The organism is Bacillus nakamurai (genome assembly GCF_001584325.1).
Classification (GTDB): Bacteria; Bacillota; Bacilli; order Bacillales; family Bacillaceae; genus Bacillus; species Bacillus nakamurai.
Window position 1 is genome coordinate 1 of the sequence record NZ_LSAZ01000041.1, and the last position, 57671, is coordinate 57671.

Here is a 57671-nt window from a genome sequence, read left to right on the forward strand (position 1 = left end):
ACTCTATGGGGTCAGTCCCATTTTCCTCTTGGCTTTTTTTGCATATAATGAAAAGCGGAGAGATAATAATGATAATTATTATCAAAAAGAAATTAAAACAATTATAATTGAAATCTTCTGCCGTCATGCTATAATAAAGAAAACACTGCGATATTGCAGTAAGAATGCTGCCTGTGAGGCAGCCGTTTTGCTTTTATCGGGGAAATGAAGATGATTTGCGTTCTCAATTAGAGAGGAGAATCTATAATGAATGAACAAGTAATGATTAAAACAAATTCACAGCGGCCAATACAAGAAGAACGTCCTGAGAAAAAGTGGCTTCAACATACTGAGCTGATCGCAGCCCTTATATCCGGCGTCCTTATTCTGGCAGGCTGGTTTTTCAGCGAAACAGAAAGTTTGTCCGTCTCCCTGTATATACTTGCCTTTCTGATCGGCGGATTTGCGAAAGCGAAAGAGGGCATTCAGGATACATTGGAGACAAAGGCGTTAAATGTCGAGCTGTTAATGATCTTTGCAGCTGTCGGTTCTGCCCTTATCGGATATTGGGCGGAAGGGGCTGTCCTCATATTTATTTTTTCATTAAGCGGCGCATTAGAAACATACACGATGAACAAAAGCAGCCGGGATTTAACATCCTTAATGAAACTTGAGCCGGAGGAAGCGACCTTGCTTGTGGGCGGTAAAGAAAAACGGATTCCGGCCGCTGATATTAAAGTGGATGACATGATTGTCATAAAACCGGGAGAACGCGTAGCAGCCGACGGTATCATCGAGTCCGGCGCAACGAGTCTGGATGAGTCGGCGCTCACCGGGGAAGCGATGCCGGTGGAAAAGACAGCCGGAGATGCCGTGTATACAGGCACAGTGAACAGAAACGGCTCTTTAACGGTACGTGTCACTAAATCAAATGAACATTCCTTATTCAGAAAAATTATCAGGCTTGTGGAAGCGGCGCAAAACAGTGTATCGCCGGCCCAGGCGTTTATTGAACGATTTGAAAACGTCTATGTGAAATGTGTGCTTTTTGCGGTCGCATTGCTTTTATTTGTTCCTCATTTTGTGTTAGGCTGGAGCTGGAGTGAAACCTTCTACCGGGCAATGGTATTTATGGTTGTGGCCTCTCCGTGCGCACTTGTTGCTTCCATCATGCCTGCGGCGCTTTCGCTTATTTCTAACGGGGCGCGCAACGGTTTATTAGTGAAAGGGAGCGTATTTTTAGAGCAGCTGGGAAGCGTCCGAATGATTGCTTTTGACAAAACCGGCACAGTTACAAAAGGACAGCCGGCGGTCGAAGTGTTCCAAGCTGCGGAAGATGTAAATGAAGCTGAAGTTTTAGAAGCGGTTTATGCGATTGAAAAGCAATCAAGCCACCCGCTTGCCAAAGCGATAGCGAAATTTGCTGAGAACCGCGGCGCCGAGCACGCAGGCTATACATCGATTGACGAAACGTCCGGTTTCGGTGTTCAAGCCGACGTTTCAGGAGCCAAATGGATGATCGGAAAAGCCGGATTCATCGGTGAAGGTCTGGCGGCTGCATTTTTGAAAAAGACGGGAAAAGATTTGAAGGATAAAGGCTATACGCTTGTTTTCATTAAAAAAAATGAACGGATAGCGGGCTGCATGGCCTTGAAGGATCAAATTCGGCCTGAAGCAAAAGCAGTGATGGAGGAGCTTGAAGCACTCGGAATCAAAACCGCCATGCTTACAGGCGACCACCCGGAAACTGCGGCTGCCATCGCCAAAGAAGCGGGCTTGACGACAGTTGTCGCAGAATGTCTGCCCGATCAGAAGGCGGAAGAAATTAAGAAACTTAAAGAAACATACGGAACGATTGCGATGGTGGGAGACGGCATTAATGACGCGCCGGCTTTAAAAACCGCTGATATCGGCATCGCGATGGGCGGCGGCACGGACGTCGCATTGGAAACAGCGGACTTGGTCCTCATGCAAAACGATTTGCATAAGCTTGTGAAAATGTGCCGGCTCTCCAGAAAAATGAACCGCATCATTAAGCAGAATATCGTTTTCTCGCTGACAGTCATATGCCTGTTGATCTGCGCCAACTTTTTGCAGGTCATGGAGCTGCCGTTTGGCGTTATCGGCCATGAAGGAAGTACGATTTTGGTCATCTTAAACGGATTGCGATTATTAAAATAAAACAACAGCCGCCGAATCAGGCGGCTGTTTTTAATGTCCATCAAAAGCAAAATCAGCAAAAAACTGATAAAATGGGTGAAGAGTCACTATTGGTAAGGAGGAAAAAGGAATGAACAGATTAGAACGTGTTTCGTCGTGGCTGAAAAAAGAAGGACATGAGGCGGCATTTATACATACAAAGGAAAATGTCTTTTATTTAACGGGTTTTTATACTGACCCGCATGAGCGGCTAATGGGATTGTTTCTCTTTCAGGACCAGGAGCCATTCTTCATCTGTCCTGGAATGGAGGCCGGCCAAGCCCGCAGCGCCGGATGGGAGCATGACATCATCGGTTACGGAGATCATGAGGACCCATGGGAAATGGTACAAGCCGAGCTTGCGAAACGTGATGTCCGATTGCATTCCATCGCGGTAGAAAAAGATTCAATTTCTCTTTCCCGCTCAGAAAAACTCAAACAGGCTGCAGGCGGTGCTGCATTTGTTTCTGCGGAAGAAACGCTCAATCAATTCCGCCTTGTGAAAGATGAGAAAGAAATCAGCATTCTCAGGGAAGCGGCAAAACTTGCAGATTTCGGTGTTGAAGTCGGTGTGTCAGCGCTTAAAGAAGGCGTCAGCGAAACGGAGGTTCTTGCGCAAATCGAGTTTGAGCTCAAGAAAAAAGGCGTACAGGGCATGTCTTTCTCGACAATGGTGCTGTTCGGTGAAAAGTCGGGCCAGCCACACGGCAATCCCGGGACTGACCGTCTGAAAAAAGGCGACTTTGTTCTGTTCGATCTAGGCGTCATCCTTGACGGCTATTGCTCAGATATTACGAGAACATTTGCATATCAATCAATCAGCCCGAAACAAGAGGAGATTTACCAAACGGTGCTGCAGGCGGAAAAAGAGGCGCTTCAGTTAAGTAAACCGGGCGTCCGAATCGGGGACCTTGATCTAAAAGCCCGCGGCATTATAGAAAAAGCGGGATATGGAGACTTTTTCCCGCACCGTCTCGGCCACGGGCTCGGCATTTCGGTTCACGAATATCCGTCAATGAGCCGCACAAATGACACGCTGCTTACAGAAGGAATGGTTTACACAATCGAACCGGGCATTTACGTGCCGGAAGTCGGCGGCGTGCGCATTGAAGATGACGTGCTTGTCACAAAAGACGGTGCTGAAGCATTAACGCGCTATCCGAAAGAATTAACGATTTTAAAATAGAAAGCCGTTTTGTGATAAAAAAGGACCTTTCTTGACAGAGTCCTTTTTTATTACCTGTATTAAATAAAAAAATCATCAAAATTCCGAAATGGTTTAATGTCATGCTTTTGCTTAAGCGGCTTTAAAGCAAGGAAGCTGCCGCCAAGAATGGCCAGGCACAAACCAAGCAAACATAAGATACCCATCGTTTTTGTCTCCTTTCAAGCTGAGTAAGAAATGTTTTGTTTTATCTTAATGTATGAAACGCATTCCAGATCAAGGGAAAAAAGAAAGGGGAGCGCCGTGGCTACGATCAGAGACATTGCCAGTGCGGCTGGTGTTTCCGTTACGACTGTTTCAAGGGTTTTAAACGATCATCCGTATGTAAGTGAAGAAAAAAGAACGAGAGTGAAAAAAGCGATGGAATCTCTCGGATATACGCGCAATATTCATGCCGTGCATTTATCCAAGGGTTTTTCCAATATGATCGGAGTGGTGCTTCCGTCCATTAATCTGCCATATTTTGCAGATCTGATCGCAGGCATTGCAGTCGCTGCCGAAGCATCAGGCATCCATCTCTCTTTGTACCAGACTGATTATCAGCCTGAAAAAGAAGTTTTTGCTTTATCTCAATTACAAGAGCGTCAGGTGGACGGCCTGATTTTCTGCTCAAAAGCGATTTCCGATGAACAATTGCTCGGCACTAAAGGCCCTATCCTGCTTTGCCAGCATGCAGACACCGCCGGATTTTCCTCAATCAGCATTCCGCATCAAGAAGCATTTCGGCACGGAATGAACTACTTAATCGAAAAAGGCCACGAAAAAATAGCGATCTGTCTGGCAAGGAAAAAAGGGATGAACAGCCAAGTCCGTATCGCGGCTTATAAGGAAGCGCTGAGAGACATCGGGCAGCCTTATCGGGAGGACTGGGTCGTCGAAAAGGCGATCACGATGCTTGACGGTAAAGCGCTTTTTCATAAATGGAAAAAGCGGCGTGACAAACCGACTGCGCTTTTTGCCGCAAATGATCAAGTATCAGCCGGCTTTTACCTCGAAGCCAAGGCACACGGCGCACGCATACCTGATGATGTCGCGATTTTAAGCATCGACAATCATGAAATCAGCCGGCTGCTCGGTATTTCCACCATTGATATTCAGACGAAAAAAATGGGAAAGCAGGCTTTTCGCATGCTGGAGAAAAGCATCAGCGGTCAGCCTCCGGCGAGGAAGGTTCTTCAATACCGCCTCATTGAAAGGTCGACCGTATAAAAAAAGAATTGACGCGCTTTCCGTTCGTTTTGTACGATATGAGGTATTGAATGACAAAGGAGCTGAGGATCATGAATGGGTCCTTTACAGTTGAAAAGGTATTAAATAACAATGTGCTCATTGCAACCCATGATAGATACAGTGAGGTCGTTTTAATCGGAAAAGGGATCGGCTTTGGAAAAAAACAAGCGGATGTCATTGAGGATAAAGGCTATGACAAGATGTTCATCTTAAAGGATGAAAAAGAGCAGAAACAATTTAAAAAGCTCCTCGGTTATGTGGACGAAACACTTGTCGACATCTCCAATGACGTCATTTATCATATCAAAAAGCGGACAAATCACTCATTAAATGAGCATATCCATATTGCGCTGACGGATCATATCGCCTTTGCGGTTAAGCGATTGCAGCAGGGTTTTGATATCAAAAACCCGTTTCTGATGGAAACGGAATCGCTTTATCCCGAAGAATTTCAAATTGCCCGGGAAGTTGTCGGCATAATTAATGAAAAGACGGGGATCTGCCTTCCGGAAGGAGAGATCGGCTTTATCGCCCTTCATATCCACTCAGCCCTGACGAACCGCCCACTTTCAGAGGTGAACCGGCATTCCCAGCTGATGGCGAAGCTCGTGCAGGTTATTGAGGACTCTTTTCAAATGAAAGTTGATAAAGAAAGCGTGCACTATTTGCGGCTGATCCGGCATATCAGATTTACCATTGACAGGATTAAGCGGGAAGAGCCGACAAAAGAACCAGAAAAGTTAATGTTATTATTGAAAAATGAATATCCGCTATGCTACAATACAGCTTGGAAATTGATAAAAATCTTGCAGCAAATGCTGAAGAAACCAGTTCATGAGGCGGAAGCGGTTTATCTCACACTTCATCTGTACCGTTTAACCAATAAAATTTCATAATTTCAGTTTAGCCTTTAAAAACGTGTTACTGATTCGATCAGGCATGAGTGATTGAGGGGAAAAAACGGGAAGAACGTTCCCGTTATTTTGCACACCCTTTTTTACTCATGCCTTTTTTGTTGTGTAAAAGGGCAAATGTAAACGGTTAAACTGAAGGCTTGCGCCCGTGAATTCGTTGTCATGAATTTTCGCTGTAAGGTCACACTAGCTAATAGAGGAGGTACATTCTTTATGTTTAAAGCATTATTCGGCGTTCTCCAGAAAATTGGCCGTGCTCTTATGCTTCCGGTTGCGATTTTACCGGCTGCGGGGATTTTACTCGCGCTTGGAAATGCCATGCAGAACAAAGATATGATTCAAGTGATGCATTTCTTAAGCAATGATAACGTCCAGCTTGTGGCGAACGTTATGGAAAGCGCCGGTCAAATCGTGTTTGACAACCTGCCGCTTCTTTTTGCAGTAGGGGTTGCGATCGGTCTTGCAAACGGAGACGGTGTCGCCGGTATCGCAGCAATCATCGGATATTTAGTTATGAACGTTTCAATGAGCGCTGTGCTTATGGCTAACGGAAGCATTCCTTCCGATAAAATTGAACGGGCAAAGTTCTTTGCGGAAAATCACCCGGCCTATATTAACATGCTGGGGATACCTACATTGGCCACGGGCGTTTTCGGCGGTATTATCGTCGGGGTGCTGGCCGCGTTATTGTTCAACAAATTTTATAAAATTGAACTTCCGCAATATCTCGGGTTTTTTGCGGGTAAGCGTTTCGTCCCAATCATCACATCAATTTCCGCATTAATTCTCGGTCTTATTATGTTAGTGATCTGGCCTCCGATCCAGCACGGTTTGAATTCCTTCTCAACGGGACTTGTGGAAGCGAATCCAACCTTGGCTGCCTTTATTTTCGGAATGATTGAACGGTCATTGATTCCGTTCGGTCTGCATCACATTTTCTACTCGCCGTTTTGGTATGAATTTTTCAGCTACAAAGATGCGGCGGGTGACATTATCCGCGGGGATCAGCGGATTTTCATGGCGCAGATTAAAGACGGCGTTCAGCTGACGGCGGGTACATTTATGACAGGGAAATATCCATTCATGATGTTCGGGCTTCCTGCGGCAGCGCTTGCAATCTATCATGAAGCGAAGCCGGAAAAGAAAAAACTCGTGGCCGGAATCATGGGTTCTGCCGCTCTGACAAGTTTCTTAACGGGTATTACCGAGCCGCTTGAATTCTCATTCCTGTTTGTGGCTCCTATCCTGTTTGCGATTCACTGTGTATTCGCGGGACTTTCGTTTATGGTCATGCAGCTCTTGCATGTAAAAATCGGCATGACCTTCTCAGGCGGTCTGATTGACTACTTCCTGTTTGGGATTTTGCCTAACCGGACGGCTTGGTGGCTCGTCATTCCGGTCGGCTTGGGATTTGCGGTCATTTACTACTTCGGTTTCCGGTTTGCCATCCGGAAGTTTAATCTGAAGACACCCGGCCGCGAAGAGGAAGCAGAAGATGAAGCTTCAGGCACAACAGGAGAAGCAAGCGATCTTCCTTACGAAATTTTACAGGCAATGGGCGACCAGGAAAACATTAAGCACCTTGACGCTTGTATTACAAGGCTGCGTGTTACGGTCAACGATCAGAAGAAAGTTGATAAAGCCCGTCTCAAGCAGCTGGGCGCGTCAGGTGTGCTCGAAGTCGGCAACAATATTCAAGCCATTTTCGGCCCTCGCTCTGACGGTTTAAAAACGCAAATGCAGGATATTATTGCGGGACGCACTCCGCGCCCTGAGCCGAAAGTATCTGCACAAGAAGAAGTCAGCCAGCAGGTTGAGGAAGTCATTGCCGAACCGCTCCAAAATGAGCAGGGTGAAGAAGTGTTCTTAGCGCCGATCACCGGTGAAATTCATCCGATTACCGATGTGCCTGATCAAGTGTTCTCAGGAAAAATGATGGGTGACGGATTTGCGATTCTGCCTGAAGAAGGAATAGTCGTATCGCCAGTCCGCGGAAAAGTATTAAATGTTTTCCCGACAAAACATGCGATCGGCCTTCAGTCTGACGGAGGCAAAGAGATACTGATCCATTTCGGCATCGACACAGTCAGCCTCAAAGGCGAAGGGTTTACTTCTTTCGTATCTGAAGGAGACCGCGTTGAACCGGGGCAAAAGCTTCTGGAAGTCGATCTCGAAGCGGTAAAACCTAAAGTGCCGTCACTGATGACACCTATTGTATTTACAAACCTTGCCGAGGGTGAAACGATTGCGATTTCAGCCGAAGGTTCAGTAAAACGGGAACAGAAAGACATCGTGAAAATCGGCAAATAAGCACATAAATACGCCGTGCTTGTCAGATGACAAGTACGGCTGTATGATATAATATTGTGTAGTAAAATAGCTTTAATTTAAAGGAGAATGATAAACATGGCACAAAAAACATTTAAAGTAACTGCAGATTCTGGAATCCACGCTCGTCCTGCGACTGTTCTTGTACAAACTGCAAGCAAATATGACGCTGACATTAACTTAGAATATAATGGAAAAACAGTAAACCTTAAGTCTATCATGGGTGTTATGTCTTTAGGTATCGCGAAAGGCGCTGAAATCACAATCTCTGCTTCAGGCGCAGATGAAAACGACGCTCTTAACGCTTTAGAAGAAACAATGAAAAGCGAAGGACTCGGCGAGTAATGCAAGAATTAAAAGGAATAGGCGCTTCTGCCGGAATTGCGATTGCAAAAGCATACCGGCTTGAAGAGCCAGACTTAACGGTTGAAAAGAAAAACATTGCGGATGCAGCGGCGGAAGTAAGCCGTTTTGAAGAAGCGATTGTACGTTCTAAAGAAGAGCTGGAGAAAATTAAAGAGCATGCTTTAAAAGAACTGGGACAAGACAAAGCTGACATTTTCTCCGCGCACCTTTTAGTTCTGAGTGATCCTGAGCTGTTAAATCCGGTAAAGGAGAAAATCAGCACAGATTCAGTCAATGCTGAATTCGCTTTGAAGGAAACAGCTTCCATGTTCGTTACCATGTTTGAATCAATGGATAACGAATACATGAAAGAGCGTGCGGCGGATATCCGTGACGTAACAAAACGTGTGACGGGGCACCTGCTGGGCGTGGAAATTCCGAACCCGAGCATGATCTCTGAAGAGGTTATTATCGTGGCTGAAGACTTGACACCGTCTGACACGGCGCAATTAAATCGTGAGTTTGTAAAAGGATTTACGACTGATATCGGCGGCCGTACTTCACACTCCGCGATCATGGCCCGTTCGCTTGAAATCCCGGCTGTTGTCGGCACAAAAGCGGCTACAGGCACAATTGAAAACGGTGTTACGGTGATCGTTGACGGAATCAATGGCGATGTCATCATAGATCCGTCGGCAGAAATCGTAAAACAATATGAAGAAAAGCATAACGCTTATCTGGCGCAAAAAGCCGAGTGGGCGAAGCTCGTCAATGAACCGACTGTTTCAAAAGACGGCCACCATGTAGAGCTTGCAGCCAACATCGGTACGCCTGATGATGTAAAAGGCGTTCTTGAAAACGGCGGCGAAGCTGTAGGGCTTTACCGTACGGAATTCCTTTACATGGGACGCGACCAGCTTCCGACAGAAGACGAGCAATTTGACGCTTATAAAACGGTTCTCGAGCGCATGGAAGGAAAATCAGTTGTCGTACGGACATTGGACATCGGCGGCGACAAAGAGCTTCCTTACCTGCAGCTTCCGAAAGAAATGAATCCGTTCTTAGGCTACAGAGCGATCCGCCTTTGCCTTGAAGAGCAAGACATTTTCAGAACTCAGCTTCGTGCGCTGCTTCGTGCAAGTACATACGGAAACTTAAAAATTATGTTCCCGATGATTGCGACAGTAAACGAGTTTAAAGAGGCAAAAGCGATTCTTCTTGAGGAGAAAGAAAAACTCGTCAAAGCCGGCCAAACGGTTTCTGACGACATTGAAGTCGGTATGATGGTAGAGATTCCGTCAACTGCCGTCATTGCAGATCAGTTTGCTAAAGAAGTTGATTTCTTCAGTATCGGAACAAATGATTTGATCCAATACACAATGGCTGCTGACCGTATGAACGAGCGCGTTGCTTATCTGTATCAGCCATACAATCCGGCGATTCTCCGTCTCATCACCCTTGTAATCGAAGCCGCTCACAAAGAGGGCAAATGGGTCGGTATGTGCGGAGAAATGGCGGGAGACGAAATTGCGATTCCGATTCTTCTCGGCCTCGGTTTGGATGAGTTCTCAATGAGTGCCACTTCCATCCTTCCGGCAAGAACGCAGATCAGCAAGCTTTCTAAAAAAGAAGCTCAGTCCTTTAAAGAAAAAATCTTATCTATGAGCACGACAGAAGAAGTTGTCGCGTTCGTAAAAGAAACGTTCAATAAGTAATAGAAAAACCAGGCGGATATGAATCCGTCTGGTTTTTTCATATTCGAAAAGAAGGAGGGAACAATAACCTTCAACAGGAGGGATTACAATGACAAAACCGTTTGGGGCGGGGGATACAGTCTATGTGATTTATCGCAATCCGCATGCCGCCAATGTTGCCCATATTAAAGAGGCGGAAATCGTCCATCATCCATATCACGAGGGGGAGCTGTCACTGTTTTTATACGAAACCTATCACCCGCTCGCAGAGGACGATGCTGTCTTTTCTACTTACGAAGAAGCTGAAACGCTGTATCATGAGCTTTTTGACGAAGATCAATATCAATAAAAGTGAAGGAAATGTTTACAACACATATCCGCTCCCCTTTAGCGAAAAGTAACAATATGAAAATACGTAAAAAAGGGAGTGCCATTCCATGCTGAAGCCGTTTGTTCCCCAGCTTGTATATATCGAACCGAGAGCGCTGGAATACCCGTTAGGACAAGAGCTGAAAAGTAAGTTCGAAAATATGGGACTTGAAATCAGAGAAACGACATCGCATAATCAAGTCCGGAATATTCCGGGAAAAAACCATTTGCAGCAGTACAGGAACGCGAAATCAACATTAGTCATCGGCGTCCGTAAAACGTTAAAATTCGATTCTTCGAAACCATCTGCCGAATATGCAATTCCGTTTGCAACAGGCTGCATGGGGCATTGCCACTACTGCTATTTGCAGACAACGATGGGGTCAAAGCCTTATATCCGCACATATGTTAATGTCGAGGAAATTTTGGACCAGGCAGATGAGTATATGAAAGAACGGGCTCCGGAATTTACAAGGTTTGAAGCCTCTTGTACGTCTGACATCGTAGGTATCGACCACCTAACCCATACGTTAAAAAGAGCCATTGAGCATTTCGGCCAAAGCGAATTGGGAAAGCTCAGATTTGTGACAAAGTTCCACCATGTTGACCACTTGCTTGACGCCAAGCATAACGGAAAAACAAGGTTCAGATTCAGCATCAATGCGGATTATGTCATCAAAAACTTTGAACCGGGAACATCACCGCTCGATCAACGGATAGAAGCGGCTGTAAAGGTGGCTAAAGCCGGCTATCCGCTCGGTTTCATCGTGGCGCCGATTTATATTCATGAAGGCTGGGAAGAAGGCTACAAAGAGTTATTTGAAAAGCTGGAGGCCGCATTAAGCGAAGATGTACGGCACGATATCACGTTTGAACTGATTCAGCACCGTTTTACAAAACCGGCCAAACGCGTGATTGAAAAAAACTATCCAAAATCAAAACTTGAGCTTGATGAAGAAAAACGCAGGTACAAGTGGGGCCGCTACGGAATCGGCAAGTACATTTATCAAAAGGATGAAGAGCATGCTCTGCGGGAAACGCTCGAATCTTATATTGAAACCTATTTTCCGAAAGCGAAAATCGAATATTTTACGTAAAAGCGGGCTGTCAGCGGGACAGCTCTTTTTTGTTGTGAGTTCATAAAGCGGCTGTCTTGTAAAGAGAAGAAAAGAGCAAATTTCAGATAATTATTGCAAGAGTTTATTCAGTTTCTTAGCCAAAAGGCCGATATAATTCTCAGGAGGGGATGGATATGTTTAAAAAAATGCATATCAAAATTGCTGTTTTTGTATCGGCAATGCTTATATTAACGGTTGTTTTTTTAACGGTTTCTTCTTATCTGACATTAAAACCGATGATGACGGATGAAGCGAAACATACGACAGAGAATGTCACAAATTCACTCGGACAAAACATCGAGCTTCAATTGAAGAATTATGAAATTTCATTATTGAGATTAGCAAACGGTGAATTGTCCCATTCATTTTTAACAGGAGGGAAGAAGGAAACCGCCCAGCTGTTTAACGATGAATTAAAGCAGATTGAAAAAAATGACAAGTACGTCGCTCTTGCATACGTCGGAACCGAAAAAAAGCAAATGTTTACATATCCAAAGGCCGATTTTGCAAAAGACTATGATCCGACAAACAGATCGTGGTATAAGCTTGCAGCTGAAAAGCCGGATCAGGTTGTTTGGACTGCACCTTATAAAGACGTTGTAACCGGGGATATGATTGTTACGGCTGCCAAAGCGGTTCAAAACGGCGGAAAAGTCATCGGAGTCGCGAGCTTAGACCTGAAACTGTCCTCCATTCAAAGCATGGTCAATAAGCAAAAGGTTCCGTATAAAGGATTCGCATTTTTGGCAGACGAAAACGGGGCTCTTCTGGCACATCCGTCAGAACAGGGAAAAAATATTTCGGACGATCAAGCCTTAAAAGCAATCAGCTCAGACAAAGAAGGAATTCAAGAGCAGCAGGGAAAAATGATCGTCTTTCAAACGATAAAAGAAACAGGCTGGAAGGTCGGAACGCAGTTTGATAAAGATCAGCTGATGGGGGTCGCCGACCGAATGAACACGGTGAGCATTTTCATGTCACTGATCGCTCTTGTCATAACGATCGGGCTCAGCTATGTTCTGGCTAAAACAATTACGGGTCCTGTCCAGCAGCTGATCGCAAAAACGAACTCAGTTTCTGCCGGGGATCTAACCGTTCACGCACAGACGAAATCAAGAGATGAAGTAGGCGTATTGACAAAAGACTTTAACCAGATGGTTGACAACATGAAATCGATGGTCGAGCAGGTCAAAACCTCTTCTGAAAAAGTGTCCGACACGTCAGAGCAATTGACCGTCATATCACAAGAGACGAATGAAACGAGCGGGCAAATCGCAAAAGCGATAGAAGAGGTTGCCGCCGGAGCGACAGAGCAGGCGTCAGAGGTTGAAACGATCAATGAAAAATCAGAAAACCTTGCAAGCAAAATGAGAGGAATCGCAGACCGCGCGGGCAGTATTAAAACTCTTTCAAAATCATCAGAAGATGCCAGCTACAAAGGGTTGGATGCGCTCGGCCAGCTGCTGATGAAATCGAATGAAGCCAATTCCGAAACGAAAAAAGTAGAGACTATGCTGACTCATCTGGAAAATCAAACGAAAAACATAGAGGAAGTCGTAACGGCGATCTCAGCGATCTCAGATCAGACGAATCTGCTTGCATTAAATGCGAGCATTGAAGCAGCCAGAGCCGGAGAAAGCGGACGGGGATTTGCCGTGGTTGCAGAAGAAGTCCGCAAGCTTGCTGAACAATCCGCCCTTTCTTCGAAACATATCAGTGAGACGGTCCAGCTGATTCAATCAGAAACAAAAGAAGCCTCTCATGCTATGACAGAGGCAAGCAGAATGAATGATGAACAAAACAGCGCCATTCATGAAACGGGCGAAGTGCTCAATCTCATTACAACTGAAATGCAGTCTCTCGTTCAGGGAATCGATCATATCTATCATGACATTCAAAAGATGAGCGAGGAACAAGCGGCCATCTCAGAAGCCATTCAAAGCATTTCCGCCATCTCGCAGGAATCTGCCGCCGCAGCGGAAGAAGTGAACGCTTCGACGGATGAGCAGCTGGTTACGCTCGAAAAAGTGAAACAATCGACTGATCTGTTAAAGAGCGCAAGCGAAGAGCTGATCAGCGCCATCTCTAAATTCTCACTGTAGCCGTACTCTTTTTCACTCTATAGATTCGATCTGCAATATGGTAATCTAGAAATAGAAGAAATCTATGTGAATCGATCATCAGGGAGGAAAGCGCATTGAAAAAAACAGTCGGATTTATCGGTTTAGGCGTAATGGGACAAAGTATGGCATCCCATATTTTAGAAGATGGCTATCCAGTCCTTGTGTATACGCGGACAAAACAAAAAGCAGATGCGATCCTTGATAAGGGAGCTGTCTGGAAGGAGACGGTCAAGGACCTCTCAGAGGAAGCTGATGTCATTATTACAATGGTCGGCTATCCGAGTGACGTTGAGGACATTTATTTAAGCGAAAATGGAATTCTCAATCATGCAAAAGAGGGCACATATGTCATTGATATGACGACATCAAAACCGTCTCTCGCTAAAAAGATCGCAGAACAGGCGAAGCAAAAATCAATTCACGCCATTGACGCTCCTGTTTCAGGGGGAGACATCGGCGCCCGAAACGGAACGCTTGCCATTATGGCCGGCGGAGACAAAGAAGCGTTTGAAGCCTGCCTCCCATTTTTTCTGTAATGGGTGAAAACATTCAATATCAAGGGCCGGCAGGAAGCGGACAGCACACAAAAATGTGCAACCAAATCGCGATTGCGGCCGGGATGGTCGGAGTGGCTGAGGCGATGGCTTATGCTCAAAAATCGGGTTTGAATCCGGAACTTGTGCTCAAAAGCATCACAACCGGCGCAGCGGGAAGCTGGTCATTGTCCAACCTTGCCCCTCGTATGCTGAAAGGCGACTTTGAACCCGGTTTTTATGTAAAACATTTTATTAAAGATATGGGAATTGCCCTTGAGGAAGCGGAGCTGATGGGAGAGGACATGCCCGGCTTGGCGCTTGCCAAAACGTTATACGATAAGCTTGCGGCTCAGGGTGAGGAAAACAGCGGAACTCAGAGCATCTATAAGCTTTGGATCAAATAAAAAAGATTGCCCCGGATAAGCGGGGGCAATCTTTTTTTGTTTATTTTCCGATGAATTGCTGTGTCCAGATGTTTCCTGATTCTACATAACCGACACCGATTTGAGTGAATTCCGGATTCAGGATGTTTTCTCTGTGACCTTCACTGTTCATCCAAGCTTTGACGACGGCTTCCGGAGTCGGCTGCCCTTTGGCGATATTTTCACCGGCAGTTTTATAAGTGATTCCGAAAGATTTCATCATATCGAAAGGTGAGCCGTAAGTAGGGCTTTGGTGATCGAAATAGTTTTTGTCTTTCATATCTTGTGATTTTGCGTGAGCTGATTTGCTTAGTTTATCATCAATCTGCAAAGGTTTTAAACCTTGCTTTTGTCTCTCTGCATTTGTCAATTCAACGACTTTCTTTTCATACGTACTGACAGATGAAGGAGTTTTCGCGCTGCTTTTGTTTGTGTTATCTGTCTGTTTTGCATTGTCAGCAGTCTGGATCTGACCGGCTTTCGGTTTTTCAGCAGCCGCCGGAGCCGTTTTTGCAGGTGTTTCTTTTTGTACATCTTTAACTGTCATGTCAGAATGCTTTGCGTGTTTTTGCAGCAGCTGTGTCAGTTCTTTCTCATTTTTAAAGCTCAGATGTTTCACGCTCTTTTTCATATGTAGTTTTTCAACAGCCTCTTGAAGAGTCAGATGCTGTACGGTGTTTCCTTTTTTCACAGTAACGACGTGCTGGCATGACAGCTCTTTTGCAGATGCCTGCTGAATGCCTCCGAATGTAATCAAACTGACTGCCGCGGCGGCAGATAAGAGAAATGCTTTCTTCATAAGTTCATAGCCTCCCAGAGAAGTTTTTTTCTACACAAAAATCTTATCACAGTTTTTTTGTCATAATGGAACCAGCCTTTTCCTTTGACAACAATCGTTTGTCATAATTGTAATTGAGCACAGCAAAATGGCTTTATATCAGGAAAACGATCTGTATTTATTTTTATGATTCTGTTACATGTCTTCAAATTATTTGAAGCGTTAGATATATTTTAAGATAATTTGATCTTGACAGTTTTTTTTACCCTTTTTCACTGTAACAACTTTTACAAAAATGTTACAATTAAAATCTGTTTATGTAAATATATTGAATGATGTGAGAGGTGTAACAGAAAGTGGCTGAAGTCGCGCGCGAACCAAAGAAAAAAACGAAACGTTACAGAGCGCTGAGAATGAATCTCTATTTTTTGATTGTTTTCCTTCTCTTTACGGCACTGATTTTTAAACTCGGCGTCGTCCAGATTGTCGAAGGTGATAAACACCGCCAGGATGCGGAGAAGGCAAATGCAAAAACCGCCTATTACCCGACACCGAGGGGAAAGATGTATGACAGGCAGAACAGGGTGGCGGTAGATAACCAGGCTGTGCCTGAAATTGTATACGTATCCACCTCAAAAACCTCGGCAAAGGACAAATTGAAAACGGCAAAAAATCTCGCCGCACTGATCCATATTGATACTGAATTTATGAAGGATCGAAATATCATTGATTACTGGCTTGCGGCACATCCGAAGAAGGCAGAAAAGCTTATGAAGGATTCAGAAAACAGCCTGAAATCGCAAGAGGTATACAAACGCCAGATTGAACGCGTCCCTAAGCAGGAGATTGATGCGATCAAAAAAGATAAAAAAGAGCTGCAAATCGCGGCGATTTATACGCGTTTTTCAAGCGGCAACGCCTATCAGCCGCAAGTCGTCAAATCAATGGACCCTAATAAGCTGAACGGCAACGGAAACAGCGGTTCGCTGCTTGACGAGCATGAAAACAATAAGCAAAAACCGAAAAGCGACCTGACATATGAAGAAGTTTCTGTCGTATCCGAGCACCTGAAAGAGCTCCCCGGTATTGACGTTGTCAATGACTGGACGCGTAAATATCCGTATGACAAAACGCTCTACTCTCTATTCGGCGGTGTAACGACGCCGGAACAGGGTTTGTTGGGCGAACGGAAAGATTACTATGTCACAAGAGGCTATTCACTGAATGACCGAGTGGGAAAAAGCTACATTGAATATCAGTATGAAGACTATTTAAACGCGCATAAAGAAAAAGTAGAGTATGTGGAAAACAGCAAAGGTGAAGTCGTCAGCCAAAAGCCCGTCGATGAAGGCAGCAGAGGCTACGACCTGCAGCTCTCGCTTGATATGGAACTGCAGTCGAAAGTAGAAAAAGTAATTGAAAAAGAGCTCAGAAGAAGCCGCGCTGCAGGCAACTATATGGTTGACAGAGGGTTTGCCGTAATGATGGATCCGAACAACGGGGATATTCTCTCAATGGCGGGGAAACGCATCGATCTGGAAACAAATAAAATTCAGGATTTTGCGATCGGATCATTTACGACCCAATATGAGATGGGCTCTTCTGTTAAAGGAGCGACTGTTCTCGCGGGGTATCAAAGCGGCCTTCCGCATTATAAAACCTTTGTCGATGCACCGCTTACGTTTAAAGACAACACGAAAAAACAATCGTGGACACAAATGGGGGCCATTAATGAGCTGACTGCGCTGCAAAGAAGTTCAAACGTGTATATGTTTCATGTGGCCATGCATATCGCGGGTATTACCTACATCCCGAACGGCACTTTGCCTGCCGGATTAGACGATATTAAAAAAATGCGCAACTACTACGCCCAATTCGGTCTGGGCGTGAAAACCGGGATTGATCTTCCTCAGGAATCAGCGGGAATGCAGTCCAATCCGCAATTGGTCGGGGGATTGCTGCTGGACTTTGCGATCGGACAATTTGATACATATACGCCGCTTCAAATGGCTCAATATATTTCAGCCATCGCAAACGGCGGGTATCGCGTGCAGCCGCGGATTGTCACAAGCATTCACGAACCGGACAGCAAAAACAAGCTTGGAAAAGCGATTGAACAGCGCGATATTAAAATTCTGAACAAAGTAAATAACAGTCCGAGTGATTTTGACCAAGTTCATAAAGGAATGAAATTGGTCACAAGCTCACCTCAAGGTACGGCTTATACAACGTTCCAAGGTTCCGGCGCTGATGTTTCCGGAAAAACGGGAACAGCACAGACGTTCTATTACGGCACGAACAGAAACTGGTGGGGAAAAGATACGTATAATCTGACCTTTGTCGGTTATTACCCGTCAGAAAAACCAAGAGTGGCATTCAGCGTCGTCGTTCCGTCTGTCCAAAATGACAAAGATCCCGTCAGCAAAAATATTGCCAAGGGAGCCATTGACGCTTACAAAGACCTTGAAAAGAAATACGATAAAAAATAACAAATGAAGGGGCCGCCGAATATATTGTGCGCCCTTTCTTTTATTCAGGAAAATTGACGTTCACATTCAGAATAGAAGGAGAATAATCATTTTTTAGCGAATCAATCTATTGGAAATTCTTTTTATATAAGTCCGTGGCCAGCCTGCAGTATGAGTATAATGCAAAGGAGGGATTCTGTGGAACAGGATACTCAGCATGTAAAACAGCTTCAAGCGAAAACTGATATTCATGCCGTCTTAACTTCTAACGGGCGCATTATGTATATTTCTGCAAACTGCAAATCATATTTCAGCTATTCCCAGGAAGAAATGATGGGATCATTTCTCAAAACGTTTCTGCATGAAGAAGATCAGTTTTTGGTTGAAAGTTATTTCTATAACGAGCATCATTTAATGCCATGCACCTTTCGTCTTATAAAAAAAGACCATACGATCGTGTGGCTTGAAGCGGGCGTGGAAATCGTGACCCCGCAAATGGAAGGGACGGAGCGGGAAATCATCCTGAAAATCAAGGTGCTTGAGGAGGAGACGCCCCGCCGGCCGCTCATCTGTGAGCAAAAGAAGCAGCAGGCAAAGGAACAGTCAGCAGCTGCGGCTGAAAACGGCGAATTTGAACGTCTTGTTGAAATGCTTCCAAACCCTTTATACGTCAGCATCAATGGCACAATAGCGTACGCAAACAATGCGATGCTTGCAATGCTGGGAGCCGAAAACAAGGATGCAGTGATCGGCAGGCGATCTTATGAATTTATTGAGGAAGAATATCATGACATCGTGAAAAACAGAATTGTGCGGATGCAAAAAGGGATGGAAGTCGGAATGATTGAACAGACGTGGAAAAGGCTTGACGGCACACCCGTTCATTTGGAGGTGAAAGCGGCCCCGACCACATACAAAAATCAACGGGCTGAATTGCTTCTTCTGATTGATATTTCTTCGCGGAAAAAATTTCAAACCATACTGCAAAAAAGCAGGGAGCGATATCAGCTGCTCATTCAAAATTCCATCGACACAATTGCCGTTATTCATAATGACAAATGGGTGTTCATGAATGAATCGGGTATTTCATTGTTTGAGGCGGCAACGTATGAAGATTTAATCGGAAAAAATGTCTATGACCAGCTTCATCCTTGCAATCATGACAGCGTGAGGAAACGCATCCAAAACATTATCGAGCGGAAGACCGAGTCAGAAATCATTAAACAATCTTGGTTTACGTTTAAAAATCGTCTGATCTATACAGAGATGGTCTGTATCCCGACAACGTTTTTCGGAGAAACGGCTGTACAAGTCATTCTGCGTGATATTTCTGAGCGGAAGCAAACAGAGGAATTAATGCTGAAGTCGGAAAAACTGTCCATCGCCGGGCAGCTTGCTGCAGGAATTGCCCATGAAATCCGCAATCCGCTGACGGCGATTAAAGGCTTTTTACAGCTGATGAAGCCGACAATGGAAGGCAATGAGCACTATTTTGAGATTGTGTTTTCTGAACTGAGCAGAATCGAATTAATCCTGAGCGAGCTTTTGATGCTTGCCAAACCACAGCAAAACGCCGTTAAAGAGCGTGTAAACCTGAAGAAAATCATCAGTGAAGTAACGGCTCTTCTGGAAACACAGGCAAATCTCAAAGGAATTTTCATAAAGGCGGAATTCGGGCAGGACAGCGTGTATATTAACGGCGACCAAAATCAGCTGAAGCAGGTGTTTATCAATTTGATTAAAAATGCGGTCGAGTCCATGCCTGATGGAGGAACGGTTCACATTCTCATGACAGAAGATGAGTATTCCGTCAACGTAACGATAAAAGACGAAGGTGACGGTATACCGGAAAACGTTCTGAAACGAATAGGAGAACCGTTTTTAACAACAAAAGAAAAAGGAACCGGACTGGGGCTTATGGTAACGTTTAATCTGATTAAAAACCATCAGGGAGCCATTCAAGTAGACAGCAAACCGGATAAAGGCACGGTCTTTAAAATCTCATTCCCAAAACAATAAAAAACAACGGCATTACGCCGTTGTTTAAATAGTCTGCATGGACTCTCTCGTTTTTAAAACAAATGCTTCCAGCCGGTCCAAGCCTTCTCTTAACGTATCCAGTGAATATGCGAATGACAGCCTCACATATCCTTCACCTAACTTTGAAAACGAGCTGCCGGGCACCAGAGCCACACCTGCATCCTCCAAAAGCGCCATACTAAAATCAAACGATGACATCCCGAATGATTTAATGGAAGGGAAGATATAAAAGGCACCTGACGGCTTTACAACGTCAAGACCCATTGAAACGAGACGGTCATATACATAATCAAGCCGCTTTTTATACTGTTCTCTCATGATGAGTGCATCATCAACACCGTTTGTCACCGCCTCAAGGGCCGCTTTCTGGGAGATGGATGACGCGCATGTGACGCTGTATTGGTGCACTTTTAAAATATGCTTTGCAATTTCTTTCGGAGCGAAAATGAACCCGATTCTCCAGCCTGTCATGCTGTGTGATTTTGAGAGACCGTTGATCACGATCGTCTGGTCTCTCAAAAACGATGCGATCGAATAATGCGGCCTGTCAAAGGTTAATTCGCTGTAAATTTCGTCAGATAAAACAAACACATTTCTGCCCTTCAGTACGGCTGCAATATTCTTCAGCTCTTCCTCAGATAACGTCACCCCGGTCGGGTTTGACGGATAAGGAAGCACGACGCATTTTGTTTTCGGCGTCAATGATTCTTCAATAAGACGCGCCGTCAGCTTAAAGCCGTGTGTCGTCGTATCGACGTGAACGGGAATAGCGCCGGACATGCGAATAATCGGTTCATAGCCCGGGTAAATCGGTCCGGGCAGAATGACTTCATCGCCGGGAGATAAAATAGTCCGTAAAGACGCGTCAATCGCTTGGCTTGCTCCCGTGGTGACGATGATCTCAGTTTCAGCTTCATAGTTCAGATCGGCTTTTTTCTTCATATAAAGCTGAACGGCTTGTCTCAGCTCAAGTCCGCCCGCATTCGGTGTATAAGCCGTTGCATTCTCATCGATTGCTTTTTTTGCAGCTGCTTTGACATGGTGCGGCGTGAAAAAATCCGGCTGGCCGATGGTAAGCGAAATGACGTTGTCATATTGGGCTACAAGATTTGAGAATTTGCGAATTCCTGAAATTTCGATTTCTTTTACTTTCGGATTAAGCAAATGTTCCATAATTCATCACCTTACACTATATATTGAGTTTATCCTATTTTACCATTAGCTGAGCATTTGTCATCTATTTAATTGGTCTAACCCGAGTATATGTCCGATATGTGAAAACATACCTTCTTTCAGAAAAAAATAAGACAACCAGCTGAAATGATTGTCTTCATTGTATCATGATCTATCTATTGTGATATGTTTATTAAAAACCGTATTCGAAGCTGAGGTCTTCCTGCCATACGAAATACGAGGAGGGCTTATCGAGGCAATCTTCTGCTTCTTTTTTCATCTGCAGATAAGCCGTTTTGCTGATATCTTCTAATACCGTCATTTTATCTTGGTCGAATATGACTACTGTACCCATTTATTACACCCTTCTTCCTGAAAAATCCTTGACTATTTTACCACTGGGTGTCAAAAAGTCAATGGGGTATCGGAAAAAAGCATCTTTTTGTAAAGAGTTGATATCCAGTTGGTCTGAACACATTCACTTTTTCGGTTTACAGCCGATATATACAGTACAATACTGAATGCGGATAGCGAGGGATTGAATTGTCTTTACAACAATACGATATTTTATTGGATTCAGGCACAAATGAATTAGAAATCGTCAAATTTGAAGTAGGCGTTAATACATTTGGCATTAATGTGATGAAAGTCCGAGAAATCATCCAGCCGGTCGAGGTGACATCTGTGCCTCAATCTCACAAGGATGTAGAAGGAATGATTAAGCTGAGAGGCGAAATCCTTCCCGTCATCAGCCTGTATTCATTTTTCGGTGTCGAAACTCAAGAATCCAAAGACGATAAATATATCGTGACAGAATTTAATAAACGGAAAATTGTCTTTCATGTCGGTTCCGTTTCACAAATCCACCGGGTGTCATGGGAGGCCATCGAAAAGCCGACTTCGCTCAACCAGGGCATGGAGCGGCATTTGACCGGTATCATTAAACTCGAGGACACAATGATCTTTTTACCTGATTATGAAAAGATCATTTATGATATTGAATCGGCTTCAGGAGTCGAAACATATCACGTTCATCAAGAAGGGTTTGATGAGAGACGGGCAGGCAAAAAGCTGATTATAGTGGAAGATTCGCCGCTTTTGATGCGTTTGCTGACGGATGAATTAACCGAGGCCGGCTACAATGAGATCGTTGCCTTTGAAAACGGCAAAGAGGCATATGATTATGTGATGAATCTTACGGATAACGGAGCAAGCCTGTCAGAGCATGTTGACATGATCATCAGTGACATTGAGATGCCGAAAATGGACGGCCATCGTTTGACAAAGCTTCTGAAGGATAATCCGAAAAGCTCTGATGTTCCGATTATGATCTTTTCGTCCCTGATTACAGATGATCTGCGCCATCGCGGAGAGGTCGTGGGGGCAGACGAACAAATCAGCAAGCCGGAAATCAGTGAATTGATTAAAAAAGTTGATACGTACGTCATTGAATAGAGAAAAGCCGATGCGTTTAAGCATCGGCTTTTTGCAGAATTAAAAATAACTTTCACCGAGTTTTTTAAACACGGGTTTATGATAAGCAGGCTGCTGCCTGTTTGCGGCAATCGGTTTTTCCTTTAAGCCCACATACTTTTGCAATAAGTTTTTCGCTTTTGTCAAAGACATTTGTGCTTTAGGATTGCGGTACGATTGATTTAACGTACCTAAATGCGGAAGATGCTGGAAGTCTTCTTTTGTTGGAGGCATGTGAAAATAGTAGTCTCCGATAGAGATAAGTACGTCTGACTGCTGTTGGCTAAACCTGGGATTATTTGAAAAATGAAGCCCTATTTTCTTCCCTTTGCCTTCTTTCACAAGCTTTTGTAAAGCCCGTTTTTTCAGCAGATAAAGGTATTTAGGGTTGGGGGCGGTTTTTGCATGGCGGTTCACAGTATAAACAGCTTTTGAAAGATTCTCGATGGTTGGCTGCAGCTCTTTCGAATAAGCGTGGTCGTCCATTATTTCTCTCCTTTGCATTGATCAAGTTCTTATATAGATTATACTTTTTTAGCGTTGAAATGCAAATATTGATTAAAAAAATACGCCTTTTTCTGATGAAAAGGGCGCATTTTTTTCCTTTATTAGACAGGTTTCGCGCGTTTTCCAGATTCAGCCTTTAACGATTTCTGAACATCGATTTCGGCTGCCTCGGCGCTGTATTTCGGCAGGGCGATAAAATAGAACACAAACACCATCAAAATAACGACTCCCATGCCGTAATAAAGATAATCAATATTGGAAACGAATTTCGGAAATAACAGGGCGACCAAACCGAGTGTAATGGACTGGGCAAACATCATAAAAGGGTCCTGCCAGCCGCTCACACGGCCCATAATTTTCGGGTGGACGATTTTTGGCATCCAGCCCCCAATGGCGATATTGACGGGACCGATGCACATGCCAAGCACGAAAGCAGTCGCATAATAGACCCACAGGTTATCTGTATAGCCAAGCAGAAAAATCAACAGCCCGGCTGCCAAAATAGGAACCGACATTAAATGGTGCGGCTTAACTTTTTTTGCGATGACCGTGCCGACGACACTTCCGGCAAGCAACCCAAAGCCGAGAGCGACCGTAAAGATGGAAGTATGCGATTCATAATTGTCAGGCGCAAGCCCGTACTTCATGGTAAACATCGGCAGTACGGCAAACCCGCCATTGACAAACCCAAAGATGAAAAAACCGAAAATAAGTGAAGCAAGCAGTTTGTTTTTGACAATATACACGATACCTTCTTTAAAATCTGCGACCGAATCTTTCAGGACCGAATTTCCCCATTTAAAAGGACCGTTCGGCTGACGGGCTTCTATTGGAATGCGGCAGGCGCGGATGAGACAGCCTGACACAATAAAGCTGACAAAATCAAGAATGATCGCTCCGTGAATGCCGATCGTTTTATACATAAACGCACCTATGCCGACGCCGAATACCATAAAGATGCTGAACAGAATTTGATTAAGCCCCGCAGCTTTAGCGTAATGCTCCTTAGGCAGGATAGCTTGTACAAGGCTGGCTTCTGCCGGGAAAAAGAACTTGGTCACGGCGCTTCTGATAAACAAAATACAGAACACAAGAGGGATATTTCCGCTGTATAAGGTAAAAAAGAAGACAACCGTTAATCCGGCTCTGATCCAATCGCAATTCTCTGCGACCTTTTTCCTGTCAAAACGGTCAGCTACGACACCGACAATGAGAAAGACAAAAACAGTCGGCAGCGAATACATCAGCTCAGCCAGAGTCGTGTAAGCCGGCTGATTGGTAAAGCGGTCCAGCAAGTAAAAAGCAAATGCCATATTACCTACAGTCGTTCCCATTTGAGAAGCGAGTGCTGCGAAGAATAACCGGACAAAATTACGATTTTTAAATATATCCATAAACACGCTCCTTACCCTAAAGGTCCCACTGTAATATATTATCATCAGCTCGTTTTTTAAACAAATGAGATACCGCTATCTCGTAATTGTCACTTTTGTTCCGTTCGGCACGGTTGCCGCAAGTTCAATAACGTCTTGATTATACATTCGAATACAACCTTTAGACACAGCTTTGCCGATGGAAGAGGGATTATTCGTTCCGTGAATGCCGTAGTGCAGTTTTGAGAGGCTGAGCCAATAAGCGCCGAAAGGACCGCCGGGCTTAGGCTGGCGATTGACGATGTAAAAGTCTCCGGTCGGCGTAGTCGTCAATATTTTTCCGACTGCGATCGGGTATGTGCGGATGAGCCGGCTGTTGCGGTACAATTGCAGCTTCTTTGCCCCGATAGAGACAATGATGGAATACGGAATGGAGGATGGATCGGGAAGTCCCGGTATTATGATGTTCTGCCCCGGACTGACAACCGAATGGATAGAGGGGTTTGCCTGAAGAAGCGCCGCAGTGCTTATTCTGAAATCCGCGGCAATGCTGGATATGGTTTCATGTTTGACTTGGTAGATCAGCAGTTTAATCACCCTTCCTATAAGTTCTTTTCCATATACATATTAAGGAAGGGGCATTTCTGCATCAGGATAAAAGTCTTATTTTTGTGCAGCGCATTTCAGCGTAAACAGCGCGATCTCCGGTTTGGCTAAAAATCGCAATGGCAGCCTTGTCGTTCCGAGGCCGCGATTTACATAAATGGCTGTGTCATTTAACGTATACATGCCGTCTGTATATATTTTTCCGTAAGGCGGCGTAATAAGAGGCCCGAAAAAAGGGAGCTGAATTTGTCCGCCATGAGTGTGTCCCGACAGCTGCAGGTTAACGGGATATCCGCCAATCTCTAGAGCGGCATCCGGCTCGTGAACGAGTAAAATCGAAAACACATCCGCTGAAAGCCGGGAAAGCGTTCCTTCATAATCGGGTTTTCCGAGCATTAAATCATCTAAAGCGGCGATTTCGATACTGCTTCCGTCCGTCAGCCACAGCCGCTCGTATCCGTTCCGCTTCACTTGAAATCCGGCTTCTTCCATCAGCGCCTTATAGGTGTTGGTGCCGTATCCTCCGTGATCATGGTTTCCGTAAACACAAAGTTTGCCGAAGGGCGCCTGAAGCTTTTGTAAGGCGGAGAGCGCTCTCTGATGATCCTGATACAGATGAGGTTTATCAATTAAATCACCCGTGAAGGCAATCAAGTCAGGTTTCAGCTGATTTATCTTTTGCACAACTTTGTCCAAGTCCTTGGATGTATAAACATCACTTAAATGAGTATCGGTGAACTGAACGATTCTGAATTTGTCAAAACCGCGGGGGATGAGGCGGTGACGGATCGTGTGCCGGGTTATATTGATCATATGAGGTTCAATATACCGGGCATAGCTATAGCCGCCGCTTGCCGTCAATATACCTGCGGCCAATAAGCCGAGCCCTCTTTTTAAAAACGTTCGTCTAGTCATTTTCTCCATATGTAATCCAACCTTTGTCAGAGTTTATCTATTATATCATCAGCACGTCTGAAAAATCCCTTTTCAACATATAATGACGGGAAAAGACATATATGATAGAATTATGAATGATTATTCATTCAATAAATAAAGGGGTGTGTTTGTTATGGATAAGAAGGCAGTGATGATTACAGGCGGATCGAGCGGTATGGGAAAAGCGATGGCAAAAAGACTTGCAGCAGAGGGATGGTATGTTATGCTGGCGGGCAGAAAGCTCGATGCGCTTGAGGAAACGAAAGCCGAAATTGAAACATTTCCTGGACAGATTGCTTTTATTCAGATGGATGTCCGCTCCGAAACGGCGGCGGAACAAATGGTGGCCAAAACAGAGGAAGCTTTCGGCCGCGTCGACGCACTCATTAACAATGCGGCCGGGAATTTCATCTGCCCGGCTGAAGACCTTTCACCGAACGGATGGAAGGCCGTCATCGACATCGTCCTGAACGGAACGTTTTTCTGCAGCCAGGCGGCCGGCCGCCATTGGATCAAAACGAAACAAAAGGGTTCCATTTTAAATATGGCAGCGACTTATGCCTGGGGGGCCGGGGCGGGCGTCGTCCATTCAGCCGCTGCTAAAGCAGGCGTGCTTTCGTTAACGAGGACACTGGCGGTCGAATGGGGCAGAAAATACGGCATCCGCACAAACGCCATCGCTCCGGGGCCGATCGAACGAACCGGCGGGGCGGAGAAGCTCTTTGAATCAGAAGCTGCGATGAAACGAACGCTGAACAGTGTGCCGCTCGGCCGTTTCGGCACACCCGAGGAAATCAGCGCGCTGGCGTCATTTTTGTTATCAGAGGATGCGTCTTATATGAATGGAGAATGTGTGACATTAGACGGAGGCCAATGGCTGAATTCCCATCCTTTTTAAAAAATCAATTATCCTTAAAAATTAATAGGTATACTCAATAGATTTGGCAGGTCAGTTCATGAGAGATATAAACAGGCAGAATATGATTTGAACGATGATGAAAATACTGATATTATTCTCTTGGAACTAGAAAGGTTTTCCAAAGGGTATTTGAAGCTGAGAATTACTTTGAGACAATCGGCAATAACCGCTCAAGATTTAGTGAGGTTTTAGAAGAACGCAAGAAAGCCGAATAAAATATAATATACAATAGGCGAACAAATTTTTTGTTCGCCTGTTTATACAGTTTTCTCTCAATATAGGAGTGCAGAGTTGAAAACATTAAAGATAATGATCACATTGTTTTTTGGGGTTCTCTTTTTGATTTTAAATGGAGGGTATTTTGTATATTGTATTTCATCTCCTGAATACTATCAAAATACGAAGTTTACAACGAATGATATAAAAAGACTTGAAAAATTATATCATATTGATTTCCCGAATGACGCAAAATTCACAAAGATTATAGAGCAGCAAACCGGACTTGGAGGAGACTCTTTCGTTTCTTTATATGTAAATGTACCGAGCGAACATGCAAAACCTCTTTTAACCGGATATACATTTTTGCCAATACGTTATAAAAACGAAATAAGTACACAATATGGAGTGACTGTCTCTAAAAATAATGAGGGAAAGACAGAGTTGCGATTTGCTAAAGAGGACGAGAAAGGGACAATTAGCAGCAGAATAAAAAACAATCCTCATTGGGAGTATAAAGGAATAGCAGGTACTTATTATCTGCGTACTGCTGCTTTTTATAACGCCTTGTTCTTCCTCATAACAGTTCCTGTCTTTTATTTAATTCATAAAAAATAACCAATATTTCTCCTTCTTTCAAAAGGAAATGATGCCTGTCTTAAATTGATGTCAGTAACCGATGTGGTATAATCAGACAAAGATAGAGAAGCAGGTGATAACATGTTGGACCCACTTGATATATTAACGAATATTGATGATGTCATCCCGTATTATCAAGCCATATTCAGCGCTGAAGAGCAAAGAGTCGTAGGCTATGAGGTGCTGGGGCGTATTTCGGCAGATTCAGAGATAGAGAGTCTCGGGCCGTTTTTTTTAGATCCCGGCATTCCTGAAGAATATAAGCTGGAGGTCGATGACAGAATTATCCGGCAGGCACTGAAGCGGTTTACAGATGCGGATCGTGACCTTTTAATCTTTATCAATCAGGATGCGAATGTGCTGATGCTTGATCACGGCGAAAGCTTTCTTGAGCTCTTGAAAGAATACGAAGCAAAGGGTATTGAATTGAACCGCTTCGTTTTGGAAATTACCGAGCACAATTTTGAAGGTGACATTGAGCAGCTGTACCATATGCTTACTTACTATCGTACATACGGAATTAAAATCGCAGTAGATAATATAGGCAAGGAAAGCAGCAACTTGGACAGAATTGCGCTTCTTTCACCCGACCTTTTGAAAATTGATTTGCAGGCTCTGAAAGTTTCACAGCCGTCGCCGTCCTATGAGCATGTACTGTACAGCATCTCATTGCTCGCGAGAAAAATCGGCGCTGCATTGCTGTATGAGGATATAGAGGCTGATTTTCAGCTCCAATACGCTTGGAGAAACGGCGGCCGCTTCTTTCAGGGCTATTACCTGCAGGCACCGAATGACCATTTCTTAGATCGAGATCTTTTAAAAGCGAGATTAAAAACAGAGTTTCACCAATTTATCACCAGGGAGAAAAAGAAGCTGGAGACGGTGTATGAGCACTCTGAGAGATTTTATAAGCGTGTCAATCAAGTTGTCTCAGATCTGATGAAAACCCATCAGGCGGATGATGAGTTTATTAAAAAATTGGCGGAAAAGCTGACGGACTGCTGCTTCAGGATTTATATGTGCGATGAAGAAGGCTATCAGCTGACGGGAAATGTTTTCAAGCAATCCGGTGAATGGATCTATCAGCCGGAATATGTGGAGAAAAACTGGAGCTGGCGTCCGTACTTTTTAGAAAATATTATGCGGATGCGGAATTCGAGAAAAGGATTTTTCAGTGATTTATACAGTGACATTGAAACGGGAGAGATGATCAGAACCTTTTCATACCCGATGGATAACCATATGTATTTATTTATCGATCTGCCTTACTCTTATTTATATGAACAGGACGGATTACTTTAAAGCGGCTGAAGTGTGCCGCTTTTTTTGTTATCATTTAAAAAAAAATAAAAAAACGATTGACATCGATACTGATAATCATTATCATTTGCTTATAGAGAGAAGTTACTCTCTGTTCCCCAACCCCTCTATCAGATCAAGATCCGAAAAAGCTTGGCGCTACCCCCGCCAAGTTTTTTTTATGTTGTTTGCGCATAAGAAAGCCCGTTTTTTCATACATGTAACGATGACGGTTCAAAAAGTAAAAAAATCATTTTTAAAGTGTATGACATTCAAAAAAAGCTTCAAACTATCAGAAAACAAGGTTTTCCCGTTTTTTTCTTTTCTTAAAATCCAGCGGGAAAATGCCATCCGACCCTACTTTATGGTATGATGCTCTGTAGAACTTGTATTATAATAAATACTTGTTGATTTGAAGTTGTTTTTTGAAAGGAGTCTTTTTTTAGAATGTCACAATTAATGGGTATCATCACAAGGCTGCAAAGCCTGCAAGAAACGGCGGAAGCGGCAAGCGAGCCGATGCAGCGTTATTTTGAAGTTAACGGCGAAAAAATATGCAGTGTTAAATATTTCGAAAAGAATCAAACGTTTGAGCTTACGGTATTTCAAAAAGGTGAAAAACCGACGACATATCCGTTTGATAACATTGACATGATTTCTATTGAAATCTTCGAGCTCCTTCAGTAACTTTATTTGATTTTTCAGGCTGACCAAGCTTCCCGTCTTCCGCAAGCGGAGCTTTTAAATAGCGATAAGGAATGTGCTTGTTTCATATTGGTTGTAAGATCTTTGAAGAGGAGTGTCTTTACATGGCCGATTCTTTACTGTTTTATAATCTTTCAGAGGCACAAATGACCTTTCAAGATGTGATGGAACGGCTGAAAAGCTTTGTCAGAAGAGATCCCCGCTCAGCATATGTGCTGTCTGTAGGGACCGATTCACAAGTTTTCCGTGACCGCACGAAATTTATTACAGCGATACACTTGCACCGAACAGGAAAGGGAGCTTGGGGCTGTTTGAAAAATCATGAACTTACCAGACCGATACATAGCCTTCGTGAAAAAATTTCACTTGAAACCGCGTTCAGCCAAGAAACTGCCGCATATATCCTTGACGGGCATTTAATTGAAATTACGGATTTGCTGCTGCCGTTCACCGGAGAAGGAGCAGATCTCACATTCGAAGTGCATCTGGATATCGGAAAAAAAGGGCTGACAAAAGAATTGATACAAGAAATGACCAGCCGGATTACCTCGATGGGCATTGAAGCGAAAATCAAGCCCGATTCCTACACAGCATTCAGTTATGCAAATCGTTATACAAAATAATATTTCATGCTGAGACCGCAAAATGTCGAATTATGCGGTTGACGATTTTTTTCTGTTTACTTATTCTAGCGGTAGAGCTGAAAGTAAATCTAATCTTGCTTTCAGAGGTATTCAGTAAAAAAATAGGGGGCCTGATTACGTATGAGTTTTATCGGTGAACGATTTACGGAAGAAGAACAAGATCTTCTGCTGAATATCCTGATCAATCATGAATATGCCATTGAGCTTTTGACCAGCGAAATCAACGATATAGAAGCAGGGACAAAAAGCGTTGATGGAACCACTTATAAAAAACTTGTAACGCTTTATGACCGTTTTCGAAACGAAAATTAATCAGTGACCTATAATTGATACTCGAATGCAAAGAGTATCTTTTTTATTGACGGAAACTTTTCGACAAAAAATGATAATGTTTATATTATTGTAATATAGGGTATACATGTTTTGATGAAAAATGTAAAGGGGTCGAAGTGACATGATTAGCTTACAATCAGATCAGCTTCTTGAAGCAACAGTCGAACAATTTATGATCGAGGCGGATAAAGTCGCGCACGTACAGGTCGGAAACAACCTTGAGCATGCTCTTTTAGTGCTGACAAAAACCGGCTATACTGCTATCCCTGTCTTGGACGCTTCGTACCGTCTGCACGGTTTGATCGGGACAAACATGATTATGAACAGCATATTCGGACTCGAACGGATTGAGTTTGAAAAGCTGGATCAAATTACGGTCGAGGAAGTCATGCTGAAGGATATTCCGCGCCTTCATATAAACGATCCCATTATTAAAGGGTTCAGTATGGTCATTAATAACGGATTTGTTTGCGTTGAAAATGATGAAGGCGTATTTGAAGGCATTTTTACGAGAAGAGTCGTTTTAAAGCAATTAAGCAAGCATATCAGATCGTTGAATAAGTAGGCTCGCTGCACCAGCCTATTTGTTCTTCGTATACTCAAAAAAGAAAGCGTATACATATGAGTGATGCTTGCCTCGGCAGCCTTTATTTTATTAGAATGGAAGATAAGAAATACGCGAAGGCATTGAAAAGGAGGACGACATGCAGCTTCAAGAGCTTCATATGCTCGTAGTTTTAGCTGAGGAATTAAACATGAGAAAGGCTGCCGAACGGTTATTCGTGTCACAGCCGGCTCTGTCCCAGCGATTGCAAACCATCGAAAAAGCCTGGGGAACAAAGATCTTTTTAAGATCTCAAAAAGGATTGACGGTAACGCCGGCAGGAGAAAAAATCATTCAATTTGCAAATGACGTCACGGATCGGCAAGAGAGAATAAGAGAAAATATAGATGAACTTGAAGGAGAAATACACGGCACATTGAAGCTTGCCGTCGCCTCCATTATCGGCCAGCACTGGCTCCCAAAGGTCTTGAAAACATATGTGGAGAGGTACCCGAATGCCAAGGTCTCACTCATTACCGGCTGGAGCAGTGAAATGCTGAAGAGTTTATATGAAGATCAGGTACATATCGGCATCATCAGGGGAAATCCGGAGTGGAAAGGCCGAAAAGAATATTTAATGACCGATCATTTATATTTGGTCGATACTGAAATTTCATGTATTGATGATATCGCCCATACCGACCGGCCGTTCATTCAGTTCAAAAGTGACAGTACATATTTTCAAGAAATCCAGCATTGGTGGCATCAAAAATTCAAAACCTCACCGAAACAGACGATCCTCGTCGACCAGATCGAAACGTGCAAGCAGATGGCTCTGCACGGAATCGGCTATGCCATTCTGCCTTCCGTCACGCTTGAAGAGGAAGACAAAGTAAATAAAATGCCGCTTTTGGATGTAAAGGATTATCCGATCGGGCGTGATACATGGCTTCTCGGATATGAGCCGGCATTTGAATTAAAACAGGTGCAGGCCTTTGTTTCTGTCGTAAAAGATATGCTGAAGCAAGAACGCCCATTTTAAGAAAGACAGCGCACATGCTGTCTTTTTTTTATTTTTTATTGACAATGAAAATCATTATCATTTAAAGTATTGTATATGTTAATGAAAATCATTATCAATTACGGGGTGGTCATATGCAAAAAGCATTAATCATATACGCAAGCATGTCTGGGAATACAGAGGATATTGCCAATATTATAAAAGAAACGCTGAAAGAGCATCAGATTGCAATTGACTGTGCTGACATGGATGAAGCTGATGCGGATTCCCTTATGTCATATGATTATGTCTTTATCGGGACGTATACCTGGGGTGACGGCGATCTGCCTTACGAAGCGGAGGATTTTTATGAGGACATTTCAAATCTTCAGCTCAATGGGCTGAGAACGGCTTGTTTCGGGTCCGGCGACCATGCTTATCCGAAGTTTTGCGAAGCTGTAACTCTATTCAGTCAGGTGCTGGAAAAGGCCGGAGCTGCTTTGTATCCGGAAACGCTGAAAATTGAGCTTGCGCCGGAGACGGCTGAAGATAAGGAATGCTGCAAGGAGTTTGTCCGCGGTTTCCTTGCCTGGGCCGCTCACCACGGGGATCAATGCCATGTTTCATAAAGGCGCGACTGCGGTGATGGCATCTGTGTCTTCAGGGTATTTTGTCGCCGTCAAAGGCGAGGGCATCTTTCATTTTTGTTTAGAAGACGGCTGGAAAAAGCTGTTTCAAATAAAAAGCAATATTCATGTGATGACGTACATAGGGCCTTATATATTTGCCGCGGGAGATAAAGGCGTTATCATCAGATCGGCCGACCAAGGAAAAAGCTGGACGACATCCAAGTTTCCGACGAACGCTGCGGTATGGGCTGTTACAGGACGCAGCGGCGGATTTGTCTGTGCGCACGGCAAGCACTGCCTTTATTTATCCGATGATTTCGGCGTCACTTGGCATGTGGCTAAACCTTTTTCACGATTGAAGGAGCCGCCCGTGATCCGATCATTATGTTTGCACGGACAGACCCTTTATATCGGCACCCGAATCCATATGAACCACGGCGGCATTTGGGCCTTTGATCTGATGAGCGGAAGCGTTCGGCATGTGAATCGGGAAAGTCATCGCATGACGGCGTCAATGCTGATGTATCAGGAGGGCTGGCTGATTTCCGCCAAGGGTTCCATTAAGGGGAAACGAGGCGCGGTTACAGTGCAAAATGTCTGGACGGGAGAAGAGCTTTCTATTTCGAACGGACCTGCCGGGCGGGAAAAATCATTTCTCGATGTCTCTGAGGATGACGGTATTATTTATGTCACCTCTTCTCAAGATGAAGATGGTTTTTCACGCATTTATCAGGCGGATCTCGAAGCGCGGGAATTAAAATGGTTTGATACCATCAGAGGCCACGGCTGGAGGGTCGCAAACCGGAAAGAGAACTTTTTTTGCGCGGGTCTGTATGAATGTAAATTTGTCAGGCCGTATGAGGCAGCGGAGCTTGCGCATTAATGTCAATACATAAAGGAGAGAAGAAGATGGGGAATATTTTGCTTGTTTATGCCACGATGTCAGGAAACACCGAAGCGATGGCCGATCTTATTGAAAAAGGGCTTCTTGAAGCTGAGGCATCCGTTGACAGGTTTGAAGCAATGGATATAGATGCTGAGCTTTTGAATGATTATGAGCATATTATTATTGGAACATATACATGGGGGGACGGAGATCTTCCCGATGAATTAATGGACATTGCAGAGGATATGGAAAACCTTGAATTTACGGGGAAAACTTTTGCTCTGTTTGGATCTGGAGACACGTCCTATGAATTTTTCTGCGGGGCGGTTGATGAATTGGAAAAGACCATTACATCACGCGGCGGCCGGGTAGTGCTGCCGTCTGTAAAAATTGAAATGAACCCTGAAGGCAGTGAGGAAGAGGAATTGAAGGAATTCGGGAGACAATTTGCCGCTTTGTGCAGACAGCCGGCAGAATAAAGGCTTATTCCTTTTTTTCTTGTCTTTGTATCCTTCCTTTGTTACAGTAATGAGGTAGAAAATCAGAGGAGGACAATACATATGAAAATGATGGATGCAAATGAAATTATTTCATTTATTCAAAATAGTACAAAATCAACGCCTGTTAAAGTTTACGTAAAAGGTGAACTGAAAGGCATCAATTTTGGCGCTTCAGCAAAAGCTTTCATCAACGGAAACACAGGTGTCGTTTTCGGTGAATGGAGCGAAATCAAAACAGCTATCGAAGAAAACCAAAATAAAATCGAGGATTACGTAGTAGAAAACGACCGCCGCAATTCTGCGATCCCTATGCTCGATCTTAAAGATGTAAAAGCACGTATTGAGCCGGGCGCAATTATCCGCGATCAAGTAGAAATCGGTGATAACGCAGTCATCATGATGGGTGCTTCTATCAATATCGGTTCGGTGATCGGCGAAGGCACGATGATCGATATGAACGTTGTCCTCGGCGGACGCGCGACAGTCGGAAAGAACTGCCACATCGGAGCGGGTTCTGTATTAGCGGGAGTTATCGAGCCGCCAAGCGCTAAACCGGTTGTTGTTGAAGATGATGTCGTCATCGGCGCAAACGCAGTTGTGCTTGAAGGCGTAACGATCGGAAAAGGCGCGGTAGTCGCTGCCGGAGCAATCGTCGTAAATGATGTTGAGCCATACACCGTTGTAGCGGGAACACCTGCGAAAAAAATCAAAGACATCGATGAAAAAACAAAAGGCAAAACAGAAATCAAACAGGAATTACGCCAACTGTAAGGAATGGTTTGATGGGAAGGGCGTGGATGACAATCCACGCCTTATTCGTATAGGCAGGAGGAATCAAAATGGAAAAAGAGCGGCTGATTGCCATCCGCAGAGAGTTACACCGTATTCCGGAGCTTGGCTTTCAGGAATATAAAACACAGCAGTACCTATTAAATATCCTAAAACAATACCCTGAAGAAAGAATTGAAATCGAAACATGGAGAACGGGGATTTTTGTGAAAATCAACGGGACGGCCCCGGAAAAAATGCTTGCCTATAGAGCGGATATGGACGCGCTTTCGATTGACGAACAAACGGGGCTTCCGTTTGCGTCTGAGCATCCCGGCTTTATGCATGCATGCGGCCACGACATGCACATGACGATAGCGCTCGGCATTATTGATCATTTTGTCCATCACCCCGTCAAGCAGGATCTTCTTTTCTTATTTCAGCCGGCGGAGGAAGGCCCGGGCGGAGCAGAACCGATGCTTGAAAGTGATGTCCTGAAAAAGTGGACGCCTGACCTTGTGACAGCCCTGCATATCGCTCCCGAGCTTCCGGTCGGCACGATCTCCACAAAAAGCGGGCTGCTTTTTGCCAATACAAGTGAGCTTGTCATTGATCTGGAGGGTAAAGGCGGACATGCGGCATATCCGCATACCGCAGATGACATGGTCGTAGCCGCAAGCACGCTTGTCACGCAGCTGCAAACGGTCATTTCCCGGAACACTGACCCGCTTGACAGCGCGGTAATTACTGTCGGGACGATTACCGGAGGAACAGCGCAAAACATCATTGCGGAAAACGCTCGTCTGGAAGGAACGATCCGGACGCTTTCTGAGGAATCAATGCGCATGGTGAAAGAACGGATTGAAGAATTGGTTAAGGGGATTGAAATCGGATTCCGCTGTAAGGGAAAGGTCACATACCCATCTGTTTATCATCAAGTGTTTAATACAAGCGGCCTGACCGAAGAGTTTATGCAATTTGTCGCTGACCGTAAACTGGCAGAAGTAAAAGAAGCGAAAGAAGCAATGACCGGAGAAGATTTCGGGTATATGCTGAAAAAATATCCCGGCTTTATGTTTTGGCTCGGCGCTGATTCCTCCCACGGTCTGCACCACGCCAAGCTGAATCCCGATGAGGGAGCGATAGAAACCGCAGTAAAGGTTATGGTCGGATATTTTTCGGAATATGCCAATTAAATCCGAGAAGAAGAATAATCTAACAAAAAATGAGCATTCTACATAACGGAGGTGTTCGATATGACGAAAAAAATTGGAATTGAACAATCATTATCGGATGTAGAACAGGCTTTAAAGCAAAAAGGCTATGACGTTGTGATGATGAGGACTCCTGATGACGCTAAAGGCTGTGACTGCTGTGTCGTAACCGGTCTTGACAGCAATGTGCAAGGAATAGCCGATACTTCCACACAGGCATCTGTCATTACGGCTTCCGGGATGACAGCTGAGGAAATCTGCAGCGAAGTAGAAAAGAAACTTCATTAAACTGAAAAAACCGAAGCATGGTCTTCGGTTTTTCTATTCATCTGAAACAGCGGCTTTGTAACGGTCAAGCGCGATTTTTATTTCTCTTCGCAGGACGCGTTCGACACGCCATTGCTCCATGTTTTCTGTTTTTGCGATAATTCTGATCACCATTTCGGCTGTGCTTAAATCCTGCACGCCGATGACATCCGGTCCTTCTTTAATTTGCGGAAGCTCTGCGGCGGCTTTGTCACACGCAGCTTGAAGAATGTGTATCGTTTCATCGAGATTTTTTTCAAGCGGCACTTTAATATCGACAAGCGCCTGCATCGTACCGCGGGAATGGTTGCTCACATTAGTGATGCCGCGGTTGGGAATATAATGGAGCGTGCCGTCAAAGCTGCGGACCTGCGTCGTGCGAAGTCCGACCTGCTCGACGATACCGTTGAAGCCGGCAACCGTAATGTAATCACCAACGTCAATCTGCTTTTCCAAAAGGATGAAAAATCCGGTGACGATATCACTGACAAGCCCTTGAGCGCCAAAGCCGACAGCAAGCCCTACCACGCCCGCTCCGGCAATGAGGGCGCTCGGATTATAATGAAATAAATCCAATATCATCACGATAAAAATGAAGATCAGTATGTATGCATACACATTCAGTGCCAAGCTTTGCAGCGTATAGGCACGGCCTATTGAAAGGTTGTTTTGTTTTTCAAATTTCGCAAACAGATGCTTGATCAGTTTGCTGCCGAGCGCCCGAAAAATAAAATAGGCTAAAATGATGAGAGCCAGTTTTATGACGAAAATTCCGGCAGTTGTCAGCAGCCCGGCCCAATCATAGTGTTTCAAATCAATCATAGAGATGTCTTCCTTTCCGGTCATATTGCCGATAAAGCTAAAAGTTTGTTTCCCTGTTCAAGAACATGTTAAACTTTTTATAGAGATTGCGCTAGGGTTATTTACATTTATTATTTGTTAATATTGACTAAAAAAATCGATTCCTTTATAATTATTTTTGTGAAGATATTAACTAAATGAGAATATTTATTCTCTTTTCTCATTTTAACATGGCTATGCAGCCAAATCATATACTTTGGAGGGAATTACATATGGCAGAACGTATGGTAGGAAAACAAGCTCCTCGTTTTGAAATGGAAGCTGTTCTCGCAAATAAGGAATTTGGCAAAGTAAGCTTAGAAGAAAATATGAAAAACGACAAATGGACAGTGCTTTTCTTCTATCCGATGGATTTCACTTTTGTATGCCCGACTGAAATCACAGCAATGTCAGACCGTTACGACGAGTTCGAAGACCTTGATGCAGAAGTTATCGGCGTATCAACTGATACAATCCACACTCATTTGGCTTGGATCAACACTGACCGCAAAGAAAACGGTCTTGGCGAGCTGAAATACGCGCTTGCTGCTGACACAAACCACGAAGTATCCCGTGAGTACGGCGTGTTAATTGAAGAAGAGGGTGTAGCGCTTCGCGGATTGTTCATCATCAATCCTGAAGGCGAACTTCAATATCAAACAGTATTCCACAACAACATCGGCCGTGACGTTGATGAAACATTGCGTGTTCTTCAAGCCCTCCAAACAGGCGGACTTTGCCCGGCTAACTGGAAGCCAGGCCAAAAAACACTTTAATTCGTTCACTCGAACGGAAAAGATAAAAAGGTCTAACTTCTGTTAGGCCTTTTTCATACTTATCAATATTGGAGGGAAAAGAGATGAAATTACGTCAGCCAATGCCTGAATTGACAGGCGCAAAAGCTTGGTTTAACGGAGAAGTCACAAAAGAGCAGCTGATCGGAGAAAAACCGACCTTAATTCACTTCTGGTCTATCAGCTGCCATTTATGCAAAGAAGCAATGCCGCAGGTGAACGAGTTCCGCGATAAATATAAAGATAAGCTGAACGTTGTTGCCGTTCATATGCCTCGTTCCGAAGACGATCTCGATCTAGATAAAATTAAAGAGGTAGCGGCTGAGCACGATATTACACAGCCGATTTATGTTGACAGTGATCATGCATTGACAGAAGCGTTTGAAAATGAATATGTGCCTGCTTATTACGTATTTGATAAAACAGGCCAGCTCCGCCACTTCCAAGCGGGAGGCAGCGGTATGAAGATGCTTGAAAAACGCGTCAACCGTGTTCTTGCAGAAACAGAGCAGGCTGCTGAATAATGTAATGACAGATTGGCTGCCGGGATTTTCCCGTCAGCCTTTTGTCTCGCTTTTTAAAACCCTTCTCCGTATCGGCAGAAAGGGTTTTTCGTGTGCTTATTGGATATGAATATCCAATAAGCACATTGGCGAAATTTGTAAATAATTGCATGGTAATTTCTGCGCGAAGAGAGGAAAATATACGTGCAATCAGCCGAATACAGGCGTCGTTCCTCGTTTTTCTCCTTTTTTGTATGTCGGTTTACAAAGTCGAAAATTGTAGATAATTTCATTAAAGAAGTAATTTTAAGTTATATTTTGAAGAGGTTGAAAAAAATGGAATGTTGTCCAAAATCCCCTATAGAATAAGGAATTTTTGTATAAAAAGTCTCATTATCAGAAAATAAGCACTTTTTCATAGAGTAAATAAAATAGTAAAATGATAAAATAATAGTTGATAAAATTACTTTTGTAATCTAATATCTTAAATAAAGCGTTTAAATTTTTGACAGGGGGTTTTACACATGTTTAATGAAAGAGAAGCGCTGCGCTTACGTTTAGAACAATTGAATGAAGCAGAGGTTAAAGTCATTCGTGAATATCAAATAGAACGTGATAAAATATATGCAAAACTGAGAGAATTGGACAATACAGGAAGCCTGTCTGATACAAAAAAAGATTATCGTCCGGAGAAGAAAAGTGAGTCTCTCCCAGTGCTTGCAGAGCTCGCGGCACAGGAAATGAGAAGCTATCAAAAACCGCAAACACAGCCTCAATCCGTCCAGCCGCAAATGCAGTCTATTGCATCTCTTCCCGCAGGCATTCCTGACGGTTCTGCAAGAAGAAGAAGAGGAACGGCAAGACCTGGATCAAAAGCAGCGAAACTGCGCGAAGCCGCTATTAAAACATTAAAACGCCACAATGCAGCCATCAAAAGTTCGGAGCTGCAAAAGGAAATTGAAAAGGAAAGCGGCCTTGAAATTCCTAATATGACAACATTTATGCAAAGTTTAATTAAAATGTACCCGGAAGTAAAAAAACCATACCGCGGCCAATATATTCTGGAAGGCGAAATTGCTCCGGAAACGTCTGAATCAGCTGCTGACACGTCTGCTGAATAGAAAAACAGTAAAAAACTGCTTGCGTTACTCAAGCAGTTTTTTTGCGTTGTCCCGCTTACTCTCAGCCGATTTTATGTCTTTTCCAGCCTTTTTTTCGAGCTTTACGACCCATTTTTGGAAAGGCTTTTCTTCTGCTGCCCGTTCCTTGATCGCGTCCAGTTTTTCATCCAGCGACTCATCACGCAACTCTGATTCTGCGAGCTGTTTTTGCAGGGAGAAGACCTGTTCTGTGACGGCTTCAAGCAGATGTTCTGTATGTTCAGAATTCGCGGAAGCAGTGTGAAGTTCTGCCGCCGGTTCTTTCGTTTCCGCCGCGCGGCTGTCAATATCAGCAAAATGGCCGGCAATCCAAGCATCACTTTCATCAAGCTGCCTTTTGTAAGATAAAATGGTTTCTTGAAATAGTTTTTCTTTCGTTTTTTCTATTTCTACAAGCCGTTCTTTTGTTTCTATTATTCGTTCTCTCATATGATTAATTTCTATTTTAATATTTTTTAGCTGATATTCTTTTTCTGTGATCTGTTTTTGCAGCCTGATGTTTTCCTCCGTCGCGGCGTCAAAGAGCTGTTTCGTTTTCTGGTGAGAAGTCTGTTCGGTTTCTATGGCGGTCTCAAGTGATCGGATTTGAGTATGTAAATTTTTATTTTCTTCTTCGAATTTTACGTTTGTCAGATGAAGACGGTGTTTTTCTTCAATTTCTCTTTTTCGCTGGACCGTTTCTTGCTGAAGCAGTTCTTGCAGGATGACAATTTTATCAAGCAGCTCGGCTCTGACCTCCTGAAAAGCTCGGCCTGTGTTGTCTGTCTGTTTTTGCTGTGCCGTCATTTCCTCTAACTCGGCTGAAAGCTTTTGAAGCTGTTCCTTTATGTTGGCGTTTTCCTGAAGAAGTTTATTGTTTTTTTGATGAAAATAGCTTTCTTCAAACTCTGAAATTAATTTTTGGCATCTGGCCAGTTCTGATTTTAAGTAAAGGTTCTCTTGAGAAGTGTCGTGGAAAAACGGACCTGATATTTTCATAAGAACCATCTCCCTCATGATGTTAACACTACAATATGGGAAATGAAGAACGGCTATTCCTCTTAAATAAACAGACAAGCACCGGAACATTGTGTTTCACATGAGGCGTTTGCTAACCTTTTATACAGTAAGGAGAGATGACATGAAACAGGTGAATGTATTATTGGCAGGCGGAGCTTCCCGCCGATTTGGCGAGCCGAAAGCATTTGTAAAATGGAAAGGCAAAATGTTTTATGAACGGGCGAAAAGCGCCTTTGGCAGCGGAAATTCGGTTATTATCTGCCGTCCTGAGCATATAGAAAGATTTACATCATACAAAGAGCGGTATGTTTTCCCTGACCTACAGCCTTTTCGGGGAATGGGGCCCTTGGCTGGCATATATACGGCAATGGAACAGATGGAAGGCGAGTCGTATACGGTGATATCCTGTGATACGCCGCTTGTTTCAAGGAGGACCATGGCTTCACTGGAAATGAGGTTGACTGGCGGAGCGGACGCTGTCATTCCGGTTTGCGGAAAAAGAGAGCAGCCGCTGATCGCGGTGTATCATAAACGGGTCAAAGACCTGTTTTTTGATCAGCTAACACAAAACCAGCTGCGGATGGCAGACACACTGCGACAGCTATCGGTTTGTTACGTGCAAGCTGAAGAGATCGGCGCCGCGCCGGAGGAATTTGTAAATATTAACACTCAGGATGACTACATCAGACTTTTGGCGCATATTGAGTCTTCGAATCAGGACTAAGCGGGAAGAAACATGATATGATGGAAATAAAAAAGGCAAGGGGACAATACAGATGGAAGAGCGCTATTCACGGCAGACAAGATTTAAGCCGATAGGGGACGAAGGGCAGAAAGCGCTGGCTGACAGCAGCGTGCTGATCGTCGGAGCCGGCGCCCTCGGAACAGCCGGCGCAGAAGGCCTTGCGAGAGCCGGAATAGGCCGCATGGCGATTATTGACCGGGATTATGTGGAATGGAGCAATTTACAAAGACAGCAGCTGTATACGGAAGAAGACGCGAGACAGCGCATGCCGAAAGCGATGGCGGCAAAATCGCGTCTTTTGGCGATCAACAGTGAAATACATATAGATGCCTATGTGGCGGAAGGTACGGCCGAAACCCTTCAGCCCCTTATTGAAGAGGCTGATTGCGTAGTGGACGCGACTGATAATTTTGAAACGAGAATGCTGATAAATGATCTTGCGCAAAAAACGAAGACGCCTTGGATTTACGGTGCCTGTGTCAGCAGCCAAGGGATGTATATGACGATTATTCCGGGAGTTACGCCGTGTTTATCATGCCTGTTTGAGCAAATACCCGTGGGCGGGGCGACATGTGATACGGCCGGCATTATTCCCCCTGCGGTTCATATTGTCTCTGCGTATCAGCAGGCTGAGGCTCTTAAACTGCTGACAGGTCATGCGGAAAAAGTAAATCGGCGCTTTGTCACCTTTGATGTGTGGAATAACAGCAATATGAACATGAATGTAGAGCATATCAAGCGGGATCATTGTTCTTCCTGCGGCCTGGAGCCCGAGTATCCGTATTTGCAGCCTGAAAACAGGCCGAAAGCAAGCGTGTTATGCGGAAGAGACACTGTTCAAATCAGATCGGACGCTTTAAAACGGCTGCCGAAACAAGAGCTTGTAAAACGGCTGAAGCTGATCGGGAAAGTCGAAGCGAATGAATTTCTGCTGCACATATCGTATGAGCGTTTCAGAATCGTCATTTTTCAGGACGGCCGTGCGCTGATTCACGGTACAAATAACATAACAGAAGCAAATTCAGTTTTGGCAAGAGTGATTGGGCTGTAACAACAGGAGGTATTGATATGCTGGAAAAAAGAACACCGATACAGGTAGACGAAGCGGTTCGGCGTGTAAGTCAATATAAAAAACAAGGGGAAACAGAATGGGTGGCGCTGGAGGACAGCCTTCACCGCTATTTGGCGGAGGATGTTAAAGCCGACCATGATGTGCCTGCTTTTGACCGCTCCCCATATGACGGGTTTGCCATCAGGGCTCGGGATACAAAGACGGCTTCGCGGGAAAATGAGGTCAAGTTTGCAGTGATTGACCATATCGGAGCCGGGGCCGTATCTGAAAAAGAGCTTGGCCCGTATGAAGCGGTCCGCATTATGACCGGCGCGCAAATTCCAAAAGGCGCGGATGCCGTGGTCATGCTGGAGCTGACCAAAACATTTTCAGAAAACGGCACGGATTACATGTCAGTGAAACGTCCGTTTCAGGAGGGTGATAATATCTCCTGTCAAGGAGAAGATGCGAAAAAAGGAAGCTCTCTATTAAAAAAAGGAACGATAATTACGCCGGGCGTAACCGCGCTGTTAGCAACTTTCGGCTATGCGTCCGTTCCGGTTGTCAGAAAACCCGTTGTCGGCATTATCGCCACCGGAACAGAGCTGCTTCATGTCAGCGACCCGCTTGAGCCGGGTAAAATCCGCAACAGCAATGCGGCAATGGTATATGCCCAGATCATTGAAGCGGGGGCGGTCCCCCTTGACTTAGGGAAAATCTCCGACGATTTTGAAGACAGCTACGCTGCAGTGAAGGAAGCTATGAAAAAAGTTGACTTTCTGATCACTACGGGCGGCGTGTCTGTCGGTGATTTTGATTTTCTTCCTCACATTTATGAAAAACTCGGAGCGGAAGTTCTGTTTAATAAAGTTGCAATGCGGCCGGGGAGCGTCACAACCGTAGCCCGGGCAAATGACATGCTGCTGTTTGGCCTTTCAGGCAATCCGTCCGCATGTTATGTCGGTTTTACGCTGTTTGTGAAGCCGATGATTCAGACGTGGCTTTTGAATGAAAAGCCCCACTCAGGATGGGCCGAGGCCGTGCTGGCAAATGATTTTCCGAAGCCGAATCCGTTTACGAGATTTGTTCGGGCGTTCGTTTATCATCAGGATGGCAAGATGATGGCATCACCGGTCGGTTTGGACAAATCAAGCTCTGTAACGTCCCTTGCGGAGGCAAATGCGTTCATTATTTTACCGGGCGGCACGAGGGGTTATGAAGCGGGCCGGACGGTTCATGCGCTCCTTATCCGTGATGAGAATGGAAGTGAATGGCCATGGTCAATTCTTTCCCGATCCTCCAGGTCGTAGGCTTTCAAAACAGCGGAAAAACGACGTTTATCGAACGTGTGCTGGCGTCCGCTCCGAAGGAATTAAAAGTGGGCTGTTTAAAGCATCACGGCCATGGCGGCGAGCCTGATCTGTTTTCAGAAGGGAAAGATTCGGAGCGCCTATCGGCGGCCGGAGCCGATATTACGGCAGTGGAGGGTGCGGGCGTTTTACAGCTCACGGTGCGCAGGGAGTGGGACCTCCAGCGCCTGATCGGCCTGTACGGTTTTCTCGGGACAGACTGTCTTCTTATTGAGGGGTTTAAGCGTGAACCGTATCCGAAAATCGTGATGATTAAAAATAAAGAAGAATGGCAAAAACTGCGGCAATTAGAGCACGTAATCGCCGTTGTCTGCAGAAATATGGAGCTTGCGGCGGCACAAGCGGGATTGCCTGTATTTCATGCGGATGATCCGGCTGCCGTTACGTTTGTGCTTTCACAGCTGAAGGGGGAATCTGCATAAATGAACCGTTTTCAAATTACAACACAACCTATCATTGTAGAAGATATCGTAAAAAAAGTTGAAAAACGTGAAGCTGGCGCAATCACCACGTTTATCGGCACGGTGAGAGAGTGGACGGCCGGGCGCCGGACCGTAAGGCTTGAATATGAAGCCTATGAACCGATGGCTGTTCAAATGCTGTCTCAAATCGGCGCAGAAATTAGCGCGAAATGGGAGGGGGCAGAGGCGGCGATCACTCACCGGGTCGGCGTCCTTGAGATCGGCGAGGCGGCAGTCGTCATTGCCGTCTCCTCACCGCACAGAAAGGCGGCCTATGAGGCGAACGAATATGCCATTGAACGTATTAAACAGATCGTGCCGATTTGGAAAAAAGAAATATGGGAAGACGGTGAAGAATGGATAGGCGACCAGCTTGAAACGACTGCATATCCGAACGGAAAACCGGATCTCGAAAAAGGGGATAGCCATGATTAAAGTTCTTTTATTTGCCGGACTTGCCGAGCAGGCAAAAACATCAGTCATAGAGCTTGACGAGAAGCAGGCTGCAATTTCGGAAATTAAAACGCTGTTAAAAGAGCAATACGACCTTCACGCAATTAATAATGCGATGATAGCGGTAAATGAAACATACGTGAAAGAAAACATCACATTATCGACTGGCGATACAATCGCCTTTATCCCTCCGGTAAGCGGAGGATGAGAAAAGCCGGATGAGCATGACTGCCATCCGGTTTTTCCGATTGCAGACCTGTCGCTTTCCGATTTGCGTTCAAAAATCAGTATCGTGCTTCAGGACACGTTTATTTTCTCAGGAACGATCATGGAAAACATCAGATTCGGGAGACCGGAAGCTTCTGATCAAGAGGTCATACAGGCGGCAAAAGCCGTAGGCGCAGATGGATTTATTTCAAATCTCGCGAAGGGGTATAACACCGAGGTAGAAGAGCGGGGGAATGTTTTATCTGCCGGACAGCGTCAGCTCATTTCCTTTGCAAGAGCTCTTCTTTGCGACCCTTCGATTTTAATACTTGATGAAGCGACCGCAAGCATTGACACCGAAACTGAAGTGAAAATCCAGCCTGCGCTGCGGACGCTTTTAAAGGACCGGACAGCGGTCATGATCGCCCACAGGCTGTCTACGATCCGTGATGCCGACCGGATTATCGTTCTTGATCACGGTAAAAAGATTGAGGAAGGAAATCATCTCGAGTTATTGAAGCATAACGGGATATACGCGGGGCTCGTTAAAGCGCAGTACAGTATATCATGACAGTAAAAGACACCTTCTGTCTTTCCCTCAGTGAAGGTGTTTTTACATAATAATGGAACAAAAACAGGCTGGATTTATGTTACAATTTAGCATAAATGCGTATGCGGTAAAAAAATGAAACTTCACCAAGCCTCATGCGTAACTATTAACTGAATATACATAGGAGGGATCAGCACTATGGAACCAAATGTTGAAAAAAGCAATTACGCAGAAACGGAAAAGCCGTCTCTCTTCGGCGTGATCACGAGCCCCGTTGTCCAATTTAAAAGATTAAGAGAAAAGCCGATCATAGGTATTCCGCTCTTTATTGTCATTGTGCTCATTGCAGTCGGCTATATTTTTCAGGGGCTGGGGATGAATTACGATGAACTGCTGAAAAGCTCGTCTCTTGACGGATTGACGGATGAACAGATAGAAATGACCAAAACTATTACGAAATACGGTACGATTTTCGGCGGTATCTTTGGCGGCATTATCGCGCTGTTTATCGTTCCGTTAATTTATTGGCTGTGCGTGAAAATCTCAGGCGGTGTCACGAGCTACAAAAAAATGCTCTCTCTCGGTCTCTTCACGGCCTTTATTTCAAACATCGGCTTAGTCATTAACGGTCTTGTTCTTTATTTCACTGATGCAAGCTCAATTTACAGTGTCACGTCTTTGGCAAGTATCATACCCGCAGGTAAATCAGCGGCAGCCTTTTTAAGCTCGATCGAAATCTTCAGCATCTGGAGCTATATTCTGGTTGCGGTAGGGCTTCATCATACAGGCGGCATTTCTAAAAAAGCGGCCTGGATTTCAGCAGTCGTTTTGTTTGTTATCATGCTCGTGTTCTCGCTTGTTGGAGGACTGGTAAACTCCGTGGCAGGTGCATAACATGAAAAAACTATGGATCGGAATCGGCATCGCAGTTATTGTCGCAGTATTCATCGGTATAAATATTTACCGGTCTGCCGCTCCCGCGAGCGGCAGCGTCGGGGAAAAGATTGAAACAGGAACCCTTGAAAAACAGGAAATTTCATCAAACGTCATGGTGCCGGGAACATTAAAATTTTCAAATGAACAGTATGTCTTTTATGAAGCTGACAAAGGCACTCTTGATAAGGTGAAAGTAAAAGAAGGGGACAAGGTGAAAAAAGGCACGTCATTAGTCTCCTATACAAACGAGCAGCTGAACCTTGATAAAGAACAGAATGAGTTATCTGAAGAATCAAAACGGCTGCAAATCGAGCAAATCGCAGAAAAGCTGAACGCATTAAACAGCAAAGAAAAAGAACTGGCAAAGCAAGTGGGAGAAAAAGAAGCTGAAAAACAAATTGAATCCGAACGGACTGATTTACAGCTTCAGCAAAAAACGGCAGAAATCGAATTAAAGCAATCGGAGCTGCAAAAGCAATCTCTCAGAAATCAAGTGGCGGATTTAGAAGTGAAAAGCGAGATGGATGGAACAGTTATCTCAGTTAATCAAGAAGCAGCTTCTAAAAAATCAGATATTCAAGAACCGGTCATACATATAGGCGACCCGGAACATCTTATCATAGCCGGAAGTTTGTCTGAATACGATACGCTGAAAGTAAAAAAAGGGCAAAAGGTAACGATCACCTCAGACGCCATCCCGGATAAAACGTGGAAAGGCAGAGTGACAGCGGTCGGCCTCGTTCCCGATCAAAAGGCAGGAACAGCCTCAGGTGCAGGCACGGAACAAGCCGTGCAGTATCCGTTTCAGGTCAAGCTGATCGGCAGCCTTCCGGAAGGCAAACCGGGTTTTAAATTGATCATGAACATTGAAACGGACAAACGAAAAGCCGATACTCTTCCGTCAGCGGCCGTCAAAAAAGAAGATGATGAACATTACGTCTTTACGGTGAAAGACGGCAAGGCAAAACGGGTTAAGGTCAAGGTCGGTGATACGGCAAATCAAATGACGGAGATAAAAGAGGGACTTTCAAAGGATGATAAAGTCATTCTGAATCCGGCTGACAGTTTGACTGACGGAACGGATGTGAAAGCGTAAATGATTCAGCTTTCAAAGGTGAAAAAGAGCTATCAGATCGGCAAGGAGACGTTTGATGTGCTCCGCTCTATCGACCTCACGATTGAAGAGGGAGAATACGTGTCGATTATGGGGCCGTCGGGATCGGGAAAATCTACGATTATGAACATTATCGGCTGTCTTGACAGACCCACATCGGGCAGTTACAGACTTGCGGGCGAAGATGTCTCTTTCTGCACGGAAAAAGAGCTTGCAGCCGTCCGCAACAAATCAATCGGATTTGTGTTTCAGCAATTTCAGCTGCTTCCCCGTTTAAATGCAAAGAAAAATGTTGAGCTGCCCATGATATACGCCGGCATCGGCAAAAAAGAACGCGAGGAGCGGGCGGAGTACGCGCTGGAAAAGGTAGGCTTAGCGGACCGGATGCTTCACATGCCGAATGAGCTGTCGGGCGGCCAAAAACAGCGCGTAGCCATAGCGAGGGCGATTGTCAACGAGCCGAAGCTCATTTTGGCTGACGAACCGACAGGCGCTTTAGATACGAAAACAAGCATCTCCATTATGGAGCAGTTCACAGAACTGAATGCCGAGGGCGTGACCGTGGTGCTCGTCACTCATGAGCCTGAGGTGGCGGACTGCACAAACAGAATCATTTTCGTCCGTGACGGCCAGATCGTTTCCCGTGATTCGGAGCAAAGGAGAGTGGGGGAATGAGTCTGATAGAAAATCTTCGGATGGCCCTCAGTTCTGTAAGAGCCCATAAGATGAGGTCCATTCTGACGATGCTCGGCATCATTATCGGCGTCGGCTCAGTTATCGTCGTCGTAGCGGTCGGTCAGGGCGGCGAACAAATGCTGAAGCAATCCATCAGCGGTCCGGGCAATACGATTGAATTGTATTATCTTCCGAGTGATGAAGAATTGTCGGCCAACCCGAACGCTTTAAAGGAAGCGAGTTTTACAGAAGATGATATTAATGGATTAAAAGGGCTGGATGGTGTCAAGCAAGTCGTCGCTTCCGCAGTCAAGTCCATGACGGCGCGCTATCATGAAGAAGAAACGGATATCACGCTAAACGGAATTAACAGCGGCTATATGGACGTGAAATCATTGGACGTCCAAGACGGGAGAACATTTACAGAAGATGACTTTCTTTCCGGGAAAAGAGCGGGAATTATTTCGAAAAAAATGGCTGAAAAGCTGTTTGGCAAAAAATCTCCGCTCGGAAAAATCGTCTGGGCCAATGGCCAGCCGATTGAAGTTGTCGGTGTGTTAAAAGAAGAAACCGGCTTTCTTTCATTAGGCCTCAGTGAAATGTATGTGCCTTTTAACATGATGAAATCTTCTTTCGGAACAAGTGACTACAGCAACGTCTCAGTCCAGGCGGCTTCTGCCGACAACATGAAAGCAGCGGGAAAAGAAGCGGCCCGGCTTTTGAATGACAGCCACGGGACGAAAGAGTCCTATCAAGTGATGAATATGGAAGAAATCGCAGCCGGAATCGGCCAGGTCACAACGATTATGACGACAATCATCGGTTCAATCGCCGGCATTTCACTGGTCGTCGGCGGCATCGGAGTCATGAATATCATGCTTGTTTCAGTGACGGAACGGACCAGGGAAATCGGCATCCGTAAATCGCTCGGTGCGACAAGAGGACAGATTTTGACTCAATTCTTAATCGAATCCGTTGTGTTAACCTTAATCGGCGGTCTGATCGGAATCAGCTTCGGCTATGGCGGGGCATCCCTTGTTTCTCTCATTGCAGGCTGGCCGTCGCTCGTTTCATGGCAGGTTGTTTGTATCGGCGTTCTGTTCAGTATGCTGATCGGCGTCATTTTCGGCATGCTGCCTGCCAACAAAGCGTCACGTTTGGACCCGATTGAAGCTTTACGATATGAATAGTCAGAGCCCCATGCAGCATGCATGGGGTTTTTTGGCGGTTTTTCTAGTGATGATGAATATAATAGACTTTTTTCATTTATGATAAAAGAAAATGTCATACAATTGTCCCTCTTTTTGTCGAATTTACAGTTTACAAACCCTATGTACATACGTTAACATGAACAAATGTGAAAGATTTTGATAGTTATTGAATGAATTTGATCGATTTTAGTTGCTTAAAGTAAAAAAAGCGTTTACAATAATCTTGTAACTAAAATGAATACGTTTTCATAGGGGGCGGGATATGCTAACTCCTGAAAGGTATCAGTTGATTATTGATCAGATTGACAAGCGTGACGTGGTAAAGATCCAAGAGCTGATAAGCATGACGAACGCTTCTGAATCAACAATCAGAAGAGATTTATCAACACTTGAGGAGCGCGGTTTTTTAAAGCGCATTCATGGCGGAGCGTCGAGGCTTTCCAATAGCAGGCTCGAACCTGATATGCTGGAGAAATCCTCCAAAAACCTTCAAGATAAGCTGAAAATCGCTGAAACAGCGGCGGCTTTATTAGAAGAAGGCGACTGTATTTATCTTGATGCGGGAACAACTACATTGCATATGATTGAATTTATAGATAAAACGAAAGACATTGTGGTTGTCACAAACGGGGTTATGCATATTGAAGCTTTAATAAGAAAAGGCATCCCCTTTTATCTTCTAGGAGGATATGTGAAGCATCGAACAGGTGCGATGATCGGCGGCGCTTCATTAACTGCGATCAGCCAGTACCGATTCGATAAAAGCTTTCTCGGAGTCAACGGCGTGCATATTGAAGCAGGGTTTACAACGCCTGATCCTGATGAAGCTCTGTTGAAGACAAAGGCGGTAAGGCAGGCAAAAACAGCGTATGTTTTGGCCGATCCTTCTAAATTTGGCGAGATTTCGTTCTCGGCGTTTGCCGACTTGAGCGACGCTGCCATCATTACCACTGGCGCTGATGAACTAGCATTCGATAATTACCAAGAAAAAACTGTCGTAAAGGTAGTGAAACCATGATTTACACTGTAACTCTTAATCCGTCTGTTGATTATATCGTACACGTTGAAGATTTTACCGTAGGCGGTTTGAACCGCTCAAGCTATGACACGAAATATCCCGGCGGAAAAGGCATCAACGTTTCAAGATTGCTGAAAAGACATCATGTGCCGTCAAAAGCAATGGGATTTGTCGGCGGATTTACCGGAAACTATATTACGTCATTTTTACAGCAGGAAGGCTTAGAAACAGCTTTTTCTGAGGTGAAGGAAGACACGCGTATAAATGTAAAACTGAAAACGGGTGAAGAAACGGAAATTAACGGTCAGGGCCCAATCATTTCAGACGAGGTGTTTAACGCCTTTTTAGAGCAATTCTCCGAGCTTGAAGAGGGAGATTTTGTGGTTTTGGCGGGAAGCATTCCTTCTTCCTTGCCGCACAACACATATGAAAAAATAGCAGAAGTTTGCAGCAGGCAAAATGCCCGGGTTGTAGTAGACATTTCTGGAGAAGCGCTGATGAAAGCGACTGAAATGAAACCGTTTTTGATGAAGCCGAACCATCATGAGCTCGGCGAGATGTTCAATACGGTCATTGATTCCGCTGATGCTGCTGTTCCTTACGGCAAGAAATTGATTGAACAAGGCGCTGAACACGCGATCGTTTCCATGGCTGGTGACGGAGCGCTTCTATTTACGAAAGAAGCGGTTTTCCTCGCTAACGTCCCGAAAGGAAAATTAGTCAATTCCGTTGGTGCGGGTGATTCCGTTGTAGCTGGTTTCCTTGCGGGGATTTCAAAACAGCTGCCATTGGAAGACGCGTTCCGCTTAGGGGTTGCTTCCGGAAGCGCGACGGCATTTTCTGAGGAGCTCGGAACTGAAGAGTTTGTAAAGCAGCTTCTTCCTGAAGTTCAGGTCACACGTCTATAGAGGAGGAAAGAAAAGTGAAGATAACTGAGCTGTTAACAAAAGATACGATCCATCTGAACATAGAGAGCAAAAAGAAAGAAGACGTTATTGATGAAATGGTGACGGTGCTGGATAAAGCAGGCAGATTAAACGACAGAGAGGCCTACAAAGCAGCCATTTTGAATCGTGAAAGCCAAAGCTCAACTGGAATCGGCGAGGGCATTGCCATTCCCCACGCGAAAACGGCCAGCGTCATTAACCCGGCCATCGCATTCGGGCGTTCAAAAGAAGGTGTCGATTACGATTCATTAGACGGCCAGCCGGCTCACTTAGTCTTTATGATTGCGGCGACTGAAGGAGCGAATAATACTCACCTTGAAGCATTGTCCAGACTTTCTGCGCTTCTCATGCGTGAGGAAATCCGCAAGCAGCTTCTCGAAGCTGAAACAAAAGACGCCATCATTGACATCATCAATCAGCATGACAAAGATGATGACGAGGAAGAAGAAGAGCAGGAGGAGCAGGCAGCTCCGTCAGGCAAAGGAAAGATCCTCGCTGTTACGGCTTGCCCGACAGGTATCGCCCATACATTTATGGCAGCCGACGCGCTGAAAGAAAAAGCAAAAGAGCTCGGCGTGGAGATTAAAGTTGAAACAAACGGATCAAGCGGCATTAAACATAAGCTGACGGCTCAGGAAATTGAAGATGCGCCGGCAATTATCGTCGCGGCCGACAAACAGGTTGAAATGGAGCGTTTCAAAGGAAAACACGTCCTTCAAGTGCCTGTCACTGCCGGTATCAGACGTCCGCAAGAGCTGATTGAAAAAGCGGTAAATCAAGATGCGCCTATTTACGAAGGCAGCGGCGGTTCTTCTGCCTCATCAAATGAAGACGGCCCGAAAACGAAATCAGGCAATAGCATCGGAAGCATGTTTTATAAACATTTAATGAGCGGTGTCAGCAACATGCTGCCGTTTGTCGTCGGAGGCGGAATCCTCGTTGCGATTTCATTCTTCTGGGGAATTCATTCAGCTGATCCGAAAGACCCTACTTACAATACGTTTGCTGCCGCGCTGAATTTCATCGGCGGCGACAATGCGTTAAAACTGATTGTTGCGGTTCTTGCAGGTTTCATTGCAATGAGTATTGCGGATCGCCCGGGATTTGCGCCTGGTATGGTCGGCGGTTTTATGGCAACACAAGCGAACGCAGGATTTTTAGGCGGACTGATTGCCGGATTCTTAGCCGGTTATGTTGTCATCCTGCTGAAAAAGCTGTTTGTCTTTATCCCTCAGTCGCTTGACGGTTTAAAACCGGTATTGATTTACCCGCTGCTCGGTATCTTTATTACAGGCGTACTGATGCAATTTGTCATTAACACACCTGTTGCAGCCTTTATGAACTTCTTAACAAACTGGCTTGAAAGCCTGGGAACAGGCAACCTTGTCTTAATGGGTATTATTTTAGGCGGTATGATGGCGATCGACATGGGAGGCCCGCTGAATAAAGCGGCGTTCACCTTCGGTATTGCCATGATCGATGCCGGAAACTATGCGCCGCATGCGGCAATCATGGCCGGCGGAATGGTTCCGCCGCTGGGAATTGCGCTGGCGACAACATTCTTCAAACACAAATTCTCTAAACGCGATCGTGAAGCGGGCATTACATGTTACTTCATGGGAGCGGCTTTCGTCACAGAAGGGGCCATCCCATTTGCGGCTGCTGATCCGCTTCGCGTCATTCCAGCTGCCGTGATCGGTTCAGCGGTAGCCGGCGGCTTGACAGAGTTTTTCCGGATAACCCTTCCTGCACCGCACGGGGGAGTATTCGTTGCCTTCATCACCAACCATCCAATGCTTTACTTAATGAGCATTGTGATCGGTGCGATTGTAACGGCTGTTATCTTAGGAATCGTAAAAAAACCTGTTACAGAGAAATAAGAAAAAGCGTCCTTTATGGGCGCTTTTTTCAATCGCTTCAATATGTCTATAGAAGCATTATGTATTTTGTGATAAGTTGTGATAAAGTAAAGATGGTACATGAACTGAAACAGTGATCGTCTAGGAGGAACCACGTTGACTGAAGAACAAAAACCTACTTCTGAAAAATCGGTAAAAAGAAAATCCAACACATATTGGGAATGGGGAAAAGCGATCATTATTGCGGTCGCGCTGGCGCTTTTAATCCGCCATTTCCTGTTTGAACCGTACTTAGTGGAAGGATCATCAATGTACCCGACATTACATGACGGCGAAAGGTTGTTTGTCAACAAAAGCGTCAATTATATCGGAGAAATTAAACGGGGGGATATCGTCATTATTAACGGCGATACATCGAAGGTGCATTATGTAAAGCGGCTCATCGGAAAACCGGGGGAAACGGTTGAAATGAAAAATGACACGCTTTATATAAACGGCAAAGAAAGAGCCGAGCCTTACCTCGCAAGCAATAAAAAAGAAGCGAAAAAACTGGGAGTCAACCTGACCGGAGATTTTGGTCCCGTTAAGGTACCGAAAGGCAAATATTTCGTCATGGGAGACAATCGGCTGAATTCGATGGACAGCCGGAACGGACTCGGCTTAATTGCCGCTGATCGGATCGTCGGCACATCGAAGTTTGTGTTCTTCCCATTTCATGATATGCGTCAGACAAAATAGAAACGCCGCGCTGCCCGATTCGGACGGCCGGCGTTTTTTTATTTTGCAAACGAGGCAATTGCGGCGATGAAAAATACGGTAATCAGCACTGACCCGACAATCGCGAGAACGCTGAAAAAAAGATTCACTTGCTGCTGCTCTTTTCCCCGCTTTTGAAGCAGCCGTTTTGAAAAGATATGTGAAAACGTATAGATGAGGGCAATTCCGATGTACAGACCGATATCCTGTGCGGTAAAGCCGGTTACAGCCAAATAAACCCCCGTGAAAAAAATCAATAAACAGTATTCGGTAAGTGTTAAAAGCTTCAACTTGTGCCTCCGTGATGATATATGTATATCACTATTGTATCACAGCGTCGCCCGTTTCGCGCATACGTGTTTTTCAGCTAAGCAATTAGCAGGAAGCATTTCTCTTCCCCTTTATTCATGGTATACTTTTAATGATGATAGACACGATGGAGGATTCTAAATGATTGCTGTAAATAATGTGAGCTTACGTTTTGCGGACCGTAAGTTATTTGAAGATGTAAATATTAAATTCACGCCGGGCAATTGCTACGGATTAATAGGCGCAAACGGTGCCGGTAAATCAACGTTTTTAAAAATTTTATCAGGTGAGCTTGAGCCGCAGACAGGCGATGTTCACATGAGCCCCGGCGAACGTCTTGCTGTCTTAAAGCAGAACCACTTTGAATATGAAGAATACGAAGTGTTAAAAGTGGTCATCATGGGCCATAAGCGTCTGTACGAAGTTATGCAGGAGAAAGACGCTATTTATATGAAGCCTGATTTTTCTGATGAAGACGGCATCCGCGCTGCTGAGCTTGAAGGCGAATTTGCAGAATTAAACGGTTGGGAAGCTGAAAGTGAAGCCGCGATTTTATTAAAGGGCTTAGGAATTTCAGAAGACCTGCATACGAAGAAAATGGAAGACTTAGGCGGATCAGACAAGGTGAAAGTCCTTTTAGCACAAGCGCTGTTCGGCAAGCCTGATGTTTTGCTGCTTGATGAACCGACGAACCACTTGGATCTCAAAGCGATTCAGTGGCTGGAAGAGTTCCTGATTAATTTTGAAAACACAGTCATCGTCGTTTCCCATGACCGCCACTTTTTAAATAAAGTGTGCACTCACATTGCCGATCTTGACTTTAATAAAATTCAGATTTATGTCGGCAACTACGATTTTTGGTATGAATCAAGCCAGCTTGCGTTAAAGCTTTCTCAAGAAGCCAATAAGAAAAAAGAAGAGCAAATTAAGCAGCTGCAAGAGTTTGTCGCCAGATTCAGCGCCAACGCTTCAAAATCGAAGCAGGCGACATCCAGAAAAAAACTTCTTGATAAAATTTCGCTCGACGATATTAAACCGTCATCACGCCGTTATCCTTACGTCAATTTTACGCCGGAACGCGAGATCGGAAATGATGTGCTTCGGGTAGAAGGGCTGACAAAAACGATTGACGGAGTCAAAGTGCTCGATAATGTCAGCTTTATTATGAATAAAGAGGATAAAATCGCGTTTACGGGCCGTAACGAGCTGGCTGTAACGACATTGTTTAAAATCATTTCCGGGGAAATGGAAGCTGACAGCGGCACATTTAAATGGGGCGTGACAACTTCTCAAGCGTACTTCCCTAAAGATAACAGCGATTATTTTGACGGCAGTGATGCGAACCTTGTTGACTGGCTCCGCCAATATTCGCCGCATGACCAAAGTGAGAGCTTCTTGCGCGGCTTCTTAGGCCGTATGCTGTTCTCCGGCGAAGAAGTCAACAAAAAATCCAACGTTCTTTCCGGAGGAGAGAAAGTGCGCTGTATGCTGTCAAAAGCGATGCTTTCCGGCGCGAATATTTTAATTCTGGATGAACCGACGAACCACTTAGACCTGGAATCCATCACGGCGCTTAACAACGGCTTAATCAGCTTTAAAGGCGCTATGCTGTTTTCTTCTCATGACCATCAGTTTGTACAAACGATTGCCAACCGTATCATTGAATTGACGCCTAAAGGCATTGTCGACAAACAAATGAGCTATGATGAATTTCTTGAAAATACAGATGTGCAGAAAAAGCTCGAAGAATTATACGCCTGACAAAAAGCAGAGGAGACTCTGCTTTTTTGCTTATAAAAAGTTTTCAATGTTCGGACTTCCTTGTAAAATAGACATAACATTTGATGTGACACGGAGCAGCTTCTCGGTGATACATTAAACATACATAAAGAGACGGGGGAATAAATGATGAAATTTTTAATTGCCGGAGCCGGGGGAGTAGGAGGATATATCGGTGCCCGGCTTGCAGAGAAGGGGAATGACGTCACGTTTCTCGTCCGTCAAAAACGGGCGGAGCAATTAAAACAGACAGGACTTACCGTGAAAAGCGAAAAAGGCGATGTATCCATCAATCCGGCATTAATCAGTGCGGGTGATAAAGGGGAGTTTGACGCTGTTATCATTGCTTCAAAAGCCTATTCCCTGAAGCAGGTGATAAAGGATGTAAACCCGTTTGTACATGCCTCAACAGTTATCATTCCGTTTTTAAACGGGTACAGGCACTACAATGAGCTGTTTGACGCCTTTTCTAAACAGCAGGTGCTGGGCGGCCTCTGTTTTATTGAGAGCGCCCTTAACGAGAAGGGAGAAATTCTTCATACAAGCGCGGCTCACCGGTTTGTTTTCGGCGAGTGGAGCGGTGAACGCACCGAGCGTATCAGAGAGCTGGAAAAAGCGTTTGCCGATGTAAAGGCGGAAGTCATAGTGAGCACACATATTGAAAAGGACATTTGGAAAAAGTATATGTTTATTGCCGCCCAAGCCGGAGTGACTTCCCTGTTTCAAAAGCCGGTCGGCCCTATTTTGGATACAGAAAGCGGCCGCAATACGGCAAAACGTCTTTTTGCCGAAATCGGAGCCATTTTCCGGTCTGACGGCGTTCCGGCAGATCCGAATCTGGAAGAGGAGAGCTACCGTACATTGACAAGCATGTCATACCATATGAAATCCTCTATGCTGAGGGATATGGAAAGGGGGCAAATGACGGAAGGAGACCATTTACACGGTTTTCTGCTTGAGAAAGCAAAACGTTTATCCGTGGAGACGCCCGTTTTGGAAACGGTCTGCACCAACCTGCAAATATATGATGCGAAATAAAAAAGGAGGCCGATGCGGCCTCTTTTTTTTATTAAAATGCCCAATTTCCGTTTCTGAAGACAGGTTCTCTTTTGCCGTCAGCGGTAATGCCGTCAATATTCATATCTTTGGAACCGACCATAAAGTCCACATGCGTAATGCTTTCATTCAGGCCTTCTTTGACAAGCTCTTCACGTGTCATTTGTTTTCCGCCTTCAATATTAAACGCATACGCGCTGCCGATCGCAAGGTGGTTTGATGCGTTTTCATCATACAGTGTATTGTAAAATAAAATATTGGATTTAGAAATCGGCGAATCATATGGGACTAAGGCAACTTCTCCGAGATAATGTGACCCTTCATCGGTTTCGACGATGCCTTTTAAGATATCCTCGCCCTTTTCGGCTTTTACATCAACGATCCGGCCGTTCTTAAAGGTAAGGGTGAAGTTGTCGATCACGTTACCTCCATAGCTCAGC

General features: G+C 44.7%; 58 protein-coding genes and 3 pseudogenes (1 of these 61 running past the window's edge). 49 read left to right on the forward strand and 12 right to left on the reverse strand.

Going from position 1 to position 57671, the window contains the following annotated elements:
• The 3 genes from AXI59_RS20185 to AXI59_RS15185 form a co-directional block, all read left to right on the forward strand.
• The coding region (locus AXI59_RS20185; protein ID WP_061528634.1) for a hypothetical protein at positions 1 to 208 on the forward strand (208 nt) is incomplete at its 5' end.
• Between the two features lie 38 nt (positions 209 to 246).
• Complete coding sequence (locus AXI59_RS15180; RefSeq protein ID WP_061528635.1) at positions 247 to 2160, forward strand: heavy metal translocating P-type ATPase; 1914 nt, start codon at positions 247 to 249, stop codon at positions 2158 to 2160.
• Positions 2161 to 2269: 109 nt separating this feature from the next.
• Positions 2270 to 3364: a M24 family metallopeptidase gene (locus AXI59_RS15185; protein WP_061528636.1), complete on the forward strand. Its 1095-nt coding sequence runs from the start codon at positions 2270 to 2272 to the stop codon at positions 3362 to 3364.
• Positions 3365 to 3423: 59 nt separating this feature from the next.
• Here AXI59_RS15185 and AXI59_RS20670 read toward each other — a convergent pair whose 3' ends face one another.
• Positions 3424 to 3549 carry a hypothetical protein gene (locus tag AXI59_RS20670; protein WP_268250745.1) on the reverse strand — a complete coding sequence of 42 codons (126 nt, stop codon included), beginning with the start codon at positions 3547 to 3549 and terminating at the stop codon, positions 3424 to 3426.
• A gap of 97 nt (positions 3550 to 3646) precedes the next feature.
• Between AXI59_RS20670 and AXI59_RS15190 the strand changes: the two genes are divergently transcribed.
• The 9 genes and pseudogenes from AXI59_RS15190 to AXI59_RS15230 all read left to right on the forward strand — a co-directional run bounded on the left by AXI59_RS15190 (position 3647) and on the right by AXI59_RS15230 (position 14464).
• Entirely contained in the window at positions 3647 to 4612 is a 966-nt protein-coding gene (locus AXI59_RS15190; RefSeq protein WP_061528858.1) for a LacI family DNA-binding transcriptional regulator, read from the forward strand.
• Between the two features lie 50 nt (positions 4613 to 4662).
• Positions 4663 to 5529 carry a glucose PTS transporter transcription antiterminator GlcT gene (glcT, locus tag AXI59_RS15195; RefSeq protein ID WP_156476301.1) on the forward strand — a complete coding sequence of 289 codons (867 nt, stop codon included), beginning with the start codon at positions 4663 to 4665 and terminating at the stop codon, positions 5527 to 5529.
• A 231-nt stretch (positions 5530 to 5760) separates the two neighbouring features.
• Positions 5761 to 7857 (forward strand): glucose-specific PTS transporter subunit IIBC, encoded by a 2097-nt coding sequence (gene ptsG / locus AXI59_RS15200; RefSeq protein ID WP_061522095.1) that lies wholly within the window; start codon positions 5761 to 5763, stop codon positions 7855 to 7857.
• Between the two features lie 96 nt (positions 7858 to 7953).
• Positions 7954 to 8220 (forward strand): phosphocarrier protein HPr, encoded by a 267-nt coding sequence (locus AXI59_RS15205; RefSeq protein ID WP_043857399.1) that lies wholly within the window; start codon positions 7954 to 7956, stop codon positions 8218 to 8220.
• A complete protein-coding gene (ptsP, locus tag AXI59_RS15210) occupies positions 8220 to 9935 on the forward strand; it encodes a phosphoenolpyruvate--protein phosphotransferase (RefSeq protein ID WP_061528637.1) in 1716 nt (571 codons plus the stop codon). Before AXI59_RS15205 ends, ptsP begins: the two co-directional genes overlap by 1 nt.
• 88 nt (positions 9936 to 10023) lie before the next feature.
• Entirely contained in the window at positions 10024 to 10263 is a 240-nt protein-coding gene (splA, locus tag AXI59_RS15215; RefSeq protein WP_061528638.1) for a splAB operon transcriptional regulator SplA, read from the forward strand.
• Positions 10264 to 10351: 88 nt separating this feature from the next.
• Positions 10352 to 11380, forward strand: coding sequence for a spore photoproduct lyase (gene splB / locus AXI59_RS15220; RefSeq protein WP_061522092.1), 1029 nt, complete (start codon positions 10352 to 10354; stop codon positions 11378 to 11380).
• Positions 11381 to 11535: 155 nt separating this feature from the next.
• Positions 11536 to 13503, forward strand: a complete 1968-nt coding sequence (locus AXI59_RS15225; protein WP_061528639.1) for a methyl-accepting chemotaxis protein — start codon at positions 11536 to 11538, stop codon at positions 13501 to 13503.
• A gap of 95 nt (positions 13504 to 13598) precedes the next feature.
• Positions 13599 to 14464, forward strand: a pseudogene (locus tag AXI59_RS15230) (NAD(P)-dependent oxidoreductase).
• Between the two features lie 40 nt (positions 14465 to 14504).
• Here AXI59_RS15230 and AXI59_RS15235 read toward each other — a convergent pair.
• Positions 14505 to 15281: a CAP domain-containing protein gene (locus AXI59_RS15235; protein WP_061528640.1), complete on the reverse strand. Its 777-nt coding sequence runs from the start codon at positions 15279 to 15281 to the stop codon at positions 14505 to 14507.
• A gap of 335 nt (positions 15282 to 15616) precedes the next feature.
• Between AXI59_RS15235 and AXI59_RS15240 the strand changes: the two genes are divergently transcribed.
• Together AXI59_RS15240 and AXI59_RS15245 are read left to right on the forward strand one after the other, a co-directional pair.
• Entirely contained in the window at positions 15617 to 17749 is a 2133-nt protein-coding gene (locus tag AXI59_RS15240; protein ID WP_061528641.1) for a peptidoglycan D,D-transpeptidase FtsI family protein, read from the forward strand.
• Positions 17750 to 17926: 177 nt separating this feature from the next.
• Positions 17927 to 19747, forward strand: coding sequence for a PAS domain-containing protein (locus tag AXI59_RS15245; RefSeq protein ID WP_061528642.1), 1821 nt, complete (start codon positions 17927 to 17929; stop codon positions 19745 to 19747).
• Here AXI59_RS15245 and AXI59_RS15250 read toward each other — a convergent pair.
• Both AXI59_RS15250 and AXI59_RS20085 read right to left on the reverse strand, forming a co-directional pair.
• Positions 19722 to 20941: pseudogene (locus AXI59_RS15250) on the reverse strand (aminotransferase A). The gene AXI59_RS15245 and the pseudogene AXI59_RS15250 sit on opposite strands and share 26 nt — an antisense overlap.
• A 193-nt stretch (positions 20942 to 21134) precedes the next feature.
• Positions 21135 to 21296: a hypothetical protein gene (locus tag AXI59_RS20085; RefSeq protein WP_167348387.1), complete on the reverse strand. Its 162-nt coding sequence runs from the start codon at positions 21294 to 21296 to the stop codon at positions 21135 to 21137.
• Positions 21297 to 21484: 188 nt separating this feature from the next.
• Between AXI59_RS20085 and cheV the strand changes: the two genes are divergently transcribed.
• A complete protein-coding gene (gene cheV, locus AXI59_RS15255; protein ID WP_061528644.1) occupies positions 21485 to 22396 on the forward strand; it encodes a chemotaxis protein CheV in 912 nt (303 codons plus the stop codon).
• Positions 22397 to 22435: 39 nt separating this feature from the next.
• Here the strand turns inward: cheV and AXI59_RS15260 are convergent, their stop codons facing one another.
• The 4 genes from AXI59_RS15260 to AXI59_RS15275 form a co-directional block, all read right to left on the reverse strand.
• Entirely contained in the window at positions 22436 to 22900 is a 465-nt protein-coding gene (locus AXI59_RS15260; protein ID WP_061522084.1) for a YkyB family protein, read from the reverse strand.
• Positions 22901 to 23022: 122 nt separating this feature from the next.
• Positions 23023 to 24315: an MFS transporter gene (locus tag AXI59_RS15265; RefSeq protein ID WP_061522083.1), complete on the reverse strand. Its 1293-nt coding sequence runs from the start codon at positions 24313 to 24315 to the stop codon at positions 23023 to 23025.
• Positions 24316 to 24390: 75 nt separating this feature from the next.
• A complete protein-coding gene (locus tag AXI59_RS15270; protein ID WP_156476319.1) occupies positions 24391 to 24882 on the reverse strand; it encodes a L,D-transpeptidase family protein in 492 nt (163 codons plus the stop codon).
• Positions 24883 to 24957: 75 nt separating this feature from the next.
• The gene (locus AXI59_RS15275; RefSeq protein WP_061528645.1) at positions 24958 to 25824 is read right to left on the reverse strand and encodes a metallophosphoesterase; all 867 of its coding nucleotides are present in this window, start codon (positions 25822 to 25824) and stop codon (positions 24958 to 24960) included.
• A 145-nt stretch (positions 25825 to 25969) separates the two neighbouring features.
• Here AXI59_RS15275 and fadH point away from each other — a divergent pair, with 145 nt between their 5' ends.
• The 14 genes from fadH to AXI59_RS15350 all read left to right on the forward strand — a co-directional run bounded on the left by fadH (position 25970) and on the right by AXI59_RS15350 (position 36420).
• Entirely contained in the window at positions 25970 to 26734 is a 765-nt protein-coding gene (gene fadH / locus AXI59_RS15280) for a 2,4-dienoyl-CoA reductase (protein WP_061522081.1), read from the forward strand.
• A 312-nt stretch (positions 26735 to 27046) separates the two neighbouring features.
• Positions 27047 to 27589, forward strand: a complete 543-nt coding sequence (locus AXI59_RS19845) for a hypothetical protein (RefSeq protein ID WP_061528646.1) — start codon at positions 27047 to 27049, stop codon at positions 27587 to 27589.
• 102 nt (positions 27590 to 27691) lie between these two features.
• Positions 27692 to 28912 carry an EAL domain-containing protein gene (locus tag AXI59_RS15290; protein ID WP_061522079.1) on the forward strand — a complete coding sequence of 407 codons (1221 nt, stop codon included), beginning with the start codon at positions 27692 to 27694 and terminating at the stop codon, positions 28910 to 28912.
• Between the two features lie 444 nt (positions 28913 to 29356).
• Entirely contained in the window at positions 29357 to 29596 is a 240-nt protein-coding gene (locus AXI59_RS15300; protein WP_061522077.1) for a YkuJ family protein, read from the forward strand.
• 122 nt (positions 29597 to 29718) lie between these two features.
• The gene (locus AXI59_RS15305) at positions 29719 to 30237 is read left to right on the forward strand and encodes a ribonuclease H-like YkuK family protein (protein ID WP_061522076.1); all 519 of its coding nucleotides are present in this window, start codon (positions 29719 to 29721) and stop codon (positions 30235 to 30237) included.
• A 141-nt stretch (positions 30238 to 30378) separates the two neighbouring features.
• Positions 30379 to 30570: an antirepressor AbbA gene (gene abbA / locus AXI59_RS15310; protein WP_061528647.1), complete on the forward strand. Its 192-nt coding sequence runs from the start codon at positions 30379 to 30381 to the stop codon at positions 30568 to 30570.
• A 142-nt stretch (positions 30571 to 30712) separates the two neighbouring features.
• On the forward strand, positions 30713 to 31156 hold the full coding sequence (gene cbpB, locus AXI59_RS15315) for a cyclic-di-AMP-binding protein CbpB (RefSeq protein ID WP_061522074.1): 444 nt from the start codon (positions 30713 to 30715) through the stop codon (positions 31154 to 31156).
• Between the two features lie 139 nt (positions 31157 to 31295).
• Positions 31296 to 32177, forward strand: a complete 882-nt coding sequence (ccpC, locus tag AXI59_RS15320) for a transcriptional regulator CcpC (protein ID WP_061522073.1) — start codon at positions 31296 to 31298, stop codon at positions 32175 to 32177.
• A gap of 113 nt (positions 32178 to 32290) precedes the next feature.
• The gene (locus tag AXI59_RS15325; RefSeq protein ID WP_061522072.1) at positions 32291 to 32764 is read left to right on the forward strand and encodes a flavodoxin; all 474 of its coding nucleotides are present in this window, start codon (positions 32291 to 32293) and stop codon (positions 32762 to 32764) included.
• Positions 32754 to 33647 carry a WD40/YVTN/BNR-like repeat-containing protein gene (locus AXI59_RS15330; protein ID WP_061528648.1) on the forward strand — a complete coding sequence of 298 codons (894 nt, stop codon included), beginning with the start codon at positions 32754 to 32756 and terminating at the stop codon, positions 33645 to 33647. Before AXI59_RS15325 ends, AXI59_RS15330 begins: the two co-directional genes overlap by 11 nt.
• A gap of 26 nt (positions 33648 to 33673) precedes the next feature.
• Positions 33674 to 34129, forward strand: a complete 456-nt coding sequence (locus AXI59_RS15335) for a flavodoxin (protein WP_061522070.1) — start codon at positions 33674 to 33676, stop codon at positions 34127 to 34129.
• 81 nt (positions 34130 to 34210) lie between these two features.
• Complete coding sequence (gene dapD / locus AXI59_RS15340; protein ID WP_061528649.1) at positions 34211 to 34921, forward strand: 2,3,4,5-tetrahydropyridine-2,6-dicarboxylate N-acetyltransferase; 711 nt, start codon at positions 34211 to 34213, stop codon at positions 34919 to 34921.
• Positions 34922 to 34989: 68 nt separating this feature from the next.
• Positions 34990 to 36114 carry an N-acetyldiaminopimelate deacetylase gene (locus AXI59_RS15345; RefSeq protein WP_061528650.1) on the forward strand — a complete coding sequence of 375 codons (1125 nt, stop codon included), beginning with the start codon at positions 34990 to 34992 and terminating at the stop codon, positions 36112 to 36114.
• A 60-nt stretch (positions 36115 to 36174) separates the two neighbouring features.
• Positions 36175 to 36420 carry a YkuS family protein gene (locus AXI59_RS15350; RefSeq protein WP_061522067.1) on the forward strand — a complete coding sequence of 82 codons (246 nt, stop codon included), beginning with the start codon at positions 36175 to 36177 and terminating at the stop codon, positions 36418 to 36420.
• Positions 36421 to 36453: 33 nt separating this feature from the next.
• On the opposite strand, the gene AXI59_RS15355 is transcribed toward AXI59_RS15350, so the two are convergent.
• The gene (locus tag AXI59_RS15355) at positions 36454 to 37260 is read right to left on the reverse strand and encodes a mechanosensitive ion channel family protein (RefSeq protein ID WP_061522066.1); all 807 of its coding nucleotides are present in this window, start codon (positions 37258 to 37260) and stop codon (positions 36454 to 36456) included.
• A gap of 251 nt (positions 37261 to 37511) precedes the next feature.
• Between AXI59_RS15355 and ahpA the strand changes: the two genes are divergently transcribed.
• The 3 genes from ahpA to rok all read left to right on the forward strand — a co-directional run bounded on the left by ahpA (position 37512) and on the right by rok (position 39696).
• Positions 37512 to 38054 carry a biofilm-specific peroxidase AhpA gene (gene ahpA, locus AXI59_RS15360; protein ID WP_061522065.1) on the forward strand — a complete coding sequence of 181 codons (543 nt, stop codon included), beginning with the start codon at positions 37512 to 37514 and terminating at the stop codon, positions 38052 to 38054.
• Between the two features lie 83 nt (positions 38055 to 38137).
• A complete protein-coding gene (locus AXI59_RS15365; protein WP_061522064.1) occupies positions 38138 to 38596 on the forward strand; it encodes a TlpA family protein disulfide reductase in 459 nt (152 codons plus the stop codon).
• 503 nt (positions 38597 to 39099) lie between these two features.
• Positions 39100 to 39696, forward strand: a complete 597-nt coding sequence (rok, locus tag AXI59_RS15370; protein WP_061528651.1) for a transcriptional regulator Rok — start codon at positions 39100 to 39102, stop codon at positions 39694 to 39696.
• A gap of 24 nt (positions 39697 to 39720) precedes the next feature.
• On the opposite strand, the gene AXI59_RS15375 is transcribed toward rok, so the two are convergent.
• On the reverse strand, positions 39721 to 40713 hold the full coding sequence (locus tag AXI59_RS15375; protein WP_061528652.1) for a coiled-coil domain-containing protein: 993 nt from the start codon (positions 40711 to 40713) through the stop codon (positions 39721 to 39723).
• A 142-nt stretch (positions 40714 to 40855) separates the two neighbouring features.
• Between AXI59_RS15375 and AXI59_RS15380 the strand changes: the two genes are divergently transcribed.
• The 15 genes and pseudogenes from AXI59_RS15380 (at position 40856) to sipT (ending at position 54069) form a co-directional block, all read left to right on the forward strand.
• Positions 40856 to 41458, forward strand: a complete 603-nt coding sequence (locus tag AXI59_RS15380) for a molybdenum cofactor guanylyltransferase (RefSeq protein ID WP_061522061.1) — start codon at positions 40856 to 40858, stop codon at positions 41456 to 41458.
• Between the two features lie 52 nt (positions 41459 to 41510).
• Positions 41511 to 42530 carry a MoeB/ThiF family adenylyltransferase gene (locus tag AXI59_RS15385; protein WP_061528653.1) on the forward strand — a complete coding sequence of 340 codons (1020 nt, stop codon included), beginning with the start codon at positions 41511 to 41513 and terminating at the stop codon, positions 42528 to 42530.
• A gap of 17 nt (positions 42531 to 42547) precedes the next feature.
• Positions 42548 to 43840, forward strand: coding sequence for a molybdopterin molybdotransferase MoeA (locus AXI59_RS15390; RefSeq protein WP_061528654.1), 1293 nt, complete (start codon positions 42548 to 42550; stop codon positions 43838 to 43840).
• The gene (gene mobB / locus AXI59_RS15395; RefSeq protein WP_061528655.1) at positions 43801 to 44322 is read left to right on the forward strand and encodes a molybdopterin-guanine dinucleotide biosynthesis protein B; all 522 of its coding nucleotides are present in this window, start codon (positions 43801 to 43803) and stop codon (positions 44320 to 44322) included. The genes AXI59_RS15390 and mobB overlap by 40 nt, the downstream gene beginning before the upstream one ends.
• Positions 44323 to 44796, forward strand: a complete 474-nt coding sequence (locus AXI59_RS15400; protein ID WP_061528656.1) for a molybdenum cofactor biosynthesis protein MoaE — start codon at positions 44323 to 44325, stop codon at positions 44794 to 44796.
• Positions 44789 to 45022, forward strand: a complete 234-nt coding sequence (gene moaD, locus AXI59_RS15405; protein WP_061528657.1) for a molybdopterin converting factor subunit 1 — start codon at positions 44789 to 44791, stop codon at positions 45020 to 45022. The genes AXI59_RS15400 and moaD overlap by 8 nt, the downstream gene beginning before the upstream one ends.
• A gap of 36 nt (positions 45023 to 45058) precedes the next feature.
• Positions 45059 to 45592 (forward strand): annotated as a pseudogene (locus AXI59_RS15410) (ABC transporter ATP-binding protein); the annotation flags it as partial.
• Positions 45593 to 45769: 177 nt separating this feature from the next.
• Positions 45770 to 46465, forward strand: coding sequence for a YknW family membrane protein (yknW, locus tag AXI59_RS15415; protein ID WP_061522054.1), 696 nt, complete (start codon positions 45770 to 45772; stop codon positions 46463 to 46465).
• 1 nt (position 46466) lies between these two features.
• Positions 46467 to 47603 (forward strand): efflux RND transporter periplasmic adaptor subunit, encoded by a 1137-nt coding sequence (locus AXI59_RS15420; protein ID WP_061528659.1) that lies wholly within the window; start codon positions 46467 to 46469, stop codon positions 47601 to 47603.
• Positions 47604 to 48296, forward strand: a complete 693-nt coding sequence (locus AXI59_RS15425) for an ABC transporter ATP-binding protein (protein WP_061522052.1) — start codon at positions 47604 to 47606, stop codon at positions 48294 to 48296.
• Positions 48293 to 49486 (forward strand): ABC transporter permease, encoded by a 1194-nt coding sequence (locus tag AXI59_RS15430; RefSeq protein WP_061528660.1) that lies wholly within the window; start codon positions 48293 to 48295, stop codon positions 49484 to 49486. Before AXI59_RS15425 ends, AXI59_RS15430 begins: the two co-directional genes overlap by 4 nt.
• A 283-nt stretch (positions 49487 to 49769) precedes the next feature.
• On the forward strand, positions 49770 to 50525 hold the full coding sequence (locus AXI59_RS15435) for a DeoR/GlpR family DNA-binding transcription regulator (RefSeq protein WP_061528661.1): 756 nt from the start codon (positions 49770 to 49772) through the stop codon (positions 50523 to 50525).
• Positions 50522 to 51433, forward strand: coding sequence for a 1-phosphofructokinase (gene pfkB, locus AXI59_RS15440; RefSeq protein ID WP_061528662.1), 912 nt, complete (start codon positions 50522 to 50524; stop codon positions 51431 to 51433). Before AXI59_RS15435 ends, pfkB begins: the two co-directional genes overlap by 4 nt.
• Before the next feature lie 14 nt (positions 51434 to 51447).
• Complete coding sequence (locus AXI59_RS15445; protein WP_061528663.1) at positions 51448 to 53352, forward strand: PTS fructose transporter subunit IIABC; 1905 nt, start codon at positions 51448 to 51450, stop codon at positions 53350 to 53352.
• A gap of 135 nt (positions 53353 to 53487) precedes the next feature.
• The gene (sipT, locus tag AXI59_RS15450) at positions 53488 to 54069 is read left to right on the forward strand and encodes a signal peptidase I sipT (protein ID WP_061522047.1); all 582 of its coding nucleotides are present in this window, start codon (positions 53488 to 53490) and stop codon (positions 54067 to 54069) included.
• 38 nt (positions 54070 to 54107) lie between these two features.
• On the opposite strand, the gene AXI59_RS15455 is transcribed toward sipT, so the two are convergent.
• Positions 54108 to 54377, reverse strand: coding sequence for a hypothetical protein (locus AXI59_RS15455; protein WP_061522046.1), 270 nt, complete (start codon positions 54375 to 54377; stop codon positions 54108 to 54110).
• 160 nt (positions 54378 to 54537) lie between these two features.
• Here AXI59_RS15455 and AXI59_RS15460 point away from each other — a divergent pair, with 160 nt between their 5' ends.
• Both AXI59_RS15460 and AXI59_RS15465 read left to right on the forward strand, forming a co-directional pair.
• Positions 54538 to 56157, forward strand: coding sequence for an ABC-F family ATP-binding cassette domain-containing protein (locus AXI59_RS15460; RefSeq protein WP_061522045.1), 1620 nt, complete (start codon positions 54538 to 54540; stop codon positions 56155 to 56157).
• A gap of 147 nt (positions 56158 to 56304) precedes the next feature.
• Positions 56305 to 57213: a ketopantoate reductase family protein gene (locus tag AXI59_RS15465; RefSeq protein WP_061528664.1), complete on the forward strand. Its 909-nt coding sequence runs from the start codon at positions 56305 to 56307 to the stop codon at positions 57211 to 57213.
• A gap of 31 nt (positions 57214 to 57244) precedes the next feature.
• Here the strand turns inward: AXI59_RS15465 and AXI59_RS15470 are convergent, their stop codons facing one another.
• On the reverse strand, positions 57245 to 57671 hold the final stretch of the coding sequence (locus tag AXI59_RS15470; protein ID WP_061528665.1) for an aminopeptidase. It continues 806 nt past the right edge of the window; only the last 427 of its 1233 coding nucleotides appear in the window; the start codon falls outside the window, past its right edge; the stop codon is at positions 57245 to 57247.

Excerpts from the sequence above, each read along its gene's own strand:
- AXI59_RS15180 (WP_061528635.1), top strand. The coding sequence starts at position 247 with ATGAATGAACAAGTAATGATTAAAACAAATTCACAGCGGCCAATACAA.
- AXI59_RS15185 (WP_061528636.1), top strand. The coding sequence starts at position 2,270 with ATGAACAGATTAGAACGTGTTTCGTCGTGGCTGAAAAAAGAAGGACAT.
- AXI59_RS20670 (WP_268250745.1), bottom strand. The coding sequence starts at position 3,549 with ATGGGTATCTTATGTTTGCTTGGTTTGTGCCTGGCCATTCTTGGCGGC.
- glcT (WP_156476301.1), top strand. The coding sequence starts at position 4,663 with ATGACAAAGGAGCTGAGGATCATGAATGGGTCCTTTACAGTTGAAAAG.
- ptsG (WP_061522095.1), top strand. The coding sequence starts at position 5,761 with ATGTTTAAAGCATTATTCGGCGTTCTCCAGAAAATTGGCCGTGCTCTT.
- AXI59_RS15205 (WP_043857399.1), top strand. The coding sequence starts at position 7,954 with ATGGCACAAAAAACATTTAAAGTAACTGCAGATTCTGGAATCCACGCT.
- ptsP (WP_061528637.1), top strand. The coding sequence starts at position 8,220 with ATGCAAGAATTAAAAGGAATAGGCGCTTCTGCCGGAATTGCGATTGCA.
- splA (WP_061528638.1), top strand. The coding sequence starts at position 10,024 with ATGACAAAACCGTTTGGGGCGGGGGATACAGTCTATGTGATTTATCGC.
- splB (WP_061522092.1), top strand. The coding sequence starts at position 10,352 with ATGCTGAAGCCGTTTGTTCCCCAGCTTGTATATATCGAACCGAGAGCG.
- AXI59_RS15225 (WP_061528639.1), top strand. The coding sequence starts at position 11,536 with ATGTTTAAAAAAATGCATATCAAAATTGCTGTTTTTGTATCGGCAATG.
- AXI59_RS15235 (WP_061528640.1), bottom strand. The coding sequence starts at position 15,281 with ATGAAGAAAGCATTTCTCTTATCTGCCGCCGCGGCAGTCAGTTTGATT.
- AXI59_RS20085 (WP_167348387.1), bottom strand. The coding sequence starts at position 21,296 with ATGGGTACAGTAGTCATATTCGACCAAGATAAAATGACGGTATTAGAA.
- AXI59_RS15260 (WP_061522084.1), bottom strand. The coding sequence starts at position 22,900 with ATGGACGACCACGCTTATTCGAAAGAGCTGCAGCCAACCATCGAGAAT.
- AXI59_RS15265 (WP_061522083.1), bottom strand. The coding sequence starts at position 24,315 with ATGGATATATTTAAAAATCGTAATTTTGTCCGGTTATTCTTCGCAGCA.
- AXI59_RS15275 (WP_061528645.1), bottom strand. The coding sequence starts at position 25,824 with ATGGAGAAAATGACTAGACGAACGTTTTTAAAAAGAGGGCTCGGCTTA.
- fadH (WP_061522081.1), top strand. The coding sequence starts at position 25,970 with ATGGATAAGAAGGCAGTGATGATTACAGGCGGATCGAGCGGTATGGGA.
- AXI59_RS15290 (WP_061522079.1), top strand. The coding sequence starts at position 27,692 with ATGTTGGACCCACTTGATATATTAACGAATATTGATGATGTCATCCCG.
- AXI59_RS15300 (WP_061522077.1), top strand. The coding sequence starts at position 29,357 with ATGTCACAATTAATGGGTATCATCACAAGGCTGCAAAGCCTGCAAGAA.
- AXI59_RS15305 (WP_061522076.1), top strand. The coding sequence starts at position 29,719 with ATGGCCGATTCTTTACTGTTTTATAATCTTTCAGAGGCACAAATGACC.
- abbA (WP_061528647.1), top strand. The coding sequence starts at position 30,379 with ATGAGTTTTATCGGTGAACGATTTACGGAAGAAGAACAAGATCTTCTG.
- cbpB (WP_061522074.1), top strand. The coding sequence starts at position 30,713 with ATGATTAGCTTACAATCAGATCAGCTTCTTGAAGCAACAGTCGAACAA.
- ccpC (WP_061522073.1), top strand. The coding sequence starts at position 31,296 with ATGCAGCTTCAAGAGCTTCATATGCTCGTAGTTTTAGCTGAGGAATTA.
- AXI59_RS15325 (WP_061522072.1), top strand. The coding sequence starts at position 32,291 with ATGCAAAAAGCATTAATCATATACGCAAGCATGTCTGGGAATACAGAG.
- AXI59_RS15330 (WP_061528648.1), top strand. The coding sequence starts at position 32,754 with ATGTTTCATAAAGGCGCGACTGCGGTGATGGCATCTGTGTCTTCAGGG.
- AXI59_RS15335 (WP_061522070.1), top strand. The coding sequence starts at position 33,674 with ATGGGGAATATTTTGCTTGTTTATGCCACGATGTCAGGAAACACCGAA.
- dapD (WP_061528649.1), top strand. The coding sequence starts at position 34,211 with ATGAAAATGATGGATGCAAATGAAATTATTTCATTTATTCAAAATAGT.
- AXI59_RS15345 (WP_061528650.1), top strand. The coding sequence starts at position 34,990 with ATGGAAAAAGAGCGGCTGATTGCCATCCGCAGAGAGTTACACCGTATT.
- AXI59_RS15350 (WP_061522067.1), top strand. The coding sequence starts at position 36,175 with ATGACGAAAAAAATTGGAATTGAACAATCATTATCGGATGTAGAACAG.
- AXI59_RS15355 (WP_061522066.1), bottom strand. The coding sequence starts at position 37,260 with ATGATTGATTTGAAACACTATGATTGGGCCGGGCTGCTGACAACTGCC.
- ahpA (WP_061522065.1), top strand. The coding sequence starts at position 37,512 with ATGGCAGAACGTATGGTAGGAAAACAAGCTCCTCGTTTTGAAATGGAA.
- AXI59_RS15365 (WP_061522064.1), top strand. The coding sequence starts at position 38,138 with ATGAAATTACGTCAGCCAATGCCTGAATTGACAGGCGCAAAAGCTTGG.
- rok (WP_061528651.1), top strand. The coding sequence starts at position 39,100 with ATGTTTAATGAAAGAGAAGCGCTGCGCTTACGTTTAGAACAATTGAAT.
- AXI59_RS15375 (WP_061528652.1), bottom strand. The coding sequence starts at position 40,713 with ATGAAAATATCAGGTCCGTTTTTCCACGACACTTCTCAAGAGAACCTT.
- AXI59_RS15380 (WP_061522061.1), top strand. The coding sequence starts at position 40,856 with ATGAAACAGGTGAATGTATTATTGGCAGGCGGAGCTTCCCGCCGATTT.
- AXI59_RS15385 (WP_061528653.1), top strand. The coding sequence starts at position 41,511 with ATGGAAGAGCGCTATTCACGGCAGACAAGATTTAAGCCGATAGGGGAC.
- AXI59_RS15390 (WP_061528654.1), top strand. The coding sequence starts at position 42,548 with ATGCTGGAAAAAAGAACACCGATACAGGTAGACGAAGCGGTTCGGCGT.
- mobB (WP_061528655.1), top strand. The coding sequence starts at position 43,801 with ATGGCCATGGTCAATTCTTTCCCGATCCTCCAGGTCGTAGGCTTTCAA.
- AXI59_RS15400 (WP_061528656.1), top strand. The coding sequence starts at position 44,323 with ATGAACCGTTTTCAAATTACAACACAACCTATCATTGTAGAAGATATC.
- moaD (WP_061528657.1), top strand. The coding sequence starts at position 44,789 with ATGATTAAAGTTCTTTTATTTGCCGGACTTGCCGAGCAGGCAAAAACA.
- yknW (WP_061522054.1), top strand. The coding sequence starts at position 45,770 with ATGGAACCAAATGTTGAAAAAAGCAATTACGCAGAAACGGAAAAGCCG.
- AXI59_RS15420 (WP_061528659.1), top strand. The coding sequence starts at position 46,467 with ATGAAAAAACTATGGATCGGAATCGGCATCGCAGTTATTGTCGCAGTA.
- AXI59_RS15425 (WP_061522052.1), top strand. The coding sequence starts at position 47,604 with ATGATTCAGCTTTCAAAGGTGAAAAAGAGCTATCAGATCGGCAAGGAG.
- AXI59_RS15430 (WP_061528660.1), top strand. The coding sequence starts at position 48,293 with ATGAGTCTGATAGAAAATCTTCGGATGGCCCTCAGTTCTGTAAGAGCC.
- AXI59_RS15435 (WP_061528661.1), top strand. The coding sequence starts at position 49,770 with ATGCTAACTCCTGAAAGGTATCAGTTGATTATTGATCAGATTGACAAG.
- pfkB (WP_061528662.1), top strand. The coding sequence starts at position 50,522 with ATGATTTACACTGTAACTCTTAATCCGTCTGTTGATTATATCGTACAC.
- AXI59_RS15460 (WP_061522045.1), top strand. The coding sequence starts at position 54,538 with ATGATTGCTGTAAATAATGTGAGCTTACGTTTTGCGGACCGTAAGTTA.
- AXI59_RS15465 (WP_061528664.1), top strand. The coding sequence starts at position 56,305 with ATGAAATTTTTAATTGCCGGAGCCGGGGGAGTAGGAGGATATATCGGT.